Consider the following 54,011-nt stretch of genomic DNA (forward strand, 5'->3'; position numbering starts at 1 on the left):
CCCCAGACGCTTGATCTGAAATTCGTTGTCTCGGATGGTGGGGCCAGTTTTCCGGTGCAGTACGTAGGCGCAGTGAGTGACCTCTTCAAGGAAAATCAGGGCGTCGTGGTGCGTGGCGAGTTTCAGGGCAACACCTTTCATGCCAACGAACTGATCGTCAAGCACAGCGAGGAATACAACGTTCCCAAGACGCAGACCGAGCTGAAGGACATGCTTCAGCAGACGCAGTAATGGGGGGCGGGATGGATTCTGATCGCCTCCCGCGCTCTGCATTCCCGGAGGAACACCCGTGCTTAATCTGATTTCTTTCCAGTCCAGCGCCCTGGGTTCGCTGGGGCAGATCGCGCTGCTGGGCGCGCTTGCCTTCACGCTGGCGGGCATGACACTGGCCTTCGTGGGCGGTATCCGTGCCGACGCGCGGGTGGTGGAGGCAGCGCGCCGGGCAACATGGGCCGTTTTTGCCCTCGTTACGTTGGGCATTCTGGTGCTGATGGTGGCGCTGCTCAAGGACGACTTCACAGTGCGCTACGTGGCCGAACATTCCATGCGCGCCTCGCCCACCTGGATCAAGATCACCAGCCTGTGGGGCGCGCTGGAGGGCAGCATCCTGCTGTGGGCGTGGCTGCTGTCGGGCTTTGCGGTCATCCTGTCGCTCACGTTGCGGCGCGACGCCCTGCGGCCCTGGGCACTGGGCACCATGTTCGTCAGCCTGCTGTTCTTCGTGGGCCTGTGCGCCACCATCGCCTCGCCGTTCACGCCCGTCTCTGGCCTGCTGGCCGATGGGCGCGGCCCCAATCCAGCCTTGCAGAACCACTGGATGATGGCCGTTCACCCGGTCCTGCTTTACCTGGGCTTCGTGGGCCTGAGCGTGCCGTTTGCCTATGCGGTGGCCGCCCTCGTCACAGGCCGATTGAGCGATCACTGGGTAGTGATCACGCGCCGCTGGACACTGGTGGCCTGGGTCTTCCTGACCGCTGCCATCGTCGCGGGCGGCTGGTGGAGTTACGAGACGCTGGGCTGGGGCGGCTACTGGGCCTGGGACCCGGTGGAGAACGCCTCCTTTATTCCGTGGCTGCTGACCACCGCCTTCCTGCACAGTATTCAGATTCAGGAAAAGCGTGGGCTGATGCGCTCGTGGAACGTGTGGCTGATCGTGCTGGCTTATTCCAGCACCGTGCTGGGCACTTTCCTGAACCGCAGCGGCATCGTCCAGAGCGTCCACGCCTTCGCGGGCGGCCCGGTGGGGCCAGTCTTCCTGGGGTTCCTGGCCTTCCTGCTGATCGTGGGCATCGGTCTGGCCGCGTGGCGCGCGCCCGCCCTGCGTGACGAGGCGGAGGTTCCCGCCCCGGTCAGCCGTGAGGGCGCGTTCCTGGCGGGCAACTGGCTCTTTTTAGTCTTCGCATTTATGGTGCTGCTGGGCACGCTGTTTCCCACCTTCGTGGAAGCGGTGCAGGGCCGCCGGGACGCCAGCGTGGGACCCGCCTTCTACAACGCCTTCGCCATTCCGCTGGGCCTGGGCCTGATGCTGCTGATGGGCGTGGGACCGCTGCTGCCCTGGCGGCGCGCGGACGGTCAGAATTTGATGCGGGCGCTGGTGCCGCTGCTGGCCTCCGGCGTGGGCGCAGCGCTGATCGCCTTCGTGTTCGGCATCCGCGCAACGGGCGTGCTGCTGACTATTGCGCTGGCGGCCTATAACATCGTCGGCTTGGGCTTGCTGACCGCCCGCGCGGCGCGGCAGAGCGGTGGCCTGGGCAGGACGCTTCAGGCGCAACCCCGCCGTTATGGTGCGTACACCGCCCACATCGGTCTGGTGGTGCTGGCGCTGGGCATCGCCTTCAGCGGCGCGTACCGTCAGGATGCCCAGGCCACGCTGAACCTGCGGGCCGCCGCCCCCACCACCCTGCTGCACGAGCAGTTGGAATTGACCGGGCTGCGGCAGCAGGACCGGGGTTTTGGAACCTCTGCCATCGCGTCCGTGTCCATTGACGGCAAGCCTTTTGAGGCGCGGCTGAACACCTACGTTCAGGCCCCCGGCACCCTCTTTCCCGCTCCCGCCGTGCGTTACGGCGCGCTGGGTGACACCTATCTGGTGGTCACGAGCATTGACCCCAAGGGCCAGTGGGCCAGCATCCGCCTGATTGAAAGCCCGCTGGTATCGTGGATCTGGTGGGGCACGCTGATCATCTGCCTGGGCGCGGGCCTCACGCTGGTCAGCCCGGCGCGGCCTGTGCTGCGCGCTGCCCCCGCTGGGCTGGCCCCGGCGACGGACTAGAGAGGCAGAAGCAGGCTGAACCGCCATTGAGAGTTGACTATGACTGACACACCTTCCACCCAAACAACCAAACCCAATCCCGCTCCCATCTGGAAGCGTGCCATTCCTCCCCTGATCGCGGCGGCGCTGGTGGGTGTGCTGGGTTACACGCTGCTCAGCCCGGCCAAGAATGTCACCACGGGCGGCCCGCTGATCGGCAAGGCCGCGCCCGCCTTTACCCTGACCAGTCTGGACGGCGTTCCCATCAGTCTGGCAAGCCTGAAGGGCCGCCCCGTCGTCCTCAATTTCTGGGCGTCGTGGTGCGGCCCCTGCCGCGAGGAAGCGCCGCTGTTCCGCGAACTGGGAACGCAGCAGACGGCGGACGGCGTGGCGATTCTGGGCATCCTGTTTCAGGAAACAAAAGAGCAGAACGCCCGTGATTTCATCAAGGAATACGCGCTGGCCTACCCCAACCTGCGGGACCCCGGCATTAATACAGGCGTGGATTACGGCGTGTCTGGCATTCCCGAAACCGTTTTTATTGACAAGGCGGGCATCGTGCAATTCATGGACCGGGGCGGCCTGACCCGCGAACGCCTGAACGCGGGGCTGGAGAAGATCGGTGTGAAGGGGATATGACGTTCTCCAGGGATTCTGGGCTGTGGGGCACAGGGGAGAGGTCCAACCGTCTAACGGTCAAACGGTCTAACCGCAAAACGGGCGTCTTTCTGCCCGCCGCACTCTGCCTCCTCCTCTCCTTCGCCCAGGCTGCTGCCCCCACCACGTCGCCCGCCACCCTGCCCCCCGCGCAGGAGCAGCGTGCCGTCGCCATCCAGAGGAATCTGCGCTGCCCGCTGTGCGACACCGGGGAATCCATCGCGGAATCGCGCAGCGACATCAGCATCAAGATGCGCTCCTCGGTGCGCGAACAGATCGTGGACGGGCGCAGCGATTCGGAGATCTACACCTTCTTCTCTCAGCGCTACGGCAATTTTGTGCTGCTGGACCCGCCCAAGACCGGGCGCAACCTGCTGCTGTGGGGCGCGCCGCTGCTGGCGCTGGCAGGCGGAGGCGCGGCGCTGTGGGCCTTTCTGCGCCGCAAGGGAACGGCTACGGCCCCGGCTGGTGCGGCGCAGGACGCCGAACCCTACGACTCCTACCTGGATCAGGTGCGCCGTGACACGGGCGGAGGTCAGGGGTGATTTTCAGCCTGATTCTGCTGGTGCTGATCGGTGCGGCGGCGCTGTGGCTGGTGCTGGAACCCCTGCGCCGCGCTGCCCCCGAAGACCCGGACGCTCCCGAACGTGCCCGACTGGCTGCCGAACGGGACCGCCTCTACGGCGAGTTAAATACGCTGGAGGACGAGAGTCGCCGCCCCGATCTGGAACGCCGCGCCGCCCTGACGTTGCGGGCATTAGACGCCCTGCCTCCCGCCTCTAAATCCAAGAATCCGGCCCGTTCGCGCACGCTGGCGCTGATCGGTGTGGGGGTGGCCGCGCTGCTGACGGTGGCGGGCGCGCTGACCTTCATTCCGCGCTGGCAACTGGCCTCGCTGGATGCGGGCGAGGCCGGAAAGGTGCAGGCGGTCCTCAAACTCCCCGGCCTGAAGGCGACGGCCCAGCGCACAGAAAAGAACGCCGATTATCTGGCCTGGGGCCGCGCGGCCTTTGATTCGTCCAATTACGATCAGGCGGTCAGCGCCTACGGCAACGCCCTGAAAACTGATCCGCGCCAGCCCGAAGCATTGCGCCGACTGGGCATTTTGCTGCTCACACGCGGCGAACAGACCGGACAGCAGCTCAGCACCGAGGACGCCCAGCGCGCCGCCTTGCTGATCCGCACCGCCGCTCAGCTCGCCCCCAAAGAACCTGAATCCCAGTTGCTGCTGGGGTTCGCGCTGTCCCGCTTCGGCCAGGATCAGGACGCCCTGAATGCCCTGGAGCGCTACCGCACCCTGGACCCCGCCGGGCGCGATGCCGACGACGTGATTACCTCTCTGCGTGCCCGCCTGAACCAGAGCGATCCGGCCTTGAGCCTGTATGCCGGAAGCTGCGCCTCGTGCCACGGTGCGTCTGGCGCGGGCGGCATTGGCCCCAGCCTGCGCGAATCTACCCTGAGCCGCGCGGCCCTGCGGAGCATCACCGTGAACGGCAAGGGGGCCATGCCCGCCTACCCACAGTTGAAGGACGCCCAGCTCAAGCTGCTGCTGGACCTGATGGAAAAATGGCAGAAGGAGGGATGAAGATGCGGCAGACAGGGCGTCTTTTGCCGTTAGACGGTTTGATTGTCAGACGGTTTGACCTCTCTCTCGTATCCCGCCCCCCAGCATGACCACCCGCCGCGCCCTTCTGGAGAAGTGGTGGCTGATTCCCGTCGCCGCTACTGCCGGAGCCTTCGGCTACATGGGCTGGTACGCCACCCGCGTCACGCTTGGCAAGCAGAAGGCTGGAGCGCCGAACTTTCAGGCGGCGTTAGCTCAGCGAATTGCGCCCCTGACCGACTTAAAGACCGAATGGGCCGACGTGAGTTTCACCTACGCGGGCCGTCCCTGCGCGCTTTTGCGCGTGCCGCAGGCGGTGGCGGGGGGGCTAGAACTGCCGGAAGGCGGGCATCTGGTGGCCTATTCGCGCGTCTGCACGCACCTGGGCTGCACGGTCAATCTGGTGCGTGACCCGGAGGTGCTGGCCTTCGCCTTCAATTACCGCCCGCCGCGTGACGCCCAGCATCCGCAACTGGGCTGCCGCTGCCATTTCAGCGTGTTTGACCCCTTGCAGGCCGGGGACGCGGTGTTCGGCAAGGCCAACGGCCCGCTGCCCCGCGTGCGGTTGGAACTGCGCGGTCAGGAAATCTGGGCGACAGGCATCGAACCCGCCCCGAATCAGGACGGCTAGACTGTGCCCATGAGCGGCGTGACCCTGCATCCGGTGGCCTCCAGCATGATGAGCCACATCGGCCATGACCCGGCCAGCAAGACCCTGACCATCCTTTTTAACAGCGGCAAGCGTTACGACTATGACGGTGTGCCGCAGGAGGTCTATGAACGGTTTCTGGCGGCATCCTCGCAGGGATCGTTTTTCAGGAACGAGATCGATGACTGCTATGAATACCGTCAGGTGCGCGGACGGGGGTGAGCGGCGTGACCCTGACCTGTGGCGACGATCTAGCTGCGTCGGGCGTGCTGATTGCCGCCGCCCTACACCTTAAAGCCCGTGGTGAACCCCTGTGGCCTGAAAGTAGCCTGACGCCCGAACGCCTCGCCCGTCACTACCCCCAGCAGGGCTGGCGCGTGATCTGGCGCGGCGACGTGGCGGTGGCCTGCCTGTGCCTGCTGGAATCGGACCCGTTGTTCTGGCCGGACGATGCTGCGGGGGAGGCCCTGTATTTGCACAAACTGGCCGTTCACCCGGAGGCACGGGGCCAGGGCTGGTCGGCCCTGCTGTTGCAAGAGGCCGTATGCGAGGCGGCAGAACGTGGCAGGACCTGGCTCAAGCTGGACACGGCCACGGCACGTCCCAAACTGCGCGCCATCTACGAAGATTTCGGTTTCCAGAGCGTCGGCCAGCGCACGATCAAGGGCTTCGACGTGACCCTGTACAGGTTGCCCACCTGAACAGGAAGAGGGCGAGGCCGGAGCAACACGCCCTGGCCTCGCCTGAGTAAAATGAAAGATTGAGGTTCAGCGCCGCCCCACCCTGTCCGCGCCTTTCAGAAGTGCGTCTTGCGCGCGTTCCAGACCCTGTACCAGCTCGGCCATCTGCCTGATCTGACTGCTCACCAGCAAGAACTCGGCGGGTGTGGTCCAGCCGGGACGTGGAATGATCTTCAGCAGCCTTTCCAGACGGTCCGATGCCGCCAGTTCGCGCTGCATGGCCCGCAGCGACTCGATCTCGCGGCCCAGTTGCTTGAGGTCGTGGTCTGGGTTGTCGTGGCCGGGGTTGATGATTCCGGCGGGTTCATGGACATTGCTCCTGTTGTGCGCGGCTTCCTGCATCCTGGTCTCCTCCCTGTGGAGTGGAGGCGCGGTTCCATTCCCTGGCTCCCCCCCGGAAGTGGTCTGGAACCGCGCTTGAGAACAGTGTCGGACAGGCACCGTGACCAGACCATGATCGGAATGTTACAAAGCATGACCGCTGCTATTCCACCCACGTCACCGTGATTTCTTCCCAGCGTGCGGGCAGGGTCAGGCGCAGCACGCCGTCCTCGTAGGAAAAGGAGGCGGCCCCGTGGACCTCGCGGATCGGCTCCAGGCCGATGATGTGCAGGACCTCGCGCTGTTCGGGCAGGGCGGCCTCGCCCTCGGTCTCGCGGCGGATGCTCAGCGTTCCGCCTTCGCGGTCCCCCACCAGACGGGTGAATCGGCCCCCCACCGGGCCGTCCCCGGCGTCCTCGTACAGGTGGCCCACGAAGCCGGTCTCGCCCAGGTGGGCCAGCCAGGTCACGCGCTCCCAGCGGGCCTGCGTGGTGTGCGCGGTAGCTTCAGTCAGCGGCAGCGCCTCGCCTGCTTTCAGATACAGCGGCAGCGTGTGCAGCGGCGCGTCGGCGGTCACGTAGGCCGGGCCGTCGTGGATGGCCCCGAATTCGGCCAGATTGAACACGGAAGCCCAGCGCCCCGCCGGGAGGTAGACCTGCCGTTTGCTGTGGCCCGCCGCCATCACCGGGGCCACCATCAACCCCTGGCCCAGCAGGTATTGACTGTCTGCACGCAGGGCGTCCTCGTCGCCCGCGTGGTGCAGTGCCAGCGGACGCAGGATCGGCAGCCCGGTGCGGCTGGCCCCATACGCCAGCGTGTACAGGTGCGGCAGCAGGCGGTAACGCAGCTCCAGCGCGGCGCGAATGATGCTGGTGTACGGCTCGCCGAAGCGCCAGGGTTCCTGGTCCGCCGTGCCCTGCGCCGAGTGGTTGCGGAGGAAGGCGTACCCCACCGCCGCCTGATACCAGCGCGCCAGCAGTTCCCCGGTGGTGTCGCCGCCAAAACCCCCTACGTCCGCTGATGCAAAGGGAATCCCGCTGAGGCCCAGGCCCCCGATCATCGGCAGGCTAAGGGCCAGATGGGACCACGTCGCGGCGTTGTCCCCGGTCCAGACGGTGGCGTGGCGCTGAATCCCCGCGTACCCGGCCCGCGAGATGATCCACGGGCGAATCTGCGGGCTGTACTTGGCGTACCCGGCGCGGCTGGCCTGACTCATGGGGTTGGCGTAGGCGTTGTGCATCTCCAAGTGGCTGTGGGCACCGTGCAGGGCGTCGTAGGGCAGCGTTTTTCCTTCTGTCTCGCGCGGCTGGGCCAGCGAGAAGCAGGCGGGTTCGTTCATGTCGTTCCACTGGCCCTGGATTCCGGCGTCAGTGAACAGCTTGTGGTGGGCGGCCCACCACGCCACCACTTCCGGGCGGGTGAAGTCGGGAAACACCGCTGGATCGGGCCAGACCTCGCCCACCAGCACATCGCCGCGTGCGGTGCGGATCAGGTAGTCGTTTTTCAGGGCTTCCTCGTACACGTCGTAGCCCGGCTCGGCCTTGATGCCCGGATCAATGATCGGCACCAGCTTGACGCCCTCTTTCGCGGCCTCTTTCACAAACGCCTTGAGGTCCGGGAAGCCCGAACGGTTGACCGTCCAGACCTTGAAGGCGTCCATGTATTCAATGTCGATATACACGCTGTCCAGTGGCAGATCGCGCTCGCGGTAACCCGCGATGACGGCACGCAAGTCGTCTGCCGTGCGGTAGCCCCAGCGGCTCTGGGCGGCCCCCAGTGCCCACAGCGGGGGCATCGGCGAGTATCCGGTCAGATCGGCGTAGCGGCGCAGCACGTCCGCTGGGCGCGGTCCGGCCAGAATGTACACGTCCAGTTCCGGCCCCGCTGAGGCGAACTCCAGCGCCCGTGGGTTGGTGCGGGCCACGTCCGCCGTCATGCGCCACGTCTCGTCCACGAAAATTCCGTGGGCGCGTTCGCCCTGCACCACCGTGGTAAACGGCACGCTGATGTACAGCGGATCGGTGTCGGTGTGGTGCGGGTAGCAGTCGGTGTTCCAGAACGTGAGGTGCATCCCGCGCTTGTCCAGCGGCCCCACGCGCTCGCCGAAGCCCAGATAGGCCGCGCCGTCGGGGGCGTCCACGCTCAGGCGGCTGCGGCGCAGGTTGAAGCGCTCGGCGTCCAGGGCGGGGCGGGCCGTGGGCGCGTCGCCGTTCCAGTCGGGCACGCTGGTCAGCTCTCTGTCCTGCTTGCCGTCCGGGTTCTCCGTGACCCGCCACGCGCCGCTCACGCGGTTCAGATGCAGGGTCAATCCACCGCCGCCCACGCGCATGGTTTCGCCGTCCTCCTGCACACTCAGGCGTTCAGCCTCGGGGAGATCAGGGCGCAGGGCAAAGCTGCGTTTCTCGCTCAGGCGCGGGAAGCCCAGGCCGTTCGCCCGTGCTTGCGGGGCCAGCCGCACCCGCAGCACCCCCGGCAACGGCGCGCTGACCACCAGCACGTCTGTTTCGCCCCACACGCGCACCTGCGCGCCGCCGCTTTCCATCACGAACTGGCCTAATCTCATTGTTCACAGAGTAGCGTTTTGGTGCCTGGGCAGGCGGGGGCGGGTCTGAAACTTCGAGAGTTTGAGTAGTTGGATTTTAGGGCTGCCCTGCCCGCTCAACCCCTCCCCACCTCCGGGGGACCTCCCCTTAGAAGGGAGGCGAGAGGTGCGAAATTGGTCGATCAGCAGCGCACTCTTGGCTCCCTTTGAGGGGAGCTGGCTGCGAAGCAGACTGGCTGGCACAGCTCCGCAGGAGAGGGGTTCGCCCTCCAACTGGCCGCACCTTCACCCCCCATGCCTGACTTTCCGCGCCTGGGCCGGGTGCTAGCCTGCCGGGCATGACCGCCTCTGACTCTCCTGATTCAAATGCGCTGCTGACCCCTATCGTGGGCACGCTGCACGCGCTGCAAGTGCCGATCCCCTACCCCATGAAGACCGTGACCGTGCTGATCGACAAGCCGGAAAACGGCCCGGTGACCCTGATCGACACGGCGCTGGACACCCCTGAAGCTCAGGCGGCTATTACAGCGGGCCTGAACGAACTGGACCTGGACTGGAAAGACATCGAGCGGGCCATCATCACCCACCACCACCCGGACCATTACGGGCTGGCTGGCGTGGTGGAAGAACGCAGCGGCGCGCAGATTCAGATGCTGGACGTGGAAATCGGGCGCGGCGAACGCTACTGGCACCTGTGGGAGGAGTGGCTGCCCGGCCATCTCAAGCACATGCGCGATCACGGATTGCCCACCGAATCGCTGGAGGGGATGGGCGCGGACAACCGCCGGGGCCGGGACCGGGTGCATCCGGCCAAAAACGTGATACCACTGCGCGAGGGCCAGAACGTGGCGCTGGCCGGGCGCGACTGGGAAGTGCTGTGGCTGCCCGGCCACGCCGACGGTCACCTGGGATTGTGGAGCGCTGACGACAGCATTCTGATTGCTGGGGACGCCATCCTGCCGCGCATCAGCCCCAACATCGGTCTGTACGCCTACACCCGCCCCGATCCACTGGGCGACTACCTGCAAACGCTGGGCAAGCTGGAGGCGCTGAACCCGGATCAGGCTGTCGTGGGGCATCACGGTCCGGTGATGACGGGGGTGCAGGCCCGCGCCCGCGAACTCCGCAGCCACCACCACGAGCGGCTGGATTTCATCAAGGCCGAGGCTGGAAAACAACCCCGCAGCGCCTATGACCTGTCGCTGGCGATGTTCAACCGCGACCTGAACATCAGCGGACGCCGCTTTGCCCTGGCCGAGACGCTGGCCCACGCCGAACACCTGCGCCTGCTGGGCCAGCTTTACCGCACCTGGCAGGAGGAGAACGGGATGTGGATTTACCACGCGTGAAGGGAGGTGGGGCAGGGGCCTGAGTCTTCCGCCCGCTCAGACCCGCTCCCATGCCCGATCTGACGCCTGGGCCGTCCAAAGAGCGCTTTCTTCCGGTTGCGCCCGCAGCCAGCCTCTATACTCCCCGGCATGACGGCCCCCCAGTCCGAATTGCAGCGGATCGTGTCTGCGCTGCAAGCCAGCGGTTTGACCGTTGAATCCGTGGAAGACGGCGCGATGATCCAGCACGGCGAGTCCCGCGTGGCCCTGTTCGCCGACGCGGACCACCAGGGCGGCGTGATCGTGCGGTTCCACCTGGACCTCGATCTGTATGTGGAGGAAGACAGCCTGCCCGAGATCCTGATGGGCATGAACCTGCTCAACCAGGGTCTGGACTACGGCATCCTGAATCTGGACCCGGTGGAACCTGATGAGGACGAGGAGCCGGACGAGGACGCCCCCCTGGCCTTCGCCGTGCTGGGCCGTAGCGTCCTGTGGCTGCCCGATCTGGGCGTGGCCGAGCTGGACCGTCTGCGCGAACATCTGCGCCGTTTTGAGGCAGAAGTGACCGACGCGATGGAGCGCACCCTGCACGGTAGCAAGGGCCTGAGCGCGTAGGCGTCGGCACTTCTAGCATGACAGAAAAAGAGGCCAGAGCATTCACGCCCTGGCCTCTCGCTCATTCAAGTCTTGCTCAGTTCTTGTCGCTGCCCTCGAACGCCGCCTTGAACTTCTGGAGGTCCTCGGCAATCTGCTGGCTGGGTTCCTCGCCGAACAGCTTGGCGACGGCTGCGCCCAGCGGGCCTGCCGGGGGCCGGTAGCTGAGGGCCACATGCACGCGGGTTCCGCCGTTGGGCAGTTCCTCGAATTGCACGCTGCCCGCGTTATCCACGGTCGCGCCGGGCAGCGAGTGCCAGCCGATGCGCTGGCCGGGCTTGTCATTCACAATCTCGGCTTCCCACTCGACATGCGTGCCCAGTGGGGCCTTGGCGACCCAGCGGCTGCGCTTGTCGTCCAACTCGGTCACGCTTTCCAGATGACTCATGATCTGGGGCAGGTTTTCTAGCTTGCGCCAGTAGTCGTAGACGGCCTGGGTGGGCTTGTCAATGACCACGCTGTGTTCCACGAAAATGGGCTTGGAGGTGGTTGCGCCGCCGCCGCCCACTGCCGCCATTACCGGGTCGTTGCCCGTGGCCGCGCGGTAGGCCAGATATCCGCCCACTGCCGCCATCCCCAGGCCCAGCACGCCGCGCTTGCGCAGGCCCATCAGCAGCAAAGCGCCGCCCGCTGCCCCGCTGATCATGCGGGTCTGGTCCATTCCACCGTCTTCCGATTTAGTTGCTTTCGTCATGGTTGATCCTCCGTTAATCGGCAGTCTAAGGGGTGGGCGTGGGGGGGCGGTGAAAGGTAAACCAAATCAGAATATGCGCGGGATCGGTGGCCTGTCGCCGCCCCGGATTCAGACCTCTGGCGCGGGCGTTCCCTGCTGCTCGTGCTGTTCGTTGATCTTATCCGTGGCAGCCTGATCGGCGGCGGTGGCCGGGCCGCCCTGCAAGGCAGGATCGAGGTTGGTGTTGGCCCCGTAGGTGCTGGCTGCGCCGCCCTCGTGCGTCTCCATATTGATGGGCGTGCTGGCCGTGTCTGGGGTGCTGGTCGTGGTGGGTTTTCCCTCTCCCATAGCTGTATTCCTCCTGAAGGTGTTGATCCAAAGTTAAGCGGATTAAAACTGCGTTGAAGGCATCTTCGCGCGCTGAATCGGAGATGGGGTGTGCGCCCCTTGACCTGGGGTTGATCTGGGTAGCAGCAGAGTGGAGAAGTGGCGGCGAAAAAGAGAGGCACAGACACCCCTTGCCCCCTGCCGCATGCTCTACCCTGGCAGGCGTATGAGCGCTGCCCCGCCCGCCCGCCCCGAAGGTTTAGATGCCGTGTCCCTGACGGCCATTCTGGTGACCATCGTGTTCTGGGCCTCGGCCTTCGCGGGCATTCGGGCCGGGCTGGAGGCATTCTCGCCGGGCCACCTGACGCTATACCGCTTTCTGGTGGCGGCGGTGGCGCTGGGCATCTACGCGCTGGTTACGCGCATTCCGCTGCCCAGCATGGGCGATCTGGCGCGTATTTTTGGCCTCAGCTTCATGGGCATCACGCTGTACCACGTCCTGCTCAACTACGGCGAGGTCAGCGTGCCCGCCGGGACGGCCAGCCTGATCATCGCGGCGGGGCCGGTGATCACGGCCCTGCTGGCCACACGGTTTGGGGGCGAACGCCTGAATACGCTGGGCTGGCTGGGCACTCTGATCAGCCTGGGCGGCGTGACCCTGATCGTGCTGGGCAGCGGGCAGGGGGTGAGCTTCACGCAGGGGGCGCTGCTGATTCTGGGTGCGGCGCTGTTTACCAGCATCTATTTCGTGTTCCAGAAACCGTTGCTGAGGCGCATGAATCCGCTGCACTTCACGGTCTGGTCCCTGCTGCTGGGCATGTTGCCCATGCTGGTCTTTCTGCCCGGTTTCGTGGGCGAGTTGCGGGCCGCGCCGTTATCGGCCCATCTGGCGCTGATCTACCTGGGGCTATTTCCGTCCGCGCTGGCGTACCTGACCTGGACCTTTGCGCTGTCGCGGGTTCCGGCCAGCACCACCACGTCCTTTCTGTACATCAGCCCGGTGCTGGCCATCCTGATCGCGCTGGTGTGGCTGGGAGAGGTGCCCAAACCCGTCACGCTGCTGGGGGGCGCGGTGGCCGTTGCCGGGGTAGTGCTGGTCAATACGCTGGGCCGCCCGAAAAAGCCCCTGCCCGTCCAGGAGGCCGTGAAAGCATGAGCGCCCCCGCCGCCGAACTGCTGCCCGCCCCACCTGCCGACGCGCCGATTGTGCTGGAGGACGTGAGCGTGCGGCTGGGCAGCGAACTGATCCTGAACGGCGTGAATCTGGACGTGCGCAGGGGTGAGTTTCTGGCGCTGATCGGCCCCAGCGGCGGCGGTAAAAGCACGCTGCTGCGCGTGATTGCCGGGCTGTTGAAGCCGCAGTCCGGCGTGGTGCGGGTGGAGTCGGCTCCGGCGCTGGTGTTTCAGGATTACCGCCTGCTGCCGTGGCGCACGGCCCTACGGAACGTGGCGCTGCCCGCCGATCTGGGCGCGGGCGGCGGGTTGCCTCCCAAAGAGGCATTGCATCTGGTGGGCATGGACGCCTACGCGGGCTACTTCCCGGCGCACCTGTCGGGCGGGATGCGGGCGCGGGTGGCGCTGGCCCGCGCCCTAGCGCAGAGCGGCGACGTGCTGCTGCTGGACGAGCCGTTCGCCGCCCTGGACGCCCTGGTGCGCGAACGCTTCAACGACGAATTGCGCCACCTGCACGAGAAGACCGGGCGCACCACCGTCCTCGTGACCCATTCCATCCGCGAGGCGGTGTGGCTAGCGGACCGGGTGGCGGTGCTGCGCGACGGGAAAATCGTGGAAATTCTGGACACGCGCGGCGAGGGCCGGGTCAGCGCCTACACCGATGGCCTGGAAGCACACCTGCGCGGCGTGCTGGGCACCGGGGACAGCACCCGCCTGCGAACCCCTGTCCGCGAACGCCTGAGCCTGTCCGGGCTGCTGCCGCTGGCCGCGATTGCGCTGGGGCTGCTGGGCTGGCAACTGGCAGCCACACGCTTGAATCAGCCGTTCCTGCTGCCCACCCCTGCCGCCGTATGGGGCGAATTGACCACGACTTTCCCCGAACTGGCCGCAGCTTTCTGGGTCACGGCCCGCACCGCACTGGCCGGACTGTTCATCGGCGGTCTGGTGGGCGTGCTGATCGGTTACCCGCTGGCAAAGTTCAGGCCGCTGGAGCGCTTTTTCAGCCCGTTTATCATCGCGGCGCAGAGTACCCCTATCGTGATTCTCGCGCCGCTGCTGGTGTCGTGGCTGGGCTTCGGGTTCCTTCCCGCCGTCGTCGTGTCGGCCCTGAGTGCTTTGTACCCGATCATGATCGCCACCCTGGTCGGCGTGCGCGAGGTGGACCGCACCTTCTACGAGCTGTTCAGAAGCCTGCGGGCCACGCCGCTCCAACGGCTGACGCGGCTGGAACTGCCCGGCGCGTTGCCCGTAATGCTGGGCGGGTTGCGACTGGCCGCCAGCCTCGCCCTGATCGGCGCAGTGGTCTGGGAGTTCGTGGACGCCAACCAGAAGGGGTTGGGGCTGGCCGTGCAGGTGGCCGGAACCTACCAGAACAAGGCCGCGCAGTTTGCTGCGATTGCCCTGCTGATCCTCTTCGGCGTGCTGATCTACGCCGTGATTACCGGGCTGGAACGCGGCGTGATGCGGCGGCGGGGGCGCTAGTGGGTCAGAGAGGCTGATCTACCGGAAGGCTGATCCGAGTCGTGACGTATAGATTAGATCGAACGTGTTGAAATCAGAGCTGTTCTAACGCTTGCCGAGCCGCTCCAGCAATATTGGAGTGTGCATTCTTAGAAAGAGATAGCAGCGACTCCTCAGCGTCCTCCCACCGCCGCTTGCCGTAGATTTCACAGGCCCGTTGGCCGATATAGAAATCCTCGGCCAATGTGAACTCTTCCAGTTCATCGGTGTCCTCGTAAGGCAGCAGATTCATGGCAGTCACCGCAGCCAGGAAGCGTTCTTGATCGGTTGTGGCCTGTTCGTAATCTGTACGACAAATCTGGTACAACCGCCGATCCTCAGCAGTTTGCGAAGATGAGAGTCTTGGCTCCAGTACCGGGAGATCGGCAGTCGATACACTATCCTCCTCGTAGTGGTTTATCGTTCCGGCGGTGTGAAGGTGAAGCAGAAAACTCAGGGCACTGCGGTAGCGAGGGGCGTAATCAGGTTCGTCGTGGTAAAGCAGAACCACCATTCCACGCAGTGGCCCGGAGAGATAGACCAGAGCGTGATTGCTTTGATCATCCGTCCAGAACGGTTGCGCTCCGGCAGGCAGCCCCGGCCAGTTCTCCCCTGCGCCCTGCAAAGTCACTGACTCTTCAAGGCTATGGAAGCGCATGGGCAGAGCCGAATGAGCGGAATCAGTGTTTTCGTATCCGTTAAAAAGTCGATATAGCTGGCGCAGATCGCCCGGCAACTCAGCGCCGATCTGCTCTTCGAATGTGCCGATCTGCTGTTCGGTGGCGGGTGGTCCAAAATTGATGGCGAGCGGGTGCAGCAGGGTCAAGAGCCAGTCCATAAGTTCATCATATGGACAACCAGACTCCCGTCTCGCCCTCAAACCCCTCCCAGCGCATCCCGTATGCTGATTTCCATCCGTCAGCCGCCCTACCCATTTGCCCACAGGAGTCCCCATGACCACCAAAACCTCACCCAAAATCCTCCGCCCTGCCTCCTATATTTCCGGCCAGTGGCACGCCAACGCCGATGGGCAGACCCTCGTGGATGCTGTGTATGGCCGCCCCGTCGCCGTAATTTCCTCGGAGGGCGTGGACTTCGCCGGGGCGCTGGCGTATGGCCGCAAGGCGGGTGCGGCGCTGCGGAAGATGACCTTCCACACGCGGGCGCGGGCGCTCAAGGCCCTGGGCCTGTACCTGATGGAGCGCAAGGAGGAGTATTACGCCCTGAACCTCCTGACCGGCGCAACCCGCCGCGACGGTTGGGTGGACATCGAGGGCGGCATCGGCACCCTGCTCAGTTACAGCAGCATGGCCCGACGCGAACTGCCCGACGAGCGTTTTTTGCCCGAGGGGAAAGTGGAACAACTGGGCTGGGCCGGAACCTTCGTGGCCCGTCACCTGCTGGTCCCGCGCGAGGGCGTGGCCGTGCAGATCAACGCCTTCAACTTCCCGGTGTGGGGGATGCTGGAAAAACTCGCCCCTGCATTCATTGCCGGGATGCCCAGTCTGGTCAAGCCCGCCCCCCAGACCGCCTACCTCACCGAGCGCGTGGTGCGCGACATCATCGAATCCGGGTTGCTGCCCGAGGGGGCGCTGCAACTGGTGATCGGTGAGCCGGGCGACTTGCTCGATCATGTGCGCGAGCAGGACATGGTGGCCTTCACGGGTTCGGCGGCGACGGCGGCCAAGCTCAAGGTCCACCCCAACATTATCGCCCATTCGGTGCCGTTCAACGCCGAGGCCGACAGCCTGAACGCCTCCGTGTTGGGATTGACCGTCACCCCCGACAGCCCCGAATTCATGCTGTATGTCAAGGAGGTGGCCCGCGAGATCACCGGCAAGGCAGGCCAGAAATGCACCGCCATCCGCCGCGCCATCGTGCCGTCGGGGTTGGTGGAGGCCGTCACCGAGGCACTTCGCAAGGAGCTGGGCAAGGTGACGCTGGGCGATCCGGCGCGCGACGACGTGCGAATGGGCGCGCTGGTCAGCGTGGAGCAGCGGGACCGCGTGCGGCAAACGCTGGAGGAACTGGGCAAGGAGGCGCGAGTCGTGATCGGCGGCGGCGCGGACAGCGAATTGCTGGGCGGGGACCGCGAGAAGGGCGCGTTTCTCGATCCCACCGTGCTGCTGTGCGACTCACCCCTGACCGCCACCGCGCCGCACGAGCTGGAAGCCTTCGGCCCGGTGGCAACATTGCTGCCCTACCACTCTCTAGACGACGCCATTCAGTTGGCACGCATGGGACGCGGTTCGCTGGCCGGAAGCGTGATCACGCATAGCCGCGCCGAGGCCACCGAACTGGTGCTGGGGCTGGCAAGCACGCACGGGCGCATTCTGGTTCTCAATCGCGACGATGCCCAGGAAAGCACCGGCCACGGCTCTCCGCTGCCGCAGCTTCTTCACGGCGGCCCCGGACGCGCGGGCGGCGGCGCGGAACTGGGCGGCATTGCAGGCGTCAAGCACCACATGAACAAGGTGGCGGTGCAGGCAGACCCCACGACGCTGGCCGCCATCACCCGCGAATTTGTGCCAGGGGGCGAGGTGCGCGAGGACGTGGTTCACCCCTTCCGCAAGAGTTTCGACGAGATTCAGGTGGGCGACAGCCTCCTGACCCACCGCCGCACCGTGACCGAGGCGGACATCGTGAACTTCGCGGGCCTGACCGGAGATCACTTCTACGCCCATGTGGACGAGATCGGCGCGAAAGAGGGCATCTTTGGCAAACGGGTGGCGCACGGCTATTTTCTGATCTCCGCCGCTGCCGGAATGTTCGTCTCGCCTGCGCCGGGGCCGGTGCTGGCCAACTACGGGCTGGAAAACCTGCGCTTTGTGGAGCCGGTGGGCATCGGCGACACCATTCGCACCCGCCTGACCTGCAAGCGCAAGATTCGCAAGGACCTGCGCCCGGATGACAAACAGCCTACAGGAGTGGTGGAATGGCACTCCGAAATCACCAATCAGAATGACGAACTCGTCGCTACCTACGACATTCTGACCCTGGTGGTGCGGGCGCGCGACAGCTTCGATCCTCCAGCCCAGGGTGGGGGAGAGGGAGCGGCGCAGGCATAATCTCGAACTGTTGTCTCTGAAGTAGTAGCAAGTAGAATCAGATCGGCTTGCTACGCTTCTCTGCATGGCTACCCTGATTACCGGATTCGATCACTACCAAGTCGAAGCCCCCGCCGGGTGCGAGGCCGATGCCCGCGCGTTTTATGGGGGCTTTCTGGGCTTGCCAGAGCTGCAAAAGCCCGCCGCCTTCCTCAACAACGGCGGCGTGTGGTTTGCCCTGCCGGACGGGCGGCAGCTCCATGTGGGCGTCGCCCCCGATTTTGTGCCGCGTGAGAAGGGGCATCCGGCGCTGCGTTGCGACGACATCGGCGCGTTCGGGGCACACTGCGACGCGCACGACGTTTCCTATGTCTCCGATGCGGAGGCGGGCGTGCCGCGCATCTTCCTGAAAGACATCTTCGGCAACCGGCTGGAAGTCGTCGAGGGTTCGCACCCCAGCGTGCTGCTGGAATGACGGAAGACGCGCGGGGAGAACTGCTGGACGGGCGTTTCGATTATCGGGCGCTGAAGGATGGGCGGGTGATCGTGTCGCATTACGGGCGGCCTGTGACGACCCTGGCGGGCAAAGATGCCGAACGGTTTCTGAAGCGTGCCGAGGGCCTGGAGGATCACGCCGCGCAACTGCTGATGGCCCGCGTGACCGGGAATTTCAAGCGGGGTAATGAGCGCTGAGCAGGGGCCGTGCAGGCTGTCTCCATCACGCTTGCGCTTTTTCCTGGCGTCGTCCGAATCTCCCGGCGCGCTGCCCCGCCTGCCGTTTCGCCTATTCTGTGAGAAATGTCCAATACTGCAACCGATCTGATCCAGTCCTTCTTTGACCCCGACGCGGTGGCGCGGCTGGCCCAGGCGGCGGGTCTGGAGCCGGAAGTGGCCGGGCGGGTGCTGGAGGCTGGGTTGCCATTGCAGCTCGGGGCGCTGGCCGAGTCGGCGAAAACGCCGGACGGCGAGGCCATGATCGCCGAGGCTGTCGGGGCCTTGCCGCCCTTTGGCAGCGTGGCCGAGGCGCTGGAGGAATCGGGCGGCGCGGACAACCTGCGGCAGGCCGGGGAAATGCTGGCCCCCGTGCTGCTGGGAGAGGCGGCGGACACTTTGCCCGCGCAGGTTTCTACCCGGACGCAGGCGGACCCGGCCAGGGTCCAGGCTCTGCTTCAGATGGCGTTGCCGCTGCTACTGAGCGCGCTGGGTCAGCGTGGACTACAGGCCGGGAATATTGCCCCGATGCTGGCGGGACTGAGCGGTGTGGGCTTGGGTACTCTGGGCTTGGGTGGTCTGGGGCTGGCCGGGGCGGCTGGCACGGATACCGTCGTCCCAGAGGCGGTAGAGACGGTCATGCCAGCGGCAGTCGAGGCCCCTGAAACGGCTCCCGTCGCGCCTGTTGTGGCAGGGTCAGCCGAAGCAGCGCCAGCCGAAGAAGTGTCAGCCGAAGCACCAGCAGTCGAGCCGCCGCCAGTCGTGCCTGTTCCAGTTGAGCCTGCCCCCGTCGCACTGGAGAAACCTGCGTCCGAGGCCATGCCGCCAGAATCGGTGCTAGCAGAGGCCCCAGCGGCACCTGCCGAAGCCATGTCTGCCGAAACTATCCCTCCTGATCCCAGCACGCCGGAAGGCTTGCTCAAGTACCTTCAGGCGCGATTTGGCGGTGCGGTGGGGCAGAAGATCGGCGCGGTGGCGGGCTTCGGGGGCGGGGTCCGCAAGCAGGCGGCGCTGGCCGCGCTTCCGGTGGTGCTGGCTGCGCTGGTGGGCAAGGCCAGTGGTCAGGGGAATGGAGCCGGGGGAGACCTGGACAAGCTGGCCCGTCCCTTCGCGCCCCTGACGGGTGAGGACGGTCAGGTCAACACGGCCCTGCTGGACAACCCGGTGGAGGTTTCGCGCATCGAGGGCCAGGGGCGCGGGCTGCTGGCCTCGCTGTTCGGGGACGTGAACGCGGTGACTGGGCGGCTGGGCAGCGCGCTGGGCGGCAGCGGTGACAGCTCACGCCGCCTGCTGGCGCTGCTAACCCCGCTGGTGCTGTCTGCCCTGACCCGCGCCCATGCGGGCGGTCTGGGCGCGCTGCCCATCGCTGGTCTTGCAGGCGGTCTCAAGGCGGCGTTGCCGTCCGGCTTTTCCAGTCTGGGGGTGCTGGTCGGCAGTCTGGCCACGGGAACGCCTCTGCCTGGAGCGGTCTCCACCACGGTCCAGACAACGCCGCGCGCCGTTGTGCAGCAGGGTGCGCCCGCCACTCCGCCCAGGCCCTCGCCCCTCAAGCCTCCCCGGCCCGCCCGCTTCGAGAAGCCCGCGCCGCCCGTGGCTCCACCTCCCCGCAAGCGCGGCTTTCCGTTGTGGCTGATTCCATTGCTGCTGCTGTTGCTGCTGGGCGGCTGCTGGGTGTTGCAAAACCGTCAGCCTGCTGTTCCCGCTGTGCCCACGCCCACCACAGACCCCACGTCTCCCACCACGCCCGGCGACAGCGGAACCCTGCCCGGCCTGCCCGTGCAGACGGTCTTCACGGAGCCGCAGCCCGCCGCGGCGGTTCCGGCAAGCGGCTTTACCCTGCGCGGCACGGGTACTGCCGGAGAGAATGTGGACGTCTTCCTGGGTGACGGCAAGGTGGGCAGCGCCCCCGTTGCCCCGGACGGCACCTGGAGTCTGGACGTGGGAGCAGATGCGCCCCAGGGTCCGCAGACCTACATCCTGAAGAACGCGGCAGGCGGGGAAATGGCCTCGCTGCCTGTCGTGGTGGGCGGGGCAGACGCCATGGGTGCAGGGTCCACCGAAACCCCGCCTGTGACCACAGCGCCCACCAATACGGATACGCAGGGCGGGGCACTGCCAGAAACTCCAGGCACTGCACCAGATACGACAACCCCAGACGCGACAACCCCGGAAACTCCCTCCGCCGCTGGCACCACCCCGGCCACTCCCAGCGTAACCGCCCCTGGCACGGTTCCTGTCGTCATCAGCGCACCCGCAGAAGGGGCGCAGGTGCCCTCGGGCGGGCTGACCCTGCGTGGCACAGGCCCGGCGGGCGAGCAGTTCGTGCTGTTCCACAGCGGCCTGCGTGCGGGCAGCGTGACCGTGGGGCCGGACGGCACCTGGAAGGCCGATATCGTGGCGGGGGCAGCGCTGCCGGGGCCGCAGAGCTATGACCTGCGGAATGCGGCGGGGCAGGTCGTCGCCCGAGTTCGCCTTCAGGTCGCGCCGGGTGGTCAGGGCGCGGCGGTGGGCACATCGGGCAGCGCGTCAGACAGCGCCGGGGCAACTCCGGCGGGTGCGGGCGGGGTTACCGTCAGCAGCCCGGCCAATGGCGCGCAGGTAGAGGGCGCGGGCTTCGCGCTGTCGGGGACTGGTCCGGCAGGACAGACCTTCGAGGTGCTGGAGGACGGCGTTAGCATCGGCAGCTTCACCGTGGGCGCGGATGGCACCTGGACCCGGCAGGTGTCCGGCCCCAGCGCGGGCGCAAAAACCTACACGGTTCGTTCGGCAGACGGTCAGCAGGTGGCCGCCGTGCCAGTGACCGTGGGGGCGGCCCCCGCCAATGCCCAGGGAGCCGCTTGCACCCAGACCCTCAGCGTCAGCCTGAAAGACGGCGAGACCGTGACCGCGCCGTACCGTTTCGGTGGCGTGGGGGGCGGCAGTGCCTATACCATCACTGTCAAACGCGGCGAGCGGACGGTGGGCAGCAAGACAGTGCCAGTGGGCGCGGGCTGTGTCTGGAATTTCACCAGCAACCCCGGCTCCAGCGCGGGGCAGGCCAGCACGGTCACTTACGAGGTGCGCCCGGCAGACGCCAGCCCCAGCGACGCCCCCGCCGCGAAGCTGACCCTGAACGTCCGGTAGTTTTCCTCGTTGTGTCGGGCCGTTCACCTCCCATGCTGGGGTGAGCGGCCTCTTTTATCAGATCAGGGGGCTTGACGTGAAGTTGGCTGCACGTTCCAGCATAGATACAGGAGGCACATCCCATGCTGCATCATGACCCTCACCACGACGAACTGGACTGTTACGCCGCCGGAATCTCCCGCCTGGACAGGCTTCACGCTGAGTCCGAATGCGTGGAGCGGTTCAGAGGACACGCATGAAAGGCCAGACCTTCACCAGCCAGGAGTTCGTGCGGTGCGTGACTTCCCTGCGCGAATCTTTCAACAGCACTCCAGCGTTCTGGCAGGGAATTGCCGGTATCTGCGGTGGGGAGGAAGTGCTGGAAGCCATGCTCAGCCCGCGTGGCCTGGGCATTGGGCGTTTTGCGGAGCTGATGCGATTGCTCACCTCCACCGTCCGGCACTTCATCCGCGAGGACCTGCTGCACCCGTGGACGGTGAACGGCAAATTCAAATTCATGCTCCAGAATGTTATTGAATTGCGGGGCATATGCCAGTGGCAGAGTCTGGGCCTGACGCTGGACGAGACGCGGGCCTTTCTGGAAGCGCAGCAGGTGGCCGGAATGCTGATTCAGGGTGAGGGCGGCGGTATGGCGACGGTCACGGCGGGCATGGCGAAGCCCAGCCCGGAAAAACTTCAGGAGTTGAAGGCCGTCTCTCTGGCCCGCATCCGTGAGGCCAACGCCCGGCTGACCATAAAATATGAAGCGCTGGGGCGACAATTGGAAGCTGCAAAAACACTGGAGAAGTCGCTCGGCGAACTGAACCTTTCCCTCACATCCGACTGACCCTCTACCGTCCCGCGATCAGTCCCGCGCCCACCAGCGCCAGCACCACGCCCACCCACTGTGCGGCGCGCAGGCCCTCGCGCAGCACAGTCACAGCCAGCAGGGTGGTAAAGGCCGGGTACAGGCTGGACAGCAGCGAACCCACCGCCAGCCCGCCGCCCTGCACCGCCAGCAGATAAAACAGGTTGCCCAGCGTGTCCCCCGGCGCGGAGGACAGGATCAGCGCAGGGTTTTTGGGGCGCAGACCCACCAGTCGCGCGGCCAGCGGCAGGGCGATCAGCGAGGACGTGACGCGGGCGGCCCCCAGGGTCCAGAACACCCCCGGCGACTGCGCTTGCCCCAGCAGCGCGAAGAAAAAGCCGAAGCCCAGGCCCGCCGCCAGCCCGATCAGCACGCCGTTGTCTTGCCAGCGCACTGCATTGCCGCCTTCTCCTGGCGTGTAACTGAGCAGACCTGTGCCCAGTAGCACGCCCAGCGCGCCCAGCCAGCCCAGCAGCCCCAGCACCTCGCCGCCCAGCACCCCGATCACCACGGGCACCAGCGCCGACAGCGCCCCCGCGCCCACCGACACCGCGCCCATCGGTCCCATTGCCAGCGCGCGGTAAAAGGCCAGCACGGCAAACAGGCCCACCGCCCCAGCCAGCGCGCCCCACAGCAGATCACCCACAGGGGGCAGCGCTTGGCCCATCAGCACGGCCAGCAGCAGCATGATCGCCGCGCTGATCGGGTGGGTCAGCGCCACCACCCGCAGCGGCGAATCGCGCCGACTGGCCAGTCCCGCCAGAAAATCGCCGACGCCGTAGGTCAGCGCCGACAGCAGACCACTCACTGCCGGGTTCAAGGAAAGAGCCTCACCGCAGGAGTGTACAGGCGGCGCAGATCAGGGGACGGAACCCAGTCTCCCTCACTTGGACAATAAAAAAGACCGGGATGCTTCTCCCGGCCCTCTCTACTTGCTCAGATGCTTACTTACTCGTCGTTGCCCCGGTTGTTGCTCCAGCCCCGGTCAGCGCGGGCGCGCGGGCGGAAGCCGCCGTCGGTGCCGCCCTCGCTGCCTTCGCGGGGTGCCGGTGCGGCATCACGGGGGCGATCATTGCTGGGACGGTCATCGCGCGGGCGGAAGGCCGGACGGTCTTCGCGGGGCTGATCGCTGCGGGGACGGAAGCCGCCGCCCTGTGCGCCGCCACGGTCATTGCTGCCCTGGTAACCGCCGCTGCTCTGGCCACCACGGTCACTGTTGCCCCGGTAGCCACCGCCGCCCTGTCCACCACGGTCTTCACGGGGACGGAAGCCGCCACCCTGCGAACCGCCACGGTCATTGCTGCCCTGGTAGCCGCCGCTGCTCTGGCCACCACGGTCACTGTTGCCCCGGTAGCCACCGCTGCCCTGACCGCCACGGTCTTCGCGGGGACGGAAGCCGCCACCCTGCGAACCGCCACGGTCATCACGGCCCTGATAGCCGCCGCTGCTCTGGCCGCCACGGTCACTGTTGCCCCGGTAGCCACCGCCACCCTGACGGTCTCCGCCGCCGTAGCCGCCCTGGCCGCCCCGGTCTTCACGGGGACGGAAGCTGCCGCCCTGGGGAGCGGGACGGTCACCGCTGGGCCGGTCACCCGCAGGACGCTCGCCGCTCTTGAAGCCGCCCTGGCCCTGGCCCTCGCGCATTTCCTTGATCTCGCGGCGCAGGCCACGCAGTTCCTTGCCCTGGGCTTCCAGCATTTCCTTCATCTCGCCCAGCAGTTCCAGCAGGTCGTCGGCGTCGATGTACTCGTCTTCCTCGCCTTCCTCACCGTCTTCTGCGCCTTCTGCGGCGTCCTCACCCTGCATCTGCATGGCGTCGTCGCTTTCGTCAGCGTCACTGTCAGCATCATGGTTCTGGCCCTCGGCCTGGGCTTCCTGGGCGTCCAGCACCAGATCCTCGTCTATCTCGCCCTGAAGCTGAGGAATGATCTCGCGCACTTCGGCGGGCATCTGGTCGTCGGTGGGCTGGCCCTGGTGCGTCTCGTTGTTGTCGGTCATGGTGTTTCTCCTTTTGGCGCGGCCCAAAGTCCGTTTGAACCGGTGCCGCGCTGTTTCCCTGCTGCTGTCGTTCACAACGCTGGCGGCGAAGTCGGGGCTGTTGTGGCCTGTCTCGTCGGCCAGAGGCACACATTCTGCGTGCCGGGCGCGGGCGCACCCCCGAGTGTATCACTGTGGAGGATGGATCAGGGTGGAGGATGGATCAGGGTGGACGTCTGGCGATTCTCCCTGCGTCCGGGTACGCTGAACCATGACTCAACCTGCCCAGTCTCCATCTGCCCAGCCTCCCGAAACCGAGCAGCCCCAGCACTGGCTCGAAGGGATCCTCGACATCCTGACCGAGGCCGTGGAGGGCGGCACGCCCGGCCAGGGCACCGCGTTTCTGGACGGCACGGCCCAGGACGGAAGCGGCAACCACGGCCTGCTGGCCACGCTGGACAACCTGAGCGCGGCGCAGGCCAGCATGGTCATCCACGGCACCTCTATCGCCGGACACGCCCGCCACTGCGCCCTGCACATGGACGTGGTGGTGCGCTGGGAGCGCGACAGTGAGCGGGGGCCTTTCGATTGGAAGGGCAGCTTTCACCCGGCCCAGGTCGACGACGAGGCGTGGGATGACCTGCGCGTCCGCCTGCGCGCCACCTACGATGACCTGTGTGCCTTCGCCCGCACCCAGAAGGAGGGTGAGGCGACAGGGGACGCCACGGGCAGCATGACGGGTGCGGTGGCGCACGTCGCCTACCACCTGGGGGCCATCCGTCAGATGGTCAAGGCGCTGGCTTGAGCGGAGACGCACTCCTGCGGGTCATCGTCGGCGCGGGCGAGCAGCGCTGGGATGGCTGGATTCCCACCCAGCAGGCAGACCTGGATCTGCTGGACCGTGCCACCTGGGCCGCGTGGTTCGGGGGCCGCCGGGCCGACGCGCTGCTGTGTGAACACGTCTGGGAACATCTGAGCGAGGCACAGGGCCGCGCCGCCGCCCACCTCTGCTTCGAGTTCCTGAAACCCGGCGGTGTGCTGCGCGTGGCGGTGCCGGACGCCAATTTTCCAGACGCCGAGTACCAGCGCACCGTGCAGATCGGTGGACCGGGGCCAGCCGATCATCCCGCCGCCGATCACAGAATCGTGTACGACGCCCCGCTGCTGGCCGATGTGTTCCGGGGAGCCGGATTTACCGTGAACCTGCTGGAATATTGCGACGTACAGGGCCAGTTTCACGCCCAGGACTGGGACGTGACCACCGGGCCGATCTACCGCTCGCGGCAACTGGATCACCGCAATGCGGGCGGGCGGCTGGGTTTCGTTTCCATCATCCTGGACGCCACGAAACCCCTGAAGGAGCCGTGACCGATTCATTTTCCGTTTGCCCCTTCACGCCTTCCGACGCCCCGGCCTGGGTGGCGATCAGCAATCCGGTCATGGGCCGACAGACCACTGCCGGAGCTTTGCTGGCCGAAGACCAGGAGCGTTCCGCCGCGCAGCAGGTCAACCGCCGCTGGGTGGCCGAGGCGGGCGGGCAGGTTGTTGGGATCGCCCACCTCTTTTTCTTCGCCTTCAATTCTCCCGGCTTCCTGAGCGCACACGTCATGGTGGCCCCCGAACAGCGGGGCTGGGGCATGGGCGGCGCACTGTGGCAGACCATCCAGACCGAGTCCGGGCGGCTGGGCGCTTCAAACCTCTCCACTGGAGTTTCGGACACCGATGCCGACAGTCTGGCGTGGGCGGCGCGGCGCGGCTTCGTGCAGCATCTGCACCGCTTCTCCTCCAGTCTGGACCTGACCGCGTTCGACGAGACCCGCTTCCAGGCGGATTCAGAACGGGCGGTGGCGCAGGGCATCACCTTCACGGACATGGCAGGTGCAGATGAGACCACACTGGACCGCTACCTGAATTTCGTCGCGGATCGCCTGACCGAAACTCCTGATCTGGCCGGGCATCCGCGCTGGCCGCTGGCCCAGGTACGCGAGATTCTGCGCCTGAACAGTGATCCGCGCCCCGAGTGGCTGGTGCTGGCGCGTGGGCCAGATGGCGAGTGGCTGGGCCTCACGGCGATGGTGTTGGTCTTTGGCGGGCATGTGGCCTACAACGAACTGACCGCCGTGCATCCATCCGCGCGGGTGCGCGGGCTGGCGCTGCTCCTCAAGCTGGAGGCCATCCGTCGGGCGCGGGCAGCGGCGATCGGCACCATGCGGACCAATAACCACAGCCAGAACGCGCCGATGCTGGCTGTGAATAAACGGCTGGGTTTTGTGGCACTGCCCGGCCAGTTTCAACTGCACCGGCGCGGCGTGTAGGCAGCGTGTAGGAGGAAGGCTGGCCACCTCTGGAGGTCTACTTCCCTCCCCGGCCCTCCATCTTCCAGCTTGTCTTCAGCGTCTCATCCAGTACGCGCACGCCGCCCTCACCGCCGCCCTCAGCCACCGCGAATGTGCCGTCGGGCAGGGCGATCACGTCCATCGGGTGGGCCAGCGGCATGGGCTGGACCTCACCGCTGACCAGATCGATGCGCGTGAGTTGTCCGGCGCGGTCCGTGACCAGGGCCACGCTGCCGTTGACGCCCAGTTTGTCCGGGTGGCCGGGCAGGGGCCAGCTTCTGATGACCTCGCCGCTCGCGTTCAGGCGCAGCAGGCGGCCCTGCACGTCCAGCGCCAGCACGGTGCCGCCTGCCTCTGGGGCCAGGTCCACGGGTGCGCCGCCCACCACCACGCGCTTAACAACATTCAGGGTGTCGGGGTCCAGCAGGCAGACCTCGCCGCTCAGGTGGTGCGTGATGAACAGCTTGCCGCCCGAGAGCAACACGCCGTCCATCACGTCGGCCAGGGGCATGCCTTTCTCGCGGGCCACCGTGATCTGTGTCTGTGGGTCGCCCAACCGGCCCACCGAGCCGCGCACGGTCTTGAAATACACGCGCCCACCGTCCGGGCCGCTGGAGGCGGTCAGCCCCGCCACGCCGTCTGGCACGGGATAGCTGCGGACCACCTTCAGGGGATTGGTCCCCACTTCCAGCACGCGGTCATTAGCGGCGTCGGCCAGATACACGCGGTCTCCCAGCCGCACGCCCTGCGTGAACCACGACGGCTGCGCCCCGCTAGAGCGCAGGCTGGCGGTGACCTGATCGCCGCGCAGCAGGTTGAGGGTCCCGGCCCCGTCGTTGCTGGCCACCAGCAGGCCGTCTGCCGCCGCCACCACCACCGCCGGGTCAGGCAGCGTGGCCGCCGTTCCGCGCGAGGGCGTTAGCAGCGCCCCAAAGGCCAGTAGTCCAGAGACCGCCGCCGCACCCAGCATCAGCGGCCACCAGCGGCGAGAAGCGTGTGGGCGGGCCTGGGCTGCCGTCCGGGTATGGGTCTGCCGAGCCGCGCTCAGCACCTGCGTTTTCAGGTGGGCAGGCGGCTGCATGGGCGGCACGTCTTCCAGCAGGGCCGCTTCCAGCTCCAGCAGCAGCTTCAGGTGGGCGCGGCACTCGGGGCAGCCCTCCAGATGGGCGCGCAGTTCGGGGGTCAGAGACTGGCCCAGGCCAACGCGTTCCTCCAGTTGCTGCTGCACCATCTCGCAGTGTTGCGCGTCGTTCACATTCATTCCAGCCATGTCTCCACCTCCTTGCCCAGTCCTGCTTTTTCCAACACCATGCGCAGATGCTTGAGGGCGTAATTCAGTCGGCTCTTGACCGTTCCCACCGGCACGTTCATCGCCCCTGAGATCTCCTCGCGGGACTCGCCTGCCAGATACGCGCGTTCCACCGTCTCGCGGTGGGCCGCCGAGAGTTGCGACAGGGCGGCGCGAATCTGCTCGCGGCGCTGGGCGTCCTCGCTGCGGGTCACCGGCCCCGGACCGCTGTCTGGGAGGGGCAATTCCGCGCCTTCCTCGGTAAACAGCGGCAGGGTGGCTTTTGTGGCACGTAGGCGGTCCAGTGCCCGCGAACGCGCCATGACCAGCAGAAAGGTCTTGAGACCTGCCCGCGCCGGATCGTAACTTTCGGGGCGTTCCCACAGGCGCAGAAACACGTCCTGCAACACTTCCTGGGCCGCCGCGTCGCCCAGCAGGCGGTTCAGCACGCCGAACACCGCCCCGGAATGCTGGTCATACACCTCCGAGAGTGCTGCTTCGTCGCGCTGGCGCAGGCGCAGGGCCAGTCGCCCGTCGGTGTCTGGCAGGGGCGTTTCCAGTGGCCCGGCCTGGGCAGCCTGAAGGCGGCTTTCATCCTGCTCTGCCGCCGGGGGCGGGGAGCGCAGGGAAAAGCGAGAATCAGGCACGGCCAGCCACGTCATATCCAGCATACGGGTCTGGGGGCTGGGAAAGTTCAATGGGCGCGACTGGAACTGGACTGCGGGAGGTGTCTTCTGTTCTCCTGGCCTCAGTTGACTCGCTCGCCCTGCGCCTGCCGGACCGCGTGCCGGGCGGCCTCGCGGACCTCGGCCTCCTGCCCGTTGGCCAGGGTGTCCAGCACCTTGCGGTGGCGGTTCTCGACGTCGGCACGGTCTGCCGAGTTCTCAATATTGGCCAGCGCGTCTTCACGAACCAGTTCGGCGTGGCGGCGGATCACCGCACGGCGCTTGTCGTCTTTCAGGCACGAGGCGGTGGTGCCGAAGACTTCCAGCATGCGGACCATCACGCTGGGGCTGCCCTTGCCGTACTGGCGGATCATGGAAAACATGCTGTCGGTCAGGCCGCTGAAGTCGGTCACGGGGACCACCAGCCGCAGCACATGATCCTGGTAGTACACACCGTCCGGCCAGCGGCGGTCCTGCAAACTGCACAGCGCGTCGCCGAAGCGGTCCACCACGTCGATGGCCGTCACGGGGTCGTTCACGCCGGGGCTGAGGGCGCGGGCGGCCACCTCGGCGAGCTGGCGCACGCTGTATTCCAGGTCCTGCCCCACGGTGCGGCGGTCTCCCAGGCTCAGGGCGTCCATCACGCCCTGCGGCAGCCTAGGCACGCCCACTGCGATCACCGAGTTGGGAAACACGTAGTCGCCGGGCCGGACGTGCAGCAGCAGGGCCACGTCCGCCTCCCCGGCCTTTTTCAGCAGCAACTCATTGTCGGTCAGTTGCAGGTAGCCGCCGCTGGGCGCATGCAGGACCTCACCGCCCGCCCAGAACTCCGGCGGCGGGGCCACGGACAGGTCGCGGTCCGGGTCTTCCTTGAGGGTGGCCTTCATCAGCGAGTCGCGCATGTCGTCTCGCAGCAGGTTGGCCACATGGGTCATGTTGATCGAGGCGGTAATGTGCGCCAGGTAATACACGAGCATGGCGACGCTGGCCAGCGCCAGTCCCAGCGCGAAGGTCACGTTGTAATGCGGCACGAAGACCAGATCGTTGCTGCCCGTCACCGAGCGCAAGGTGTACAGCGAGAAGGCGAAGGTGGCAATAAACGTGCCCAGCGTGATCTGGTTGCCCCGGTCCCGCGTGAAATTGTCCAGCAGGCGCGGTCCCATCGAACCCGCCGCGTAGGAAAGTGCGGCGATGGTGATGGAAAAGACCGTCCCCGCCACACCAATGCTGCTGCCCGCGATGGCCGAGAGCAGACTGCGCGAGCCGGTCTCGCCGCCGCCATACACGAAATGCAGCCCCTTGGGCACGCCGTAGGTTTCCTCGGCCTTGATGCCCGCCTCGGCCAGGATCAGCGCCAGCACGGTCATGAGGGCGGGCAGGAACCAGAATTCCTGACTGATCTGACGCAGGTGTAACCAGGTGCGTTTCATGGCTGCCGGGCTTCTGATTGGTGCTGCTCTGGACTTTGCTGCGCCTCACGCTGAACCCCCTGCCTGCTCTGGGGGTCGTCCTGGCGGGCGGGCCAGCCCTCGCGCTGCTTGTTGCGGTTGCCATCCGTTGTCTCGGTCTGATCGTGGAACAGCACCTGCTGGGTGGGAAAGGGCAGATCGAATCCGGCGGCGGGCAGGGCGTTTTTAATGGCTTCCAGCACGCTGTCCTGCGCCTCCACGGCCTCTTTACGAATAGGAGGATCAATCCAGAAGCGCACGTCCAGATTCACCGAGAAGTCGCCCAACTCCTTGACCAGCACATTGGGGGCGGGGTCTTTCAGCAGGCCGTCCAGCCCGTCCAGGGTATCCAGAATCAGCTTGCGGGCCGCCGAGATGTCGTCGCCGTAGCCGATGCCCACCGTGACGGACAGGCGGCGCTGCGGGTAGGCGGTGTTCACGGTCACGCGGTTGGTGTACAGCTCGGAATTGGGAATGACCACCCGGCGGTTGTCGTAGGTCCGCAGGAGCGTGGCGCGCACCTGAATGTCCTCCACGACGCCCTCGTGATCGCCCGAGACGATCTGGTCTCCTATGCGAAAGGGCCGCGTGACCAGAATCAGGATTCCCGCCAGCAGGTTCTGGAAGATGTCCTTGAAGGCAAAGCCTATTGCCACGCCGCTGACGCCCAAAGCCCCGAACAGGGAGGCGGCGGTCAGCGTAGGGAAGATCACGGTCAGGGACACCAGCACGCCCACCGCCAGCACCAGCCACGACACGATGCGCGAGAACACCAGCGAAATCCCCTTGGACTGCCCGGCACGCTGCGACAAACTGGTCACGGCGTTGCGGGCAATCCGGGCAATCCCCAGAAAGATCACGAAGACCAGCAGGCCGATCAGGATGTTGGGAATGGTGACGATAAAGCTCTGGACGAGGTTCTGCACCCGAGTCCAGACGGCGCTCAATTCGAGATTCATGCGCTGTCCAGCGTACTGTGTGGGCGGTCAGCGGCGTGTCCGGGGGGTGTTCATGTCCCTTTGGCCGTTGGCCGGATGGCCCGGCTGATGCTTCCAGCCTGCGGCTCCTGCAACACGCTGATGCGCCCGCCGGATTCCAGCACCGCGAAGGCCACGCCTTCCACGCTGTTCACGCCCGCGCGCCGCAGTTCCTCATTTAAAATCGCGTCCGAGACGCGGGCCTGGTTCATGGCCTCGCGGCGAATCTGTCCACGCTCCACCAGCACCACCGGGCCGTTGTCGAAGAATTCCTGGGCGCGTTCCGAGCGGGCGCTGAGGGCCGAAACGGTGGCCTGCACGCCCACCAGCACCAGCAGGCTCAGGCTGCTTTCCACGATACTTTTGCCCAGAATCGCGCTGGCCACCAGTGACCCGGCGGCCACGTTGGTCAGAAAGTCATAGGAGGTAAAGGTGGCAAAAGTGCGCGCGCCGAATGTCCGCGCCAGCACGACGATGTAGCCGAACAGCAGCAGCGTGCTGAGGACGATCCGCACCACCAGTTGCACGGACCAGCCGTTTTCCGGGGTCAGCAGATCGATGAAGACGGTCCAGAGAAGTTCCATACGGCAGTCTGCGGGCTGGGCGCGGCGGGGCCGTGTGCCGGGCGCAGAGGCGGGCCTCACCAACGGGGCAAATGGAAGGAGCGGCCTGCGCCCCGCGCGGGTATGCTGGCACGATGACCGCGCCCGACACCGACATGCCCGACGTGCCCACTGCGGCGCGCGTGGCTTCTCCCCAGCTCGACAACTACATCACCGGGATCATCGAACGCGACCTGCAAAGCGGCAAGTACGCGGGCGTCGTGACCCGTTTCCCGCCCGAACCCAACGGTTACCTGCACCTGGGCCACACCTTCGCCAGTTTCCTGGACTTCCAGACCGCCGTGCAGTACGGGGGCCGCTACCACCTGCGCCTGGACGACACCAACCCCGAGGGCGAGTCCCAGGAATTCGCCGAGGGCATCATGGCCGATCTGCGCTGGCTGGGCTGGGACTGGGGCGAGAACCTGTTCTACGCGTCGGATAACTTCGAGCGGTATTACGGGTATGCCGAGCAACTGATCACTCAGGGCGACGCCTACGTGGACAGCGTCAGCGGCGACGAGATGGCCCGCCTGCGCGGTGACGCCCACACCCCCGGCACGCCCAGCGAATACCGGGAGCGGGACGTGGAGGAAAATCTGGACCTGTTCCGCCGGATGCGGGCCGGGGAATTTCCCGATGGAGCGCACGTTCTGCGCGGCAAGATTGACCTGTCCAGCGCCAACATGAAGTTGCGCGATCCGGTGCTGTACCGCATCAAGCGCGCGTGGCACTACCGCGCCGGGGACGCGTGGTGCATCTACCCCATGTACGACTTTCAGCACCCCCTTCAGGACGCCATCGAGGGCGTGACCCACAGCATGTGCAGCCTGGAATTCGTGGACAACCGTGCCATCTACGACTGGCTGATGGAGAAATTGGCCTTTGCCCCGCGCCCCCACCAGTACGAGTTCGGGCGGCGCAGTCTGGAATACACGATTGTCTCCAAGCGCAAGCTGCGGCAACTCGTCAATGAAGGCCATGTCAGCGGCTGGGACGATCCCCGCATGCCCACCCTGCGCGCCCAGCAGCGGTTGGGAGTCACGCCGGAAGCGGTGCGGGCCTTTGCCAGTCAGATCGGCGTGAGCCGCACCAACCGCACCGTGGACATCGCCGTCTACGAGAACGCCGTGCGTGACGATCTGAACCACAAGTCCCCGCGCGTCATGGCCGTGCTGGACCCGGTGCGTGTGACGCTGGGGAATCTAGATGAGGCGCGCACCCTCCAGATTCCGTACTGGCCGCATGACGTGATCGAGGCGTCGGCGGACGGTCTGGTGGCCCTACCCAGCGGCGAACGGGTTGCCCCGGAACAGGCGGTGCGCGACGTGGCCCTGACCCACGAACTGTTCATTGAGCGCGAGGATTTCAGCGCCGATCCGCCCAAAGGCTATAAACGCCTGACCCCCGGCGGCACGGTGCGTCTGCGTGGTGCGGGCATCATCCGCGCGGACCGTTTCGACACCGATGACAGCGGCAACGTGACCCACATCCACGCCACGCTGCTCGAAGAGGGCGCGAAGGCAGGCGGCGTGATCCACTGGGTCAGTGCTGAACATGCCATCCCTGCCGAATTTCGCCTGTATGACCGCCTGTTCCGCGTCGCCAACCCGGAGGGCGAGAACCCGGATGACATCCTCCCCGACTTCGATCCCGAACAGCCCGGCCACGAGAGCGGGCCGCTGGACACTGGATTCCTGCGCTATCTGAACGCTGGCAGCCTGCGGGTCACGCGCGGTTACGTGGAGTCCAGCGTGACCAGCGATCCCCAGGACACCCGCTACCAGTTCGAGCGGCAGGGCTACTTCTGGCGCGATCCGGTGGACAGCCGTGAGGACGCTCTGGTGTTCGGGCGGATTATCACCCTCAAGGACGCCTGGGCACAGACTCAGAAGACCGAGAGCGGCAAGCCGAAAGGGGAGGGGAAGAAGCCGAAAGCGGAAGCCATTGTCGCAGGCGGCGTGCAACCTGCCCTGACCCCCCAGCAGGAGGCCGAAATTACGCGCCTGACAGCCCTGGGCGCTGCTGAGGGGGACGCGCGGACCATTGCGCGCGATGAAACGCTGCTGGCCTTCCTGACCGATGCCGCGCTGGGCGATAGCTTCGCCCAGGTGGCGTCGTGGACGGTCAACGATCTGGCGACGTCACTGCGCGCTGGCGAAGTCAAGGTGCGGGCCGCCGATCTCGCGCCGCTGGCGGAATTACTGGCTTCCGGCAAGGTCACGACGCGCGTGGCCCGCGACGCCCTGGCCCGCGCCGCCGTTTCCGGCGAGGCCCCCGCCGCCCTGATCGAACGCGAGGGTCTGAGTGCCGGACTGAGTGAGGATGAACTGAAACGCATCGTGGCCGGGATACTGGAAAAGAACCCCGCCGAGGTGGAAGCGTACCGGGGCGGCAAGACGGCGCTGCTGGGCTTTTTCACTGGGCAGGTCATGCGTGCTACCCAGGGCAAAGCGGAGCCGGGACGGGTGGCAGGCGTGCTGAAAGAGGCGCTGGTGGCGAAGTAATACGGACGCTGGCTGCTGCCGAATCGCTCGAATCTGGCCTCAACCAGACTCGGGCAAGAAGAATCTGCGGCAGGGTTCCAGACCCGTTACTGTCACTGGTAGCTGCTGACTCTGCTCCCAGTTTTCCCGCGTCAGACGCAGGCGATCCGAGACGACAACCCCACCGTCCAGCACATCCCGCGAGAGGCCGTCGGGGCGGTAGCCCAGCTTGCGCGAGACGCCCTGGGAAGCGGCGTTGTCCTGAAAAACCTCGCTCAGGGCGGCCACTGCGCCCAGCTCGGCAAAAGCCAGATGCAGCAGGGTGGCGCGGGCCTCTGTTCCAAACCCTTTGCCGTGGAAGTCCAGGCCGAGCCAGGAACCCGTTTTGACCTCGCGCAGAATGGGAAAGTCGTGGCCCCGCAGGGAAACCATGCCGATGGGTTGACCGTCATGGAAAACGCCCAGTCCCAGACTCCACGCCTCTGGCCGCCACTGCCCACGCGTCAGCCAGTGCTGCTGGATCACGTACAGGGCGCGCTCCCTGGGTTGAAGATGCGTCCAGGGAGTCAGAAACGGGCGTTGATCGGGAAGGTGAATGCCTTTTGCTGCCACGTCCGCGAGGGCCGCGAGTTCCTCATCATCTGGCGGGCGCAATTCCAGGCGCGGCGTCTGGAGACGCAGGGCGGCCAGGGGCCAGTGATCGGTCAACACCTCCGCAGGGTAACCGTTTCCCAGGACTGGGCGCGCTAAACTCCGGCTCAATCTAAGTTCTGCCGAGGTTCCGCATGTCCATTCAAATTTCTCCGTTCCTGTGACCGCCAACCTTCCCCTTTCCGGCATCCGGGTGGCCGACTTCACGCGGGTGCTGACTGGCCCCTTCTGCACCATGCTGCTGGGCGATCTGGGCGCAGATGTGATTAAGATTGAGCCGCCCGGCGGCGACGATACGCGTGGCTGGGGGCCACCGTTTCAGGAGTCGGAACACGGGCGTGAGTCCAGCTACTTTCTGAGCGTCAACCGCAACAAGCGCAGTGTGGAACTGGACCTCAAGACGCCTGAAGGGATGGACGCCGCCCGCAGGTTGGTTGCTGGAAGTGACGTGCTGGTGGAGAATTTTCGCCCCGGCACCCTGGACCGCCTGGGCCTGGGCTGGGAGGCGTTGAGTGCCGTGCATCCCCAGCTGATCTACGCCAGCATTTCTGGCTTCGGGCAGACCGGACCGTACAGGGACCGCGCCGGATACGACGTGATCGCGCAGGGCATGGGCGGCATGATGAGCTACAACGGCGAGGTGGGCGGCCCGCCGCTGCGGGTGGGCGTGGCGGTGGCCGACGTGTTCGCCGGATCGCTGATCACGCAGGCGATTCTGGCTGCCCTGTTCCAGAGAGAGCGCACAGGCAAGGGCGAACGGGTGGACGTGAACCTGCTGGAAAGCGTGATCGCGCTGGGCAGTTCGCAGGTGGGCCGTTATCTAGCCACCGGGGAAATTCCCGTACCAGTCGGCAACGACCACCGCAGCATCGTGCCGTATGGAACGGTGGCCTGCGGCGACGGTTTCGTGAACATCGCGGTGGGCAACGACGCGCTGTGGCGGCGCTTCTGCGCGGCGCTGGAGCTGACCGAACTGGGCGCAGACCCGCGCTTTGCCACCAACGAGGGCCGCGTGAACAGCCGCACTGAACTGGACGTGCTGATGCTGGGGGGTCTGGCCCGCTTTACCCGTCAGGAGATCATGGACCGGTTGGAGGTGGCGGGCGTGCCGTGCGGCCCCGTCAACAACATGGCCGAGGTCTTTGCCGATCCGCATGTGCAGGCGCGCGGCGTGGCGGTGGAGGTGGAACATGCCTCGCTGGGACACACCACCGTGACCTCGCCGCCGTGGGACATCGGGGGGCAGACACTGCCTGTGCGCCGCGCACCGCCCACGCTGGGGCAACACACGGCGGAGATTCTGGGGGAACTGGGAAACCAGTCGGAAGATTGAGTCGCGGCCTGCCCGGTGGCCCCCTCACCCTTCCGTCGCTTCGCTCCTCCCTCCCTCTACCCTTGTGGGAGAGGGGTTCCTTATTCCAACTCTGTCAGCGGTCCCAGCGCCACCACCGTCAGGCGGTCCAGTGGACATAGCCTCAGCACCTCGCGTACGTCTTCGGTGCTGATATTGGCGTAGCGGTCCACCAGTTCCTGCGTCGTCTCGGCCCGTCCGGTGGCCATGTGGTCCATGCCCAGCGCGAACAGACGGCCCTGCGGCGTCTCGGCCCGCAGCAAAGTGGAGACGGCCAGTTTGCGGGCAGCGCGGCGCACGGCTGCGTCTGTAATGAGAGTGCCAGCATCTCGTAACACGGCCCGGAAGATGTTCAGCACCTCCTGGGCACGTTCCGGGTCACAGGAAAAGCCGCCCTCAAAGGCCCCGGCGTCGCGGTATTCCAGGTGGGCCAGATCGGCGCTGTCGGCCAGTCCGGTGTCCAGCAGCGCCCAGTACAGCGCGCCGTTCTCGCCGCCGATCAGATCGGCCAGCACGCCCGCCGCCTCGCGCAGCGGATGGGTCACGCCCAGGCCAGGCGCCTCGGCGGCCACCTGCACTCGGCTCAGGTCCGGGTCCGTGATGACGCGCACCTGGGCGGGATGGACCGGGGTGGGGGGCGGCTCAGCAGTGGGGGCATCTGCGGCAGGCCAGTCCGCTAAATTCGCCGTGGCCCATTCCAGAACTGCCTCTGAATCAAAGGCCCCGGTCAGCGCCAGCGTCACCCGGCCTGCGCCGTAGCGGGCGTGGTGGTTTTCGGCCAGAGCGTCGCGGCTCAATCCCCCTACCGTCCCCGTCGTCCCCAGGATCAGGTGCCCCAGCGGGTGCGTTCCCCAGTAATCGGCACGCAACTCATCAATCACGCGGATGCCCGGCTGATCGGCATACATGGCGATTTCCTCCAGAATCACGCCGCGCTCGGATTCCAGGTCACTGTCACGCAGCGCCGGACGCATCAATTCGGTCAGGGTGTCCAGCAGTTCGGCGGTCTGGTCAGGCAGGCAGGCGGCGTGATAAACGGTGGCCTCCTCCCCGGTGAAGGCGTTGGATTGCCCGCCCAGATCATCCAGCCGCTCGTTCAATACGCTGGCAGAAAGCCGCTCGGACCCCTTGAACATCAGGTGTTCCAGAAAATGACTCGCGCCCATTTCAGAGGGCACCTCATCCCGCGCCCCGGTGTTCACGAAGTATCCGGCGGCGACGGTCTGTGCGTCTGCATCGGCCTCAAGCAGAAGGGTCAGACCGTTGGGCAGAACGTGGGTCACTGGCCCAATCGCAACTTCAGACATCCGATGGCCCCAGCGTCACGATAGTCATCTCAGAAACTGGATCGTAGTCGGCCAGAAAAGCATTCACGCCCTCCAGTGTCAGCGCGTCCAGACTTTCGCGCAACCCGGCCAGCGGGCGCACCTGCCCGAACACGGCCACGTCACGGGTCAGGGCACCGGCGCGGGCGCGCATGGACTCTGCGCCGAAGACCACGCTGGCCCTCAATCCGCTGCGGGCGCGGCGGAATTCGTCTGCGCTCAATCCCTGCGGCAACCGCGCAAGTTCGGCCAGCATGACCTCCAGCGTTTCGGGGGCGCGGGCCGGGGTGCTGCCCGCGTAGGCTGTCAGAAAGCCCTGCCCGCCCAGCAGCACGGGCGAGGCGCTGACCGCGTAGGCCAGCCCGCGTTCCTCGCGCACGGCATGGAACAATCGGCTGGCACTGCCGCCGGACAGCGCCGTCAGCGCCACCTGCCACGCCAGCCAGCGCGGATCGGTGGGCGCGATACCGGGAGCGGTCAGGCTCAGGTGGGTCTGCTCGGCGTCGGGGTCAGGAACATGGACGCGCTGCCCCGCCTGAAAGGTGGCCTCGGCTTTGGGCTGACGGCCTGGGCGTAAGCTTCCCAGTGCCCTGGAAACCATCCCCAGCGCTGCCTCCGGCTCCAGATCGGCCACCAGTCCCAGCACTGCGCCTGCCTGCCCATACGCCTCCAGATGCGCCCGCAGGGTGTCTGCTGTCAGCGCCTCCAGACCTTCCAGTGTGCCGCTCGGCGGATGCGCGAAGCCTGCCAGTGGGGAAGTGGAAGGGCGGGGAAAGGCCACGCGCCGCGCCTCCAGCGCCAGCAGGTCCGTCGGGCTGTCCTGAACGCTGTCCAGATCCTGCCGCGCCAGATCGGTCAGCACGGGCAACTCGGATTCGGGCAGATCGGGGCGCAGCAGCACGTCGGCCACCAGCGTAAGTGAGGCCCCCAGATCGTTCAGCAGGCCAGAGACGCCCATCCGCGTCGCTTCCGGCCCCACGCCGCCGCCCCGGCGCACGCCCAGGTCATCAAAAGCGTCTTGCAAGGCGCGGGCGTCGCGGCCCGCCGCCCCCTTGAACAGCCATTCCTCCAGCACGCCCGACGAACCTTCCAGGCCCAGCGGGTCATGGGCGCTGCCCACCGGAAGACGCAGGTCAAAGGCAAAACCCGGTCCGCTGCGACGTTCAAAAGCCAGCCGCAGACCGCCGGGAAGCGTCCACAGTTCAGAGGCGGGGGAAGCTTGGGACAGGGCAGGCATCCGGGGATTGTAGAGGGTTGTGGGGAGATTTGCCGGGGGAAAAAGCCGGAGCAACGGGCGTCTCTGCAACTTTTCCCTGATTCTTCCCTGGTCCCAGGGCGGCATCCTGAAACGGTGAGGCGTTTTCTCGGATTTATTGTTTTTCTGGCGGTAGTGGGTGGGGCGCTGTACCTGCTGTGGCCGCAGATCAGGAACGCCCAGCGGTATACGGCGCTGCTGTCTGCCCCGACACCCGCTGAAAACAGCCTGCCCAACCCGCTGCCCGACCAGAACCTGACCGACACCTGGGGCGCGGCCCGCAGCCAGGGACGCAGGCATGAGGGTATCGACATTTTCGCGGGGCGCAATACGCCCATTCGCGCCACCACGCGCGGCATCGTGCTGAACGTTGGCCCCAACGGGCTGGGCGGGCGTACGGTGATGATTCTCGGTCCTGGCGGACAGCGGCACTATTACGCGCACATGGAAAAGTATCCAGACCTGAAACGCGGCGAGTGGATTGAGGCAGGAACCGTGGTGGGCTATGTGGGCGACAGCGGCAACGCGAAGGGCACGCCCCCGCACCTGCACTACGGCATTTACACGGGTGGCGGGGCGATCAATCCGTATCCGTTTCTCAGGAAGAACTGAGCCGCGCCCTGACTTCCGGCCACTCGTCCGCCGTGATGGAGAACATCACCGTGTCGCGCAGGCTTCCGTCCTGGCGGCGCTGGTGCTTTCGCAGCACGCCCTCGCGCACCGCACCGATTTTCTCGATGGCCCGCTGGGAACGGGTGTTCAGGTTGTCGGTCTTGAGCTGCACGCGCTGCATGTCTAGCGTTTCAAAGGCGTGGGCCAGCAGCAACAGCTTCATGCGGCGGTTGATCCCTGTTCCTATATAACGCGGGTGTAGCCACGTCCAGCCGATTTCCAGCCCCGCGTGCGCCGCGCGAATGTCGCCGTAGCGCGTGCTGCCCGCCAGTTCGCCGTCCACCACGATGGTGAAGGGCTGCTGATCGGGAGCATCCAGCGCGCTCTGGTAATAGGCGGCGTCGGAAGGCGAGGTTCCCATCAGGGTCAGTTCATCGGCGCAATCCGCCGCCAACGCGCACAGTCCGGGAATATCTGTTTCGGTCAGGGCGCGCACGGTCAATTCCCCGTCGGTCAGGGTGATGGAATGGTGCATGGCTGGAGTTTAGGGCAGGGGAGGCCGGGGCTGGAGCCAGCGCCTTTCTCTCAACATCCTGACCGCTACCACAAGCTGATAGTCCTCAGCCCATGACGGCTCCAGCGGATTGACCCAGCGCCTTGGCCTCCCTTCAGGGCTGCTGTCTTCCAGACGAATGAGGCGGGCCAGAAACAGCGTGCTGTTCGTCCCCGAATGTGGTGAAACCACCTCGAAACCCTGGCCCTCCACCAGCACATGTGCCCCGCATTCCTCCCATGCCTCGCGCACGGCAGCCTGTGCGGTCGTCTCGCCAGGTTCCACGCCGCCGCCGGGCAAGGTCCAGCGCCCGACGTTGTCCAGGCCCTTAGACCTGTGCCAGATACAGGCAGCGGCGCGTCCAGTGCGGTGCAGGCCGGGGGAGAGGTTGCGGAAAGACGAGGTCACGTCACCTGCCGCAAAGGCAGATGCGGGCAGAGGTCAACCCCCGTCACCAGCGCCGTATGACTCTGCCGATTCAGGCGCAACGTGGCGAATGAGGTGTCCCCGAACTCGAACCAGCCACGTTCCATACGCAACAGTTCGCGCAGTATGGAATTGAGAAAGCCGCCGTGAGAGACGATCAGCACCCGCTGGCCTCCGCCCGTCCAGATCAGTTCCAGTGCCAGCAGCGCCCGCGCCTGGATCGCTGCCTGGGACTCGCCGCCCTCTGCCGTGAACGCGTCCAGCTCGTGCCGAAAGGCGGGCATGGGATAGAGCCGCGCGGCTTCCTCGCGGGCCAGGCCGGCCAGCGGGCCGTTGTCCCATTCGCGCAGCAGGTCAGACGGCGTGAGTGGCACAGCCAGCAAGTCTGTGACGATGCGGGCTGTTTCGTGCGCTCGGGCCAGCGTGGAACAGTAGGCCCGGTCAAATTCGGGCGGATGGGCAGCCCAGTACGCGGCCAACGCCTGTGCCTGAGCGCGGCCCGCCTCTGTCAATGGCGAGTCGTAACGGCCCTCGTGAACGTCCTCGTCGTCGGCGCGGCTGCGTCCGTGGCGCAGCAGGGTCAGGTGCAACCCACTCACGCTGTCCTCGTCGCCATGATGACGCTCTCCCGGTGGCTCACCTGAAGTTCAGCGCAGCACAGGCGCGAATCGGAGAACAGCACGTCCCGCAGCGGATCGCCTGCATGGAGCTTTTCGGGCAGCAGCGCGGGCGGGCTGAGGTTATCCAGCACCAGCACGCCGCTGGGACTCAGGGCTTCCACCAGACGGTTCACGGCCTCTTTTCCCGGCTGGCAATCCGCAAAGATCAGCTCGAAGGGGCCGCGTTCCAGCGCCGCCGTCCAGTCGCCGTAGAGGACCTCGGCACGGGCGTCGGCATTCAGCAGTTCCCAGACCGTCTCGGCGCGCAGGGGATCGTTTTCCACGGTCAACAAACGCGCCCCGGCGTTCATGCCCGCCAGCAGCCACGCCGCGCCCACGCCCACACCGCTGCCCAGTTCCAGCAGCTTTCCGCCGGGCTTGGAAGCTGCCAGCATTCGCAACAGCCGCCCGGTTTCTGCCGAGCAGGAGCGGTCAAAGTTCAGCCGCGCCGCATGGGTCAGCGCCTCGGTTACCCTTTGCGGCAGCCCCAGATGCGCGGGCGTTTCCCCGCGTGCCGCCAGCACCTGCCGGATCTGCACATCCTCGGCCCAGGGCAGCGAACGCGGATTGATCCAGGCGACGGGGCGGCCTTCCGGGCTGGGGTCTATAGACAGCAGCCGCAGGGGCAGGCACTCCTGCGCCTCATCCCAGGCCCCGTAAATTCTGAACGGTTCGCCGACCACCTCCGCGTGTGCCCCCGCTTCCTCCCAGGCTTCGCGCACCGCTGCCTGCTGGGGCGTCTCACTGGGATGGATGCCGCCGCCCGGTAGCGTCCAGCCGCCCCGGTTGAGGGCCACCATCAGTACGCATCCGTCCTCGCGTTCGATCCAGGCTGAGGCGCGTCCAATCCGGTCTTCACCGGGCGAGAGATTGAGGAAAGGCTGGGCGCTCATGCCAGCACCGCCAATGCTTCTCCCAGGGAGGCGCGGCTTTCCCGCAGGGTGAGGAGTACGCCGGAGCGGTAAAGCTGCCCTGCAAAAGCCACGTCTTCAGAATGCTGAGCGGCGAAACTATCCAGAACATTTCGTTCTCCCACAGGACGCTCCTCTTCCCACAGCGCATGGGCCTTGAGCCACAGCGCCACCCTCTGAACATCCTCCGGCGCGCGGCCCACCCGCATTCGCTTTCTGGACACATACGGGTCATCGATCAGCAGGCGCGTGCAACCTGCCCAGGGATCGGGGGCGGCATACGCCACGCCACGAATGCCGCTCATGGCAATGGCCCCGGCACACTGCGGGCAGGGTTCCACAGTGGTCAGCACCGTCCAGTCATAACACTCCGGGCGCGGCGTGGCCGCCAGATTCAGCAGCGCGTTGATCTCCGCGTGCGCCAGATCATGTCCGGCAATGAAGTCGCCCTCCACACGGCGAGGCTCGCCCAGCCGATTCCGTCCCCGCGCAATCACCTGCCCATCCGCATCCACCACGCATGCCCCAATCGGATACGAGCCGTGCAGGTACGCTTCCCAGGCTTCGGCAAGGGCGGCGTGCCAGCCGGGAGACAGCGTTTCCAAAAGCTCGCTCACAGCTCCGCCCGGTAACGCTCCACCAGATCGTCCAGCGCCTCGCGCAGCAGGCTGGCCTCCGTGCGGCTCAGCGCGCCGCTCAGCTTGCTCAGGCGTTCCAGTTGGCTCTTGGGGTAATAGTTGGACTTGAGGACCATCTTGGATTCCACGAAGATGCACGCGCGGCCCCGGCCCTCGCGCTTGGCCCGCAAAAGCGCCTCGTCGGCGGCGCGGTACAGCTCGGCGTATTCGCTGGCGTGGGCGGGGCGTGAAGCCAGCCCCACGCTCAGGCCCAGGCTGCGCGGCCAGTGCGGATCGCGGTGAATGCGAAAGTGCCGGATCACCTCGTCGAACAGGATCAGCGCGGTTTCGGCGGCACTTTCGGGCAGAATCACGGCGTACTCGTCCCCCCCGATGCGCCCGATGATGCTGCCCGACGGCAGGCTGCCCGACAGCAGGCGTTCCACGGCGCGCAGCACGCGGTCTCCCTCGGTGTGGCCCAGCGTGTCGTTGAGAGTCTTGAAGTGATCGAGGTCCAGCACCGCCAGCGTCAGTGGGGCCGAGCCGAAGCGGGCGAAAGCGTCCTCAAAGGGGTTGCGAGACAGAATATCGGGGCGGGCCATAGGGATTCCTCCTACTGCAAATTCTAGCTATATCGGTCTGACATATATATGTCACGCAGAGTAGATAGGATAGGCATACGTTGTTTAGACGTGCTGGCGCACCTTGAGCGCATTAGACTCAACTTCTTAGACTCTTACGCTTGACATTTTTAGCCCCAAGAGACTATTCTCGCGTGCGGAACGGCGAAAACCTGCCGGGTACAACAGGTACGGTTAAGGCCCCAAACTTCATTCTCAGGAGGAATACCCATGCTTAAACCTTTAGGTGATCGTGTACTGGTGGAAATCGTCGAGGACACCGAGCAGAAGACGGCGGGCGGCCTGTTCGTCCCCGATTCGGCCAAGGAAAAGAGCCAGCGCGGCAAGGTCATCGCCATCGGTACCGGCAAAATGCTGGACAACGGCACCCGCGTTGCGCTGGACGTCAAGGAAGGCGACACGGTGTACTTTGCCAAGTACGGCGGCACCGAAGTGACGCTGGAAGGCAAGAACTACTCGATCCTGGCCGAGCGCGACATTCTCGCCATCGTCGAGTAAGGACGAGCAAGACCGTCTACTTTTGACCCCCACCCTCTCAAACTTTTAGAACCACTCCGAAGGAGTACTCCCAATGGCTAAACAACTCGTATTTGATGAAGTCGCCCGTCGCAGCCTGGAACGCGGTGTGAACGCCGTCGCCAACGCCGTTAAAGTGACCCTTGGCCCCCGTGGCCGCAACGTGGTCATCGAGAAGAAGTTCGGCAGCCCCACGATCACCAAGGACGGCGTCACCGTCGCCAAGGAAATCGAGCTGGAAGACAAGCTGGAGAACATCGGCGCGCAGCTTCTGAAGGAAGTCGCCAGCAAGACCAACGACATCACCGGGGACGGCACCACCACCGCCACCGTGCTGGGTCAGGCCATCGTCAAGGAAGGTCTGCGTAACGTGGCCGCTGGTGCAAACCCGCTGGCCCTGAAGCGCGGCATCGACAAGGCCGTCTTGGTTGCCATCGAGGAAATCAAGAAGCTGGCCGTGCCAGTGGAAGACTCCGACGCCATCAAGAAAGTCGCGGGCATCAGCGCCAACGACGATCAGGTCGGCGAGGAAATTGCCTCCGCGATGGACAAGGTGGGCAAGGAAGGCGTCATCACCATCGAGGAAAGCAAGGGCTTTGACACCGAAGTGGACGTGGTGGAAGGCATGCAGTTTGACAAGGGCTTCATCAACCCCTACTTCGTCACCAACCCCGAGAAGATGGAAGCCGTGCTGGAAGACGCTTACATCCTGATCGTGGAAAAGAAGATCAGCAACCTGAAAGACCTGCTGCCCGTGCTGGAAAAAGCCGCGCAGAGCGGACGGCCCCTGCTGATCATCGCTGAAGACGTGGAAGGCGAAGCGCTGGCGACCCTGGTCGTTAACAAGCTGCGCGGCACGCTGAACATCGCCGCTGTCAAGGCCCCCGGCTTTGGCGACCGCCGCAAGGAAATGCTGCGCGACATTGCTGCCGTTACTGGCGGTCAGGTTGTGTCCGAGGATATGGGCCACAAGCTGGAAAACACCACCCTGGAAATGCTGGGCAGCGCCACGCGCATCCGCATCACCAAGGACGAAACCACGATTGTGGACGGCAAGGGTGAGCAGAGCGAGATCGACGCCCGCGTCAATGCCATCAAGGGCGAACTGGACACCACCGACAGCGACTACGCCAAGGAAAAGCTCCAGGAACGTCTGGCGAAACTGGCGGGCGGCGTCGCCGTGATCCGCGTCGGCGCAGCCACCGAAACCGAACTGAAGGAAAAGAAGCACCGCTACGAGGACGCCCTGTCCACTGCCCGCTCGGCGGTTGAAGAAGGCATCGTCGCAGGCGGCGGCACCACGCTGCTGCGCATCATTCCCGCCGTCCGCAAGGCTGCCGAGAGCCTGGTGGGCGACGAGGCCACCGGAGCGCGCATCCTGATCCGTGCCCTGGAAGAACCCGCCCGCCAGATCGCCATCAACGCTGGTGAAGAAGGTAGCGTCATCGTGAATGCCGTCATCAACAGCGACAAGCCTCGCTACGGCTTCAACGCCGCGACGGGCGAGTACGTGGACGACATGGTCGCCGCTGGGATCGTCGATCCTGCCAAGGTGACGCGCACCGCGCTCCAGAACGCTGCCAGCATCGGCGCGCTGATCCTGACCACCGAAGCGATTGTCTCCGACAAGCCCGAAAAGCCCCAGGGTCAGCCCCAGGGCGGCATGGGCGGCGGCGACATGGGCGGAATGGACTTCTAAGCCAGTTAAGAACCAGAAGAGGCCGGGGCGTGATGCTCCGGCTTTTTTGTTGTCTCAGGTTTTTTGTTCCAGGGTGGGCCAGTTGCAAAACAGACGGCGACAGACCTCACGTCTGCCCACCGCAAGCTGATCAAAAATTCTGGGCAGCGGCATGGTGAACGCTCAGGCGTTGCTGTAGAAAGTCGGATCGTCTACCTGGGCCATTTTGAAGTCAGTCTTCTTGAATTTCCTGCCTCCACGTGAGATCCCCAGCCGATCAAGTCTGAGGATTTCTCTGCCAAATCTCAGTCTTCTCACGCTATGCTGTTGGGAACAATGTCAATGCTGGCTCAGACTTATATGCTGTGGCTTAACTGTGCCGGTGCGCTGGCCCTGCTGACCGCTGCCGTGGCATGGCGGCGACGTGAGGTTCCGGGGGCGTTGGGTCTGTTCGCCTACCTCATGATGGTGGCGTTCTGGACACTGACCTATGCCGCGCACTGGGGCAGCTCTGGATCGCTGTGGCCGCAGGTGTGGCTGCTGGCCAGCTTTGTGGGGGCGGTCTCCAGCCCAGTGTGTGTGTGGCTGCTGACGCGGCTGCTGACGGCACCGTCCCGCAAGGTCAGGTGGCCGGAATGGATGGCGGTGCTGGCGGTCAGCGTGATTACGGTGGCCCTGCTGGTCACGAATGATCCGCTGGGCCTGCTGTTCGGTCCAGTTGCCGGTCTTGGCACGGCCCATACCCTGCTAAACGGTGGGCCGTGGTTCACGGTGGCGGTGGTCCACGGGTACTTGTTGATCCTACTCAGCGTCGTGCGCTTGATCCGGGCGCGGCGGGAGTCGGTGGGGCTGTACCGCCAGCAGGTGAGCTGGGTGTTGCTGGGCCTGACGGTGCCGTGGGCCGGGAGTTTCGTGGGGGTGATGTGGGGACCGGTGTTCCCCGAACTCGATATCACCCCCATGTCGTTTCTGGTGACTGGAGCGGTTTTTCTGTACGCCGTGCTGGGGCTGCGCCTCTTCGATCTGGTGCCGGTGGCGCGGCATCTGCTGATCGAGCAACTGCCCGACGGCGTCGTGGTGCTGGACCGGCGACGGCGCGTGCTGGACCTGAACCAGGCTGCACGCCGGATGGTTGGGAACAGGGTCCAGTCCCCGCTGGGCCTGCCGGCAGCCGAGGTGTTTGGGCACTGGAGCGCGGCGCTGCACGACCTGCGTGACCTGGGCGATCAACAGCTTCGGCTGGCGCTGCCTGGGGGCCGTCATCTGGAAGTGCGGGTGTCCAGCCTGAGAGACGATCAGCAGGTGGTTCAGGGCCACATGGTGGTGTGGCGCGACGTCACCGAGCAGCAGCGGGCCGAGGCCCGGATTCAGGCTGCCCACGAGGAACTTCAGCAACGCTTCCATGAAATCCAGCGCCTCCAGGTGCAACTCAGGGAGCAGAGTCTGCGTGATCCCCTGACCGGGCTGCACAACCGCCGCTATCTCCAGAAACAACTGGCCCTGCTGGAGACTGACACGGGGGCGGTCTACAGCGTCCTGATCTTCGACATTGACCACTTCAAAGTCACGAACGATACTTACGGGCATGGGGGCGGGGACCGGGCTTTGCAGGAGGTAGCCGCCCTGCTGCAACGGCGTTTCCAGGACCAGCACACCCTGTGTCGTTACGGCGGGGAGGAATTCGTGATGGTGCTGACCGGGCCACCAGCCGCCCAGGTTCAGTCGGTGGCCGAGACTATCCGGCGCGACATTGAGGGCTTCGACATTTACTATGACGGGCAGAGTTTGCGAATCACGGCGTCGTTCGGGGTGGCGACTGCGGCGGAACACGGCCCCGCTCCCGAGCAGGTGCTGCTGGCCGCCGACCGCGCCCTGTATCTGGCCAAGAACCAGGGCCGCAACCGGGTCTGCATGTCCCCGCCCGGCCCCTGGCTCACGCAGATGGGCATGGGTGCCCTGGACTGATCTCCTGGCCGCGACACCTGAGCGGAGCCGCCTGTCCGATGGTGACGAGGCAGGCTGCTGGCCGGAAAATTTACAGTCGCCCCACTGCCCCCGTTAGATTCCACCGCGCCTGCGCTTCCAGCCCAGCAAACTCCGGCGTCGTGTAAATGCGCTCGCGGTTCAGAAAGCCGCGCAATACCTTCTTGCGGCCCATGCGGTACAGCAGCGCGGGAACATGGGCGTATTCCTGCCTGATGGCGGCATCATAGGCGGCAAAGTCAGCGGCGGATGCGCCCAGAATCGCCAGATCAGCGTCCACCAGCAAAGCCTCGGCACGGGTCGCGGGCGGTGCAGCATGTTTCGTTGCCAGAATCAGCGCGTGAATTTCTTTCCGCAGGTCTGCCGAAGCTTTCTGAGACGCCAGCCAGCCGTCAAACGTTGAAGCGCTGCGTTCCTCGTTGTTGCCTGCCCTGGCGTCGTAGATCAGATCGTGGCCCCACACCGCCAGGGCCAGTGCCGGAGTCAGCACGCCGCGCGATTCCAGTGCGTCCAGCATGGTGCGGACGTGGGCGGCGTTGTGGTAGGCGCGCCCGGCCTCCAGATAATGAGGAAGGGCGAACGCCTCGGCCTTCGCCAGCAGTTCGCCCTCCACACTCACTTCTTGCAAGTCAGGTCTACACGGAAGCTGGGATCGGGCACGCTGAAACTGGCCTTGACGTAATCGTCTTTTTCCTTTGCCACATCTATCAGGAACTTCTGCGGGGCGTAGGCGGTCACAGCGGCCTTGTCCATCCTGGTTTCCGGAAAAATCTGGAATTCATAGACGGCTCCCGTCCCCTGGGGCATGGCCGCGTAAGTCTTGTCCTGCCAGCCCTTGCGCCAGCTCTTGGCCCAACTGTTGCCGTCGGGGAAGGTGAGGTTGACCGCGCCGTTGTAGACAACGCCAGCGTCATCGAGTTTCAGGGTCTGTGTTGCGCCGTTCTTGATCTCGATGGTCACGCCCCAGCCGTCCCCATAATCCTCGTCCTTGACGGTCTGCACTTTGGTCACGCGCATGCGCCAGATGCCGTTGAACAGCCACTCGTTGATGCAGCCGCTGACGCTGGCCTTGGCGTTCGCGCCGCCCTGGGCGGTCAGGGCCGTCTTCAGATCGGCCAGCTTGACATACGTGACGCCGCCGATCACCACCGTGTTCACCGTGACGGGTTGTCCGCTCGTGGAGAGCGTGACAGGCGCGGCGACAGCACTTCCGAGAGCCAGACAGAGGACAATTCCCAAACCCTGTTTCATAAATGTCTCCTTGCTTCCAGCGGGAAGCCCAGCACGGAAAGGTCAAGCTGAAAACTGGAAAGGACAGTCTGGAGCGAGAAAACAAGGGTTCGGGGGGGCTGTCCTGCAAGGCACGCCTGCGCCCGTATTGTACGCCTCAATGAAGGTCAGATGAGCATTGTTTTAGCCGTAGCGGGCGGCCAGCGCTGCCCCGATCACGCCCGCGTCCGGCCCAAGCTGCGCGCGGCGGATGGTGACGGGCGCAAATCCCTTGGCATATTCGTCGGCGGCGGCCTGAACGCCATGAAAGAAATAATCGCCCACGCTGGCGACGCCGCCGCCGATCACGAAGACTTCGGGATCTATCACCTTTTGCAGGTCCGCCAGCGCCACGCCGATGTGCTTCATGGCCTGCGCCACCACCCGCCGCGCGCCGGGGTGACCCTGCTGCGCCAGCGTGAACGCCTCGGAGGTGGTCACGTCGCGGTTCAGGGCGTAACTGGCGTCGCGGGCAATGGCGGTGCCGCTGGCCACAGCTTCCAGCGCACCGTCCAGCCCCGCGCCGCTGACCGGGCCGCCGGGCATCACCGTGATGTGCCCCAGTTCCCCCGCCACGCCATGCCGTCCGCGCCAGATGCGCCCATTCAGGACGATGCCCGCGCCGATGCCAGTGCTGACGGTCACGTAAATGCTGCTCTCGGTACCGCGCGCCGCGCCCAGGTAGGCTTCGGCCAGGGCGGCGGCCTTGGCGTCGTTTTCCAGCACGATCCGCTGAGACAGGCGTTCCAGCAGGCCGTCCACCATCGGTACGTCATTGAAGCCGTAGATGTTAGGAGCAAATTTGACGCGGGTGCGGTCACTGTTCAGCGGCCCCGGAATCCCCACGCCGATCAGGCGGGCGTCCGGGTGTTTGGCCTGGAGATCACGAATCTGCGCGGCGATGGCGTCCAGCACCGCCTCCCAGCCGGTTTCGGGGGTGGGCTGGACGTGGCGGTCCTGTAATTCATCGCCGCGCAGCACGCCGGTAGCGATCTTGGTGCCGCCGACATCCACGCCGATGCTGACTTGTTCGGGCAGGGGAAAAGTGGTCATGGGAACTCCTGGAAGGGGGAAGGGAAGGGGACGGGGCGGATTATCGGTCCACTCTAGCCCGCCCCATCTCCCGATTCTTCTGGATCGAAGCCCAGCAGTTCCAGCGCCTCGGCCAGTTGCACCTGCGGTACGTACAGCCCCACGTCGCCCATATAGCCGCCGGTCTCGATCTCGATCACCGGGGAACCCATCGCCCACTGAAACGGCGTGCGGACCACGGTGACCACGCCGCCGTCCGCCAGCGTGCGCCGCCAGCCCTCGGCCAGCAGGCGCGGCAGGGTGTCCAGCCGCACCCACGGATCGCCCTGATACAGCACGCGGTCATCGTACTGGTTGTTGCGCGAGGGACCGCTCATGGGGTTTTTTCCGGTGCAACGTCCAGGCGGGCCAGCAGCGGTTTGACCAGTTCGTGAAAGCGTTCGGGCAGGGCTTCTGGGATGTGATCGGCGTTTACGCGCACCTGCACCGAGCGGGCAAAGGCGCAGGGCACGTTGTCGGCCACGAAGCGGGCGGCCACCGTCCAACTGCTGCGGCCCACCCGCTCCACCAGCGACTCGATGAACACGGTCTGCCCCAGCCGGATTTCATGCACGTAATCCAGTTCCAGGCGGGCCAGCATGGAGTGGTCATCGTCGCCCTGGATGCCCGTTGCCGCCGACATGTCCATGCGCGCCACCTCCAGAAACTCGGCGTAACGCGCGTTGTTCACATGGCCCATCGCGTCCACGTCGGCAAAACGGAGCTGGATGCTGGTGCGGTGGGCGTCATGCCAGTTCAGGGCCGGAATGCGGCTGGCAGACGGGGCCGGGGCCGGAGAGGCTGGGGCAGTCATGCTTCCCAGTCTAGCGGTCCGCGTGGACGCCTTCCGCCGCCCGCCTTCTGGACGTCGGCATTTCAGAACAGATCTCAGAAGTGAACGCTATGCTGGGGCCGCATGACCGACGCGCCGCCCCCCCCACTTCCATCCCCACCGCCACTACAGCGCCGGGCGTGGTGGCGGCAACTCAGTTCCCGGCGGCTGGCTCGCCTGCCCCTGACCATGATCCTGACCAGCCTATTGGCGGGCCTGGGCATTGTGCAGCTCAGCTTCCAACTGATCAACACCGGTTACCGCAGCGTCTCGTGGACCCGCCAGACCCAGGAGGCCCAGGCCAATATCCGTGGCCTGGAACGCGACGTGCAGGTGTTGCAGGACGCCGAGACCAACGCCAACACCCCCGGTTACCTGCGGGAACTCGCCCGCTGTCAGGGCTTCGTGGGTGTTGGTGAGCGCATCGTCGTCAGCCCGGAAGCCCCCGAAAGCCCCGGCGAGAACTGCAAGGTCTTGCGGCTGCCGTAAGGGTGGGCGGGGGAAGAGAGCGGAAGCGTTGGTCACATGCCCCCTCACCCCCCGCCGCTACGCGGCTCCACCCTCTCCCGCAAGGGGAGAGGGGATAAGAGATCCTGTTGCCGCCGCCTAAAACACCCGGTCCAGAATCAGCTTTTCCGCCTCTGGTGCGCTGTCTGCGATACTCAGTCCCTCGGTCAGCAGGCGCTGGGCCACGTCTAGGCCGCGTCCATCCCGGTGATACAGGCGCAGCACCACGTCGCCTGCCGTCACCGCCTCGCCCGGCTTGCGCACCAGTTCCACGCCGACGCCGTGGTCGATGGCCTCGCCCTTGCGTTCGCGTCCGCCGCCCAGGGCCAGCACGGCGCGGCCCACGCTCAGGGCATCGATGCGCTCCACGAATCCGGCACTGGGCGCGGTGATCTCGGCGCGTCCGGGGGCCACATCCAGCAGGCTGGGATCGTCCACCAGCACCGGATTGCCGCCCTGCGCTTCCACGAAGGTGCGGAACTTCGCCAGCGCCGAGCCGTCGTGCAGGGTGGCGCGGGCGCGGGCTTCAGCCGCTGTTTCGTCCTCACCGTAAGCGGCCAGCGCTTCCACGGCCAGGGCCACGCACAACTCGGTCAGGTCTTCCGGCCCCTCACCGCGCAGGGTCGCCAGCGCTTCCTGCACCTCCAGGCTGTTGCCCGCCAGATGGCCCAGTGGGGTGTCCATGTCGGTCAATACGGCGCGCACCTGCCGCCCCGCATGGGTGCCAATGTCCACCATCGCGCGGGCCAGCGCACGCCCGTCGTCCAGGGTTTTCATGAACGCGCCCGCGCCCACCTTCACGTCCAGCACCACCGTATGCGCCCCGGAGGCCAGTTTCTTGCTCATGATGCTGCTGGCGATCAGCGGCAGGCAGTCCACCGTGGCCGTCACGTCGCGCAGGGCGTACAGCTTGCCGTCAGCAGGGGCCAGATCCCTGCTCTGCCCCACCAGTGCCAGCCCGATGTCGTGCGCCTGCGCGATAAACCGCTCCTCGGACAGTTCGGAGGTCCAGCCGGGAAAGCTCTCGAGCTTGTCGATGGTGCCGCCCGTGTGCGCCAGCCCGCGCCCGCTCATCTTGGCCACCGTCAGGCCCAGCGCCGCCAGCATGGAGGTCAGGATCAGGCTGGTCTTGTCGCCCACGCCCCCGGTGCTGTGCTTGTCCACGGTGCGCGGCAGGTCTCCCAGGTCCATCTGGTCTCCGCTCTCGGCCATCACCAGCGTCAGGTCTGCCGTTTCCTGCGTGGTCATGCCTTTCAGGTACACCGCCATCAGCCACGCGCTGATCTGATAGTCGGGCACCTCGCCGCGCGTGTAGCCGCCGATCAGGGCTTGTAGTTCGGCGTGGGAATGCTGGCCGCCGTCGCGTTTCTTGCGGATCAGGTCTGGAGTGTTAAAAGAGTCAGAGGAGGAAGTCATGGGGCAGTGTACGAGATCACTTCAAGGCGAAGACCAATTTCAAGCCCATATCCAGCAAATCCAGGCTGATTCTATTGAGCTGCCCCCGACACCGCTCCAGACGCGTCTTGTCCACCACCAACACCTGAGAGACGTTCAGAACGCTGTCCTGGGCCAGCCCGTTGTGTTCGTCCGCCAGCAGCAACACATTGCCCGGCGCAGCCTGAAGCCGGATATTGGACGTCAACACGGCCACAAGGACAGTCTGGATGGCGCTGGCATTAAAGTCATCGGCAGAAACCACAACGACGGGTCCATGCCCGTATGCCTCCGCATTCTGGCGCTGGGTCAGCGGATACTCAATATCCCAGACCTCGCCGCGCTTCACTCTGCGTTCTGCCGTCGCAGCGCCTCAAAACCCAGTTCTGCCAGGGCGGGTGAAAGGCTGCTGTCCTCATTGGCATAAACAGCGTTGAGCTGGGCCGTTACCGTCTGCCCCTCGTTGCGTTCCAGAAATTCTTCAAGCGCACGGGCATACAGCTCACTTCTGGAAAGCCGCTGCCCCTGTGCGAATTGTTCAGCCCGCCGGTACAGGGCGTCTGCCAGAGAAATAGCCGTTTTCATAGCTTAGTATAACATTGGTTATACCGGTTCGGTTTTTTCACCGTTCACTGCCCTGCACCGTGCCCCCAGCCGCTGGAAGACGTCCAGCAACTCTGGCGGCCCGTCCACCCGGAAATCGCAGTCCAGGCCCAGCAGAAAGGTGGCGAAGCTGCCCAGGTCGCCACGCGTGCAGCGCAGCCGGGTGCCGCCCGCCTCCGCGCTGATCTGGGTAAACCACACCGAGACGCGGCCCCGCAGTTCTTCGGGCGGGGTGTCCAGCCACACGCTGACCTGGGCGGTGGGGGTCTCTGCTGGGAGGGTAGAACGCAGGTAGGCCAGCGCATCGAATTCGGGCAGCGCGGTAAACGTAACGTCCAGCACGCACAGGTCGGCCATGCGGTCCAGTCGGAAGGAGCGCAAGGCGTCCCGCAGGTGGCAGCGGCCCACCGCGTACCAGCGTCCATCCAGATGCAGCGCGCGGTATACATCTACCCGGCGCGTCAGGGCGCTGGACTGCGGCGAGGCGTAACGGAATTCCACGGTCTGCGCGGCGTGGACAGCCCCCAGCAAATCAGACAGCAGCGCTACGTCCGTGGACACCACCCACGGCGAGGAGTCCAGTTGCACCGCACCTTCTAGCGCCTCCACTGTCTTGCGCAGGGCGTGAGGCAGGGTGCGGGCCAGCTTGGCTCCCGCCGCGTGTGCTGCCGGGGCCAGTGCGCCTAGCCCCAGCAGGTGCAGCGCCCGCAGCCCCAGCGCCAGACTCAGGGCTTCCTCGCCCGTGAACATCAGCGGCGGCAGCCGGAAGCCGGGTCTCAGGCAGTACGCCCCGCCCACGCCGCGCTTCCCCTCCACTGGAATGCCCAGGTCTTGCAGCCGGGCAATGTAGCGCTGTACCGTGCGCGGGCTGACCTCCAGCACGCGGGCCAGTTCCGCGCCGGTCACGCTTTCGCGGGCCTGGAGCAGTTCCAGCACGGTCAGCACCCGCATCGAGGGGTCATACATCCCTGTATCCTGCCACACAAACAGGACAGATCCTGACGGGAATCTGGGTTACGCTGTGGGCGGAGGTCAAGATGACGAATACGCCCGCAGGAGAAGTATCTGATGGAGCAGCCCAGCCGGTGATCCTCTCGCCCGCCCAGTTTCTGGAGTACTGGCAGGGCAACCGCCGATTGACCCGCCGCGTGACCCTGGCATTCCCCGAAGACCAGCTTTTCGAGTTTTC

The 54,011-nt window shown here is 65.8% G+C and carries 58 protein-coding genes (2 of these 58 running past the window's edge); 28 read left to right on the top strand and 30 right to left on the bottom strand.

The genetic code is table 11. From position 1 onward, the window contains the following. The 8 genes from ccmE to DAAJ005_RS03335 all read left to right on the top strand — a co-directional run. A protein-coding gene (ccmE, locus tag DAAJ005_RS03300; protein ID WP_151845868.1) for a cytochrome c maturation protein CcmE crosses the window boundary here: on the top strand, positions 1 to 231 show its final stretch. It extends 234 nt beyond the left edge of the window; only the last 231 of its 465 coding nucleotides appear in the window; its start codon lies off the left edge, out of view; the stop codon is at positions 229 to 231. A 58-nt stretch (positions 232 to 289) separates the two neighbouring features. Next, positions 290 to 2,272, top strand: coding sequence for a heme lyase CcmF/NrfE family subunit (locus tag DAAJ005_RS03305; protein ID WP_151845869.1), 1,983 nt, complete (start codon positions 290 to 292; stop codon positions 2,270 to 2,272). A 39-nt stretch (positions 2,273 to 2,311) separates the two neighbouring features. Beyond that, positions 2,312 to 2,890 (top strand): TlpA family protein disulfide reductase, encoded by a 579-nt coding sequence (locus DAAJ005_RS03310; protein ID WP_075833741.1) that lies wholly within the window; start codon positions 2,312 to 2,314, stop codon positions 2,888 to 2,890. Beyond that, positions 2,887 to 3,453 carry a cytochrome c-type biogenesis protein gene (locus DAAJ005_RS03315; protein WP_151845870.1) on the top strand — a complete coding sequence of 189 codons (567 nt, stop codon included), beginning with the start codon at positions 2,887 to 2,889 and terminating at the stop codon, positions 3,451 to 3,453. The genes DAAJ005_RS03310 and DAAJ005_RS03315 overlap by 4 nt, the downstream gene beginning before the upstream one ends. Beyond that, a complete protein-coding gene (locus DAAJ005_RS03320; RefSeq protein WP_151845871.1) occupies positions 3,450 to 4,493 on the top strand; it encodes a c-type cytochrome in 1,044 nt (347 codons plus the stop codon). Before DAAJ005_RS03315 ends, DAAJ005_RS03320 begins: the two co-directional genes overlap by 4 nt. An 85-nt stretch (positions 4,494 to 4,578) precedes the next feature. Continuing rightward, entirely contained in the window at positions 4,579 to 5,142 is a 564-nt protein-coding gene (locus DAAJ005_RS03325; RefSeq protein WP_151845872.1) for a Rieske 2Fe-2S domain-containing protein, read from the top strand. A gap of 9 nt (positions 5,143 to 5,151) precedes the next feature. Further along, entirely contained in the window at positions 5,152 to 5,382 is a 231-nt protein-coding gene (locus DAAJ005_RS03330; RefSeq protein ID WP_151845873.1) for a KTSC domain-containing protein, read from the top strand. A 5-nt stretch (positions 5,383 to 5,387) separates the two neighbouring features. After that, on the top strand, positions 5,388 to 5,861 hold the full coding sequence (locus tag DAAJ005_RS03335) for an N-acetyltransferase (protein WP_226342544.1): 474 nt from the start codon (positions 5,388 to 5,390) through the stop codon (positions 5,859 to 5,861). A 66-nt stretch (positions 5,862 to 5,927) separates the two neighbouring features. On the opposite strand, the gene DAAJ005_RS03340 is transcribed toward DAAJ005_RS03335, so the two are convergent. Together DAAJ005_RS03340 and DAAJ005_RS03345 are read right to left on the bottom strand one after the other, a co-directional pair. Then, positions 5,928 to 6,242, bottom strand: coding sequence for a hypothetical protein (locus DAAJ005_RS03340; protein WP_151845874.1), 315 nt, complete (start codon positions 6,240 to 6,242; stop codon positions 5,928 to 5,930). 142 nt (positions 6,243 to 6,384) lie between these two features. Then, positions 6,385 to 8,784 (bottom strand): glycoside hydrolase family 31 protein, encoded by a 2,400-nt coding sequence (locus tag DAAJ005_RS03345; protein WP_151845875.1) that lies wholly within the window; start codon positions 8,782 to 8,784, stop codon positions 6,385 to 6,387. A 317-nt stretch (positions 8,785 to 9,101) separates the two neighbouring features. Here DAAJ005_RS03345 and DAAJ005_RS03350 point away from each other — a divergent pair, with 317 nt between their 5' ends. Continuing rightward, on the top strand, positions 9,102 to 10,112 hold the full coding sequence (locus tag DAAJ005_RS03350; RefSeq protein ID WP_151845876.1) for an MBL fold metallo-hydrolase: 1,011 nt from the start codon (positions 9,102 to 9,104) through the stop codon (positions 10,110 to 10,112). 129 nt (positions 10,113 to 10,241) lie between these two features. Then, positions 10,242 to 10,709: a hypothetical protein gene (locus DAAJ005_RS03355; protein ID WP_029477688.1), complete on the top strand. Its 468-nt coding sequence runs from the start codon at positions 10,242 to 10,244 to the stop codon at positions 10,707 to 10,709. Positions 10,710 to 10,785: 76 nt separating this feature from the next. Here the strand turns inward: DAAJ005_RS03355 and DAAJ005_RS03360 are convergent, their stop codons facing one another. After that, positions 10,786 to 11,442, bottom strand: a complete 657-nt coding sequence (locus DAAJ005_RS03360; protein WP_151845877.1) for an SRPBCC family protein — start codon at positions 11,440 to 11,442, stop codon at positions 10,786 to 10,788. 108 nt (positions 11,443 to 11,550) lie between these two features. Continuing rightward, complete coding sequence (locus DAAJ005_RS03365) at positions 11,551 to 11,769, bottom strand: hypothetical protein (protein WP_151845878.1); 219 nt, start codon at positions 11,767 to 11,769, stop codon at positions 11,551 to 11,553. A 205-nt stretch (positions 11,770 to 11,974) separates the two neighbouring features. On the opposite strand from DAAJ005_RS03365, the gene DAAJ005_RS03370 reads away from it, so the two are divergent. Together DAAJ005_RS03370 and DAAJ005_RS03375 are read left to right on the top strand one after the other, a co-directional pair. Then, positions 11,975 to 12,904 (top strand): DMT family transporter, encoded by a 930-nt coding sequence (locus DAAJ005_RS03370; RefSeq protein WP_192930843.1) that lies wholly within the window; start codon positions 11,975 to 11,977, stop codon positions 12,902 to 12,904. Further along, entirely contained in the window at positions 12,901 to 14,403 is a 1,503-nt protein-coding gene (locus tag DAAJ005_RS03375; RefSeq protein WP_151845880.1) for an ABC transporter permease subunit, read from the top strand. The genes DAAJ005_RS03370 and DAAJ005_RS03375 overlap by 4 nt, the downstream gene beginning before the upstream one ends. Positions 14,404 to 14,476: 73 nt before the next feature. Here the strand turns inward: DAAJ005_RS03375 and DAAJ005_RS03380 are convergent, their stop codons facing one another. Beyond that, positions 14,477 to 15,259: an SMI1/KNR4 family protein gene (locus DAAJ005_RS03380; protein ID WP_192930844.1), complete on the bottom strand. Its 783-nt coding sequence runs from the start codon at positions 15,257 to 15,259 to the stop codon at positions 14,477 to 14,479. 115 nt (positions 15,260 to 15,374) lie between these two features. Here DAAJ005_RS03380 and paaZ point away from each other — a divergent pair, with 115 nt between their 5' ends. The 5 genes from paaZ (at position 15,375) to DAAJ005_RS03405 (ending at position 22,128) form a co-directional block, all read left to right on the top strand. After that, complete coding sequence (gene paaZ / locus DAAJ005_RS03385) at positions 15,375 to 17,489, top strand: phenylacetic acid degradation bifunctional protein PaaZ (protein WP_151845882.1); 2,115 nt, start codon at positions 15,375 to 15,377, stop codon at positions 17,487 to 17,489. A gap of 64 nt (positions 17,490 to 17,553) precedes the next feature. Then, the gene (locus tag DAAJ005_RS03390; RefSeq protein WP_151845883.1) at positions 17,554 to 17,943 is read left to right on the top strand and encodes a glyoxalase; all 390 of its coding nucleotides are present in this window, start codon (positions 17,554 to 17,556) and stop codon (positions 17,941 to 17,943) included. Continuing rightward, on the top strand, positions 17,940 to 18,161 hold the full coding sequence (locus tag DAAJ005_RS03395; protein ID WP_151845884.1) for a hypothetical protein: 222 nt from the start codon (positions 17,940 to 17,942) through the stop codon (positions 18,159 to 18,161). The genes DAAJ005_RS03390 and DAAJ005_RS03395 overlap by 4 nt, the downstream gene beginning before the upstream one ends. 105 nt (positions 18,162 to 18,266) lie before the next feature. Beyond that, positions 18,267 to 21,302: a DUF937 domain-containing protein gene (locus DAAJ005_RS19345; RefSeq protein ID WP_151845885.1), complete on the top strand. Its 3,036-nt coding sequence runs from the start codon at positions 18,267 to 18,269 to the stop codon at positions 21,300 to 21,302. 235 nt (positions 21,303 to 21,537) lie between these two features. After that, positions 21,538 to 22,128 (top strand): hypothetical protein, encoded by a 591-nt coding sequence (locus DAAJ005_RS03405; protein ID WP_151845886.1) that lies wholly within the window; start codon positions 21,538 to 21,540, stop codon positions 22,126 to 22,128. Positions 22,129 to 22,132: 4 nt separating this feature from the next. On the opposite strand, the gene DAAJ005_RS03410 is transcribed toward DAAJ005_RS03405, so the two are convergent. Both DAAJ005_RS03410 and DAAJ005_RS03415 read right to left on the bottom strand, forming a co-directional pair. After that, the gene (locus DAAJ005_RS03410; RefSeq protein ID WP_226342545.1) at positions 22,133 to 22,969 is read right to left on the bottom strand and encodes a DMT family transporter; all 837 of its coding nucleotides are present in this window, start codon (positions 22,967 to 22,969) and stop codon (positions 22,133 to 22,135) included. A gap of 128 nt (positions 22,970 to 23,097) precedes the next feature. Then, entirely contained in the window at positions 23,098 to 24,147 is a 1,050-nt protein-coding gene (locus tag DAAJ005_RS03415; RefSeq protein ID WP_151845887.1) for a hypothetical protein, read from the bottom strand. 250 nt (positions 24,148 to 24,397) lie between these two features. Between DAAJ005_RS03415 and DAAJ005_RS03420 the strand changes: the two genes are divergently transcribed. Genes DAAJ005_RS03420 through DAAJ005_RS03430 form a run of 3 tightly spaced genes read left to right on the top strand, consistent with a single transcriptional unit; the run spans position 24,398 to position 26,441 of the window. Continuing rightward, on the top strand, positions 24,398 to 24,931 hold the full coding sequence (locus tag DAAJ005_RS03420) for a DinB family protein (protein ID WP_151845888.1): 534 nt from the start codon (positions 24,398 to 24,400) through the stop codon (positions 24,929 to 24,931). Then, on the top strand, positions 24,928 to 25,494 hold the full coding sequence (locus DAAJ005_RS03425) for a hypothetical protein (RefSeq protein ID WP_151845889.1): 567 nt from the start codon (positions 24,928 to 24,930) through the stop codon (positions 25,492 to 25,494). Before DAAJ005_RS03420 ends, DAAJ005_RS03425 begins: the two co-directional genes overlap by 4 nt. Then, a complete protein-coding gene (locus DAAJ005_RS03430; protein ID WP_226342546.1) occupies positions 25,491 to 26,441 on the top strand; it encodes a GNAT family N-acetyltransferase in 951 nt (316 codons plus the stop codon). The genes DAAJ005_RS03425 and DAAJ005_RS03430 overlap by 4 nt, the downstream gene beginning before the upstream one ends. A 37-nt stretch (positions 26,442 to 26,478) precedes the next feature. On the opposite strand, the gene DAAJ005_RS03435 is transcribed toward DAAJ005_RS03430, so the two are convergent. The 5 genes from DAAJ005_RS03435 to DAAJ005_RS03455 all read right to left on the bottom strand — a co-directional run bounded on the left by DAAJ005_RS03435 (position 26,479) and on the right by DAAJ005_RS03455 (position 31,424). Continuing rightward, complete coding sequence (locus DAAJ005_RS03435; RefSeq protein WP_151845890.1) at positions 26,479 to 27,732, bottom strand: hypothetical protein; 1,254 nt, start codon at positions 27,730 to 27,732, stop codon at positions 26,479 to 26,481. Next, a complete protein-coding gene (locus DAAJ005_RS03440; protein ID WP_192930845.1) occupies positions 27,720 to 28,412 on the bottom strand; it encodes an RNA polymerase sigma factor in 693 nt (230 codons plus the stop codon). The genes DAAJ005_RS03435 and DAAJ005_RS03440 overlap by 13 nt, the downstream gene beginning before the upstream one ends. Before the next feature lie 86 nt (positions 28,413 to 28,498). Next, positions 28,499 to 29,845 carry a DUF2254 domain-containing protein gene (locus tag DAAJ005_RS03445; protein ID WP_151845892.1) on the bottom strand — a complete coding sequence of 449 codons (1,347 nt, stop codon included), beginning with the start codon at positions 29,843 to 29,845 and terminating at the stop codon, positions 28,499 to 28,501. After that, positions 29,842 to 30,822: a mechanosensitive ion channel family protein gene (locus DAAJ005_RS03450; RefSeq protein ID WP_151845893.1), complete on the bottom strand. Its 981-nt coding sequence runs from the start codon at positions 30,820 to 30,822 to the stop codon at positions 29,842 to 29,844. The genes DAAJ005_RS03445 and DAAJ005_RS03450 overlap by 4 nt, the downstream gene beginning before the upstream one ends. Before the next feature lie 50 nt (positions 30,823 to 30,872). After that, a complete protein-coding gene (locus DAAJ005_RS03455) occupies positions 30,873 to 31,424 on the bottom strand; it encodes a DUF421 domain-containing protein (RefSeq protein ID WP_151845894.1) in 552 nt (183 codons plus the stop codon). A gap of 113 nt (positions 31,425 to 31,537) precedes the next feature. Here DAAJ005_RS03455 and DAAJ005_RS03460 point away from each other — a divergent pair, with 113 nt between their 5' ends. Continuing rightward, a complete protein-coding gene (locus DAAJ005_RS03460) occupies positions 31,538 to 33,949 on the top strand; it encodes a glutamine--tRNA ligase/YqeY domain fusion protein (RefSeq protein WP_151845895.1) in 2,412 nt (803 codons plus the stop codon). Between the two features lie 39 nt (positions 33,950 to 33,988). Here DAAJ005_RS03460 and DAAJ005_RS03465 read toward each other — a convergent pair whose 3' ends face one another. Beyond that, positions 33,989 to 34,639, bottom strand: coding sequence for a GNAT family N-acetyltransferase (locus DAAJ005_RS03465; protein ID WP_192930846.1), 651 nt, complete (start codon positions 34,637 to 34,639; stop codon positions 33,989 to 33,991). A 100-nt stretch (positions 34,640 to 34,739) separates the two neighbouring features. Between DAAJ005_RS03465 and DAAJ005_RS03470 the strand changes: the two genes are divergently transcribed. Then, positions 34,740 to 35,912 (top strand): CaiB/BaiF CoA-transferase family protein, encoded by a 1,173-nt coding sequence (locus DAAJ005_RS03470; protein ID WP_226342547.1) that lies wholly within the window; start codon positions 34,740 to 34,742, stop codon positions 35,910 to 35,912. 80 nt (positions 35,913 to 35,992) lie between these two features. Here DAAJ005_RS03470 and DAAJ005_RS03475 read toward each other — a convergent pair whose 3' ends face one another. Beyond that, the gene (locus DAAJ005_RS03475) at positions 35,993 to 37,237 is read right to left on the bottom strand and encodes a pitrilysin family protein (RefSeq protein ID WP_151845896.1); all 1,245 of its coding nucleotides are present in this window, start codon (positions 37,235 to 37,237) and stop codon (positions 35,993 to 35,995) included. Then, positions 37,230 to 38,492, bottom strand: coding sequence for a pitrilysin family protein (locus tag DAAJ005_RS03480; RefSeq protein WP_151845897.1), 1,263 nt, complete (start codon positions 38,490 to 38,492; stop codon positions 37,230 to 37,232). The genes DAAJ005_RS03475 and DAAJ005_RS03480 overlap by 8 nt, the downstream gene beginning before the upstream one ends. A gap of 114 nt (positions 38,493 to 38,606) precedes the next feature. Between DAAJ005_RS03480 and DAAJ005_RS03485 the strand changes: the two genes are divergently transcribed. Beyond that, positions 38,607 to 39,122 (top strand): M23 family metallopeptidase, encoded by a 516-nt coding sequence (locus tag DAAJ005_RS03485; RefSeq protein WP_151845898.1) that lies wholly within the window; start codon positions 38,607 to 38,609, stop codon positions 39,120 to 39,122. On the opposite strand, the gene DAAJ005_RS03490 is transcribed toward DAAJ005_RS03485, so the two are convergent. From DAAJ005_RS03490 to DAAJ005_RS03510, 6 genes are read right to left on the bottom strand one after another with little or no spacing between them, the layout of a single operon-like run. Beyond that, on the bottom strand, positions 39,109 to 39,657 hold the full coding sequence (locus DAAJ005_RS03490) for a GNAT family N-acetyltransferase (protein WP_151845899.1): 549 nt from the start codon (positions 39,655 to 39,657) through the stop codon (positions 39,109 to 39,111). The two genes, DAAJ005_RS03485 and DAAJ005_RS03490, sit on opposite strands and share 14 nt — an antisense overlap. Positions 39,658 to 39,666: 9 nt before the next feature. After that, positions 39,667 to 40,083, bottom strand: coding sequence for an NUDIX hydrolase (locus tag DAAJ005_RS03495; RefSeq protein WP_192930847.1), 417 nt, complete (start codon positions 40,081 to 40,083; stop codon positions 39,667 to 39,669). Beyond that, positions 40,080 to 40,700 (bottom strand): histidine phosphatase family protein, encoded by a 621-nt coding sequence (locus tag DAAJ005_RS03500; protein WP_226342548.1) that lies wholly within the window; start codon positions 40,698 to 40,700, stop codon positions 40,080 to 40,082. Before DAAJ005_RS03500 ends, DAAJ005_RS03495 begins: the two co-directional genes overlap by 4 nt. Next, positions 40,697 to 41,653, bottom strand: a complete 957-nt coding sequence (locus DAAJ005_RS19075) for an NUDIX domain-containing protein (protein WP_226342549.1) — start codon at positions 41,651 to 41,653, stop codon at positions 40,697 to 40,699. The genes DAAJ005_RS03500 and DAAJ005_RS19075 overlap by 4 nt, the downstream gene beginning before the upstream one ends. Beyond that, complete coding sequence (locus tag DAAJ005_RS19080) at positions 41,650 to 42,288, bottom strand: nucleoside deaminase (protein ID WP_226342550.1); 639 nt, start codon at positions 42,286 to 42,288, stop codon at positions 41,650 to 41,652. The genes DAAJ005_RS19075 and DAAJ005_RS19080 overlap by 4 nt, the downstream gene beginning before the upstream one ends. After that, complete coding sequence (locus tag DAAJ005_RS03510) at positions 42,285 to 42,890, bottom strand: GGDEF domain-containing protein (protein WP_151845901.1); 606 nt, start codon at positions 42,888 to 42,890, stop codon at positions 42,285 to 42,287. The genes DAAJ005_RS19080 and DAAJ005_RS03510 overlap by 4 nt, the downstream gene beginning before the upstream one ends. Positions 42,891 to 43,139: 249 nt before the next feature. On the opposite strand from DAAJ005_RS03510, the gene groES reads away from it, so the two are divergent. The 3 genes from groES to DAAJ005_RS03525 all read left to right on the top strand — a co-directional run bounded on the left by groES (position 43,140) and on the right by DAAJ005_RS03525 (position 47,088). Then, positions 43,140 to 43,427 carry a co-chaperone GroES gene (gene groES / locus DAAJ005_RS03515; protein WP_075830334.1) on the top strand — a complete coding sequence of 96 codons (288 nt, stop codon included), beginning with the start codon at positions 43,140 to 43,142 and terminating at the stop codon, positions 43,425 to 43,427. Between the two features lie 73 nt (positions 43,428 to 43,500). After that, positions 43,501 to 45,144 carry a chaperonin GroEL gene (gene groL, locus DAAJ005_RS03520; protein ID WP_151845902.1) on the top strand — a complete coding sequence of 548 codons (1,644 nt, stop codon included), beginning with the start codon at positions 43,501 to 43,503 and terminating at the stop codon, positions 45,142 to 45,144. A 339-nt stretch (positions 45,145 to 45,483) separates the two neighbouring features. Then, positions 45,484 to 47,088 (top strand): diguanylate cyclase, encoded by a 1,605-nt coding sequence (locus DAAJ005_RS03525; RefSeq protein ID WP_192930848.1) that lies wholly within the window; start codon positions 45,484 to 45,486, stop codon positions 47,086 to 47,088. Between the two features lie 70 nt (positions 47,089 to 47,158). Here the strand turns inward: DAAJ005_RS03525 and DAAJ005_RS03530 are convergent, their stop codons facing one another. The 5 genes from DAAJ005_RS03530 to DAAJ005_RS03550 all read right to left on the bottom strand — a co-directional run bounded on the left by DAAJ005_RS03530 (position 47,159) and on the right by DAAJ005_RS03550 (position 50,260). Beyond that, positions 47,159 to 47,725 carry a phosphohydrolase gene (locus tag DAAJ005_RS03530; RefSeq protein WP_226342672.1) on the bottom strand — a complete coding sequence of 189 codons (567 nt, stop codon included), beginning with the start codon at positions 47,723 to 47,725 and terminating at the stop codon, positions 47,159 to 47,161. Beyond that, on the bottom strand, positions 47,722 to 48,357 hold the full coding sequence (locus DAAJ005_RS03535; RefSeq protein ID WP_151845905.1) for a hypothetical protein: 636 nt from the start codon (positions 48,355 to 48,357) through the stop codon (positions 47,722 to 47,724). Before DAAJ005_RS03535 ends, DAAJ005_RS03530 begins: the two co-directional genes overlap by 4 nt. Positions 48,358 to 48,519: 162 nt before the next feature. Beyond that, entirely contained in the window at positions 48,520 to 49,428 is a 909-nt protein-coding gene (locus tag DAAJ005_RS03540) for an ROK family protein (RefSeq protein WP_151845906.1), read from the bottom strand. Between the two features lie 53 nt (positions 49,429 to 49,481). Then, positions 49,482 to 49,784 (bottom strand): hypothetical protein, encoded by a 303-nt coding sequence (locus tag DAAJ005_RS03545; protein ID WP_151845907.1) that lies wholly within the window; start codon positions 49,782 to 49,784, stop codon positions 49,482 to 49,484. After that, positions 49,781 to 50,260: a thioesterase family protein gene (locus DAAJ005_RS03550; RefSeq protein ID WP_151845908.1), complete on the bottom strand. Its 480-nt coding sequence runs from the start codon at positions 50,258 to 50,260 to the stop codon at positions 49,781 to 49,783. The genes DAAJ005_RS03545 and DAAJ005_RS03550 overlap by 4 nt, the downstream gene beginning before the upstream one ends. 102 nt (positions 50,261 to 50,362) lie before the next feature. On the opposite strand from DAAJ005_RS03550, the gene DAAJ005_RS03555 reads away from it, so the two are divergent. Next, positions 50,363 to 50,767, top strand: a complete 405-nt coding sequence (locus tag DAAJ005_RS03555) for a cell division protein FtsB (protein ID WP_226342551.1) — start codon at positions 50,363 to 50,365, stop codon at positions 50,765 to 50,767. Positions 50,768 to 50,884: 117 nt separating this feature from the next. On the opposite strand, the gene DAAJ005_RS03560 is transcribed toward DAAJ005_RS03555, so the two are convergent. From DAAJ005_RS03560 to DAAJ005_RS03575, 4 genes are read right to left on the bottom strand one after another with little or no spacing between them, the layout of a single operon-like run. Next, entirely contained in the window at positions 50,885 to 52,201 is a 1,317-nt protein-coding gene (locus tag DAAJ005_RS03560) for a thymidine phosphorylase (RefSeq protein ID WP_151845909.1), read from the bottom strand. Between the two features lie 16 nt (positions 52,202 to 52,217). Next, positions 52,218 to 52,568: a type II toxin-antitoxin system PemK/MazF family toxin gene (locus DAAJ005_RS03565; protein ID WP_151845910.1), complete on the bottom strand. Its 351-nt coding sequence runs from the start codon at positions 52,566 to 52,568 to the stop codon at positions 52,218 to 52,220. Beyond that, a complete protein-coding gene (locus DAAJ005_RS03570; RefSeq protein WP_151845911.1) occupies positions 52,565 to 52,804 on the bottom strand; it encodes a ChpI protein in 240 nt (79 codons plus the stop codon). The genes DAAJ005_RS03565 and DAAJ005_RS03570 overlap by 4 nt, the downstream gene beginning before the upstream one ends. A gap of 18 nt (positions 52,805 to 52,822) precedes the next feature. Beyond that, the gene (locus DAAJ005_RS03575; protein ID WP_151845912.1) at positions 52,823 to 53,788 is read right to left on the bottom strand and encodes a YafY family protein; all 966 of its coding nucleotides are present in this window, start codon (positions 53,786 to 53,788) and stop codon (positions 52,823 to 52,825) included. A gap of 71 nt (positions 53,789 to 53,859) precedes the next feature. On the opposite strand from DAAJ005_RS03575, the gene DAAJ005_RS03580 reads away from it, so the two are divergent. Then, on the top strand, positions 53,860 to 54,011 hold the 5' portion of the coding sequence (locus DAAJ005_RS03580) for a DinB family protein (protein WP_151845913.1). The gene runs 364 nt beyond the window's last position; the window shows 152 of its 516 coding nt (coding positions 1-152); it begins with the start codon at positions 53,860 to 53,862; its stop codon lies off the right edge, out of view.

Source organism: Deinococcus sp. AJ005, from assembly GCF_009017495.1.
Lineage (GTDB): Bacteria > Deinococcota > Deinococci > Deinococcales > Deinococcaceae > Deinococcus.

What these genes read in the sequence shown, in the direction of transcription:
- DAAJ005_RS03355 (WP_029477688.1), top strand. Translation starts at nt 10,242, where the DNA reads ATGACGGCCCCCCAGTCCGAATTGCAGCGGATCGTGTCTGCGCTGCAA.
- DAAJ005_RS03460 (WP_151845895.1), top strand. Translation starts at nt 31,538, where the DNA reads ATGACCGCGCCCGACACCGACATGCCCGACGTGCCCACTGCGGCGCGC.
- DAAJ005_RS03330 (WP_151845873.1), top strand. Translation starts at nt 5,152, where the DNA reads ATGAGCGGCGTGACCCTGCATCCGGTGGCCTCCAGCATGATGAGCCAC.
- DAAJ005_RS03450 (WP_151845893.1), bottom strand. Translation starts at nt 30,822, where the DNA reads ATGAATCTCGAATTGAGCGCCGTCTGGACTCGGGTGCAGAACCTCGTC.
- DAAJ005_RS03315 (WP_151845870.1), top strand. Translation starts at nt 2,887, where the DNA reads ATGACGTTCTCCAGGGATTCTGGGCTGTGGGGCACAGGGGAGAGGTCC.
- DAAJ005_RS03575 (WP_151845912.1), bottom strand. Translation starts at nt 53,788, where the DNA reads ATGTATGACCCCTCGATGCGGGTGCTGACCGTGCTGGAACTGCTCCAG.
- groES (WP_075830334.1), top strand. Translation starts at nt 43,140, where the DNA reads ATGCTTAAACCTTTAGGTGATCGTGTACTGGTGGAAATCGTCGAGGAC.
- DAAJ005_RS03415 (WP_151845887.1), bottom strand. Translation starts at nt 24,147, where the DNA reads ATGACCGACAACAACGAGACGCACCAGGGCCAGCCCACCGACGACCAG.
- DAAJ005_RS03545 (WP_151845907.1), bottom strand. Translation starts at nt 49,784, where the DNA reads ATGAGCGGTCCCTCGCGCAACAACCAGTACGATGACCGCGTGCTGTAT.
- DAAJ005_RS03525 (WP_192930848.1), top strand. Translation starts at nt 45,484, where the DNA reads ATGCTGTGGCTTAACTGTGCCGGTGCGCTGGCCCTGCTGACCGCTGCC.
- paaZ (WP_151845882.1), top strand. Translation starts at nt 15,375, where the DNA reads ATGACCACCAAAACCTCACCCAAAATCCTCCGCCCTGCCTCCTATATT.
- DAAJ005_RS03420 (WP_151845888.1), top strand. Translation starts at nt 24,398, where the DNA reads ATGACTCAACCTGCCCAGTCTCCATCTGCCCAGCCTCCCGAAACCGAG.
- DAAJ005_RS03325 (WP_151845872.1), top strand. Translation starts at nt 4,579, where the DNA reads ATGACCACCCGCCGCGCCCTTCTGGAGAAGTGGTGGCTGATTCCCGTC.
- DAAJ005_RS03365 (WP_151845878.1), bottom strand. Translation starts at nt 11,769, where the DNA reads ATGGGAGAGGGAAAACCCACCACGACCAGCACCCCAGACACGGCCAGC.
- DAAJ005_RS03540 (WP_151845906.1), bottom strand. Translation starts at nt 49,428, where the DNA reads ATGACCACTTTTCCCCTGCCCGAACAAGTCAGCATCGGCGTGGATGTC.
- DAAJ005_RS03445 (WP_151845892.1), bottom strand. Translation starts at nt 29,845, where the DNA reads ATGAAACGCACCTGGTTACACCTGCGTCAGATCAGTCAGGAATTCTGG.
- DAAJ005_RS03390 (WP_151845883.1), top strand. Translation starts at nt 17,554, where the DNA reads ATGGCTACCCTGATTACCGGATTCGATCACTACCAAGTCGAAGCCCCC.
- DAAJ005_RS03475 (WP_151845896.1), bottom strand. Translation starts at nt 37,237, where the DNA reads ATGTCTGAAGTTGCGATTGGGCCAGTGACCCACGTTCTGCCCAACGGT.
- DAAJ005_RS19075 (WP_226342549.1), bottom strand. Translation starts at nt 41,653, where the DNA reads ATGAGCGCCCAGCCTTTCCTCAATCTCTCGCCCGGTGAAGACCGGATT.
- DAAJ005_RS03360 (WP_151845877.1), bottom strand. Translation starts at nt 11,442, where the DNA reads ATGACGAAAGCAACTAAATCGGAAGACGGTGGAATGGACCAGACCCGC.
- DAAJ005_RS03455 (WP_151845894.1), bottom strand. Translation starts at nt 31,424, where the DNA reads ATGGAACTTCTCTGGACCGTCTTCATCGATCTGCTGACCCCGGAAAAC.
- DAAJ005_RS03535 (WP_151845905.1), bottom strand. Translation starts at nt 48,357, where the DNA reads ATGAAACAGGGTTTGGGAATTGTCCTCTGTCTGGCTCTCGGAAGTGCT.
- DAAJ005_RS19345 (WP_151845885.1), top strand. Translation starts at nt 18,267, where the DNA reads ATGTCCAATACTGCAACCGATCTGATCCAGTCCTTCTTTGACCCCGAC.
- DAAJ005_RS03570 (WP_151845911.1), bottom strand. Translation starts at nt 52,804, where the DNA reads ATGAAAACGGCTATTTCTCTGGCAGACGCCCTGTACCGGCGGGCTGAA.
- DAAJ005_RS03380 (WP_192930844.1), bottom strand. Translation starts at nt 15,259, where the DNA reads ATGGACTGGCTCTTGACCCTGCTGCACCCGCTCGCCATCAATTTTGGA.
- DAAJ005_RS03345 (WP_151845875.1), bottom strand. Translation starts at nt 8,784, where the DNA reads ATGAGATTAGGCCAGTTCGTGATGGAAAGCGGCGGCGCGCAGGTGCGC.
- DAAJ005_RS03490 (WP_151845899.1), bottom strand. Translation starts at nt 39,657, where the DNA reads ATGCACCATTCCATCACCCTGACCGACGGGGAATTGACCGTGCGCGCC.
- DAAJ005_RS03370 (WP_192930843.1), top strand. Translation starts at nt 11,975, where the DNA reads ATGAGCGCTGCCCCGCCCGCCCGCCCCGAAGGTTTAGATGCCGTGTCC.
- DAAJ005_RS03555 (WP_226342551.1), top strand. Translation starts at nt 50,363, where the DNA reads ATGACCGACGCGCCGCCCCCCCCACTTCCATCCCCACCGCCACTACAG.
- DAAJ005_RS03375 (WP_151845880.1), top strand. Translation starts at nt 12,901, where the DNA reads ATGAGCGCCCCCGCCGCCGAACTGCTGCCCGCCCCACCTGCCGACGCG.
- DAAJ005_RS03340 (WP_151845874.1), bottom strand. Translation starts at nt 6,242, where the DNA reads ATGCAGGAAGCCGCGCACAACAGGAGCAATGTCCATGAACCCGCCGGA.
- DAAJ005_RS03550 (WP_151845908.1), bottom strand. Translation starts at nt 50,260, where the DNA reads ATGACTGCCCCAGCCTCTCCGGCCCCGGCCCCGTCTGCCAGCCGCATT.
- DAAJ005_RS03395 (WP_151845884.1), top strand. Translation starts at nt 17,940, where the DNA reads ATGACGGAAGACGCGCGGGGAGAACTGCTGGACGGGCGTTTCGATTAT.
- DAAJ005_RS03405 (WP_151845886.1), top strand. Translation starts at nt 21,538, where the DNA reads ATGAAAGGCCAGACCTTCACCAGCCAGGAGTTCGTGCGGTGCGTGACT.
- DAAJ005_RS03480 (WP_151845897.1), bottom strand. Translation starts at nt 38,492, where the DNA reads ATGCCTGCCCTGTCCCAAGCTTCCCCCGCCTCTGAACTGTGGACGCTT.
- DAAJ005_RS03435 (WP_151845890.1), bottom strand. Translation starts at nt 27,732, where the DNA reads ATGGCTGGAATGAATGTGAACGACGCGCAACACTGCGAGATGGTGCAG.
- DAAJ005_RS03560 (WP_151845909.1), bottom strand. Translation starts at nt 52,201, where the DNA reads ATGACTTCCTCCTCTGACTCTTTTAACACTCCAGACCTGATCCGCAAG.
- DAAJ005_RS03440 (WP_192930845.1), bottom strand. Translation starts at nt 28,412, where the DNA reads ATGACGTGGCTGGCCGTGCCTGATTCTCGCTTTTCCCTGCGCTCCCCG.
- DAAJ005_RS03510 (WP_151845901.1), bottom strand. Translation starts at nt 42,890, where the DNA reads ATGGCCCGCCCCGATATTCTGTCTCGCAACCCCTTTGAGGACGCTTTC.
- DAAJ005_RS03350 (WP_151845876.1), top strand. Translation starts at nt 9,102, where the DNA reads ATGACCGCCTCTGACTCTCCTGATTCAAATGCGCTGCTGACCCCTATC.
- DAAJ005_RS03310 (WP_075833741.1), top strand. Translation starts at nt 2,312, where the DNA reads ATGACTGACACACCTTCCACCCAAACAACCAAACCCAATCCCGCTCCC.
- groL (WP_151845902.1), top strand. Translation starts at nt 43,501, where the DNA reads ATGGCTAAACAACTCGTATTTGATGAAGTCGCCCGTCGCAGCCTGGAA.